Raw genomic sequence first — 56,552 nt, forward strand, 5'->3', positions numbered from 1 at the left:
CCGAAGCCTTCCGACCCCCGCACCACCGAGGGAGCGCACCGCACATGGCCGACCCCCGCCCGCGCCGACCGGCACGCCCCCGCGAGGAGGTCTTCGCCACCGCCCGGGCCGCGATCGCCGAACACGGGCTCGCCAAACTCACCATGGCCGGGCTCGGCAAACAGCTCCAGATGAGCGCCGGACACCTGCTCTACTACTTCGGCAGCAAGGACCAGCTGCTGCTGGAAACCCTCCGATGGAGCGAGGACCAGCTCGGCGCCCGGCGCCGCGACGCCCTCGCCGACCGCTCGCGCGACCCCTGGCAGCGGCTCGACGCCTACCTGCGCCTCTACCTGCCCGACGGGGCGGGCGATCCGCGCTGGATCCTGTGGGTCGAGGTGTGGGGGCGCTCCCCCGCCAGCGCCGAGATCCGCCAGGGGCAACAGGAGATCGAGGCGCCCTGGCAGGCCGACCTGGTCGCCCTCATCGAAGAGGGCACCGCCACCGGCCACTTCACCCCCGGGCCCGCCGCCGACCGGGCCACCCAGATCCGCGCCCTCCTCGACGGCCTGGCCGTCCCCCTCGCCATCGGCCTCCCCGACACCCACCGCCCCGCCGCCCTCACCCAGGCCGGCGCCGTCACCGCGATCCTCCTGCGCAACTGACCCCGGGGGGCTGCGGCCGGGCGGCCCGTCGGGCTAGGGTTTGTTCAGGTATGTGAGGACGGCGCGGACACGGCGGTTGGTGTCGTCGTCGTCGGTGATGCCGAGCTTGCCGAACATCGCGGTGGTGTACTTGCCGATGGCGCTCTCGCTCAGGAAGAGCCGGCGGCCGATGGCCTGGTTGGAGAGCCCCTCGGCCATCAACCCGAGCACGGCGTACTCGCGTTCGGTGAGCCGTTCGAGCCCCCGGCTCGGTGGCGTGGTGGACAGCAGCCTCGCGATGACGGCCGGATCCATGGCCGTCCCCCCGTCCGCGACGCGCTCCAGGGCACCGATGAACTGGTCGGCGTCGAACACGCTCTCCTTGAGGAGGTAGCCGACACCGCCGGAGCCGTCGGACAACAGCTCCCGGGCGTACAGCTGCTCGACGTGCTGGGAGAGGATCAGGACCGGCAGCCCGGGCATCTCGCCGCGGGCGGCGAGGGCCGCCCGCAGCCCCTCGTCCGACTGGGTCGGCGGCATGCGGACGTCGATGACGGACACGTCCGGGCGCCACCTGCGCAACGCGTCGAGCGTCTCGGGCCCGGTGGCGGCCGTGGCCACCACCTGGTGCCCGCAGGCCTCGATCAGGCGGACCATCCCGTCGCGCAGGAGGTAGAGGTCTTCGGCTACAACGATTCGCATGGCACCGTCATCCTGACACGGGTCGGACCGCCCGACGGACTGGTGACCTCCAGGGTGCCGTCGAAGGCCGCGAGCCGGCGGCGCAGGCCCGCCAGCCCGCCGCCGGCCCGGACACCGGCCCCGCCCCGGCCGTCGTCCTCGACCTCGGCGACGACCACGGCGGCGACACCGGTGCCGTCCCGCGTGAGGGAGACCCGCACCCCGGACGCCCCGGCGTGCCGGACGGCGTTGGTCAGCAGCTCGGCGACGCCGAAGTAGACGGCGGACTCGATCGGCGGGTCCAGGCTCAGCGGGGCGTCGGCGCTCACGGCCACCTCCAGCGGGACGTCCAGGGCGAGCGCGCGGACGGCGTCGACGAGCCCCCGCTCGCTCAGCACCGGCGGGCTGATCCCCCGGATCAGGTCGCGGAGTTCGGCCAGCGATGCGGTGGCACCGGCCTGCGCGTCCCGCATCAGCGCCCTGGCCTGGTCGGGTTCACGCTCCATCAGCTTCCCGGCGGTCGCCAGGGAGAGCCCGAGCGCGACCAGGCGGGCCTGCGCCCCGTCGTGCAGGTCCCGTTCGATCCGGCGGATCTCGGCGGCCTGCGCGACCGTCACGTCCGCGCGCTGGGCGGTCAGTTCCGCGACCCGCTCCGCCAGCGCCATCGCCGGCGACGGGCGCAGGAAGCGGACCGCCACCGGTACGACGGGCCGCCAGGCGTACGGGGCGGAGGCCACGGCCACGACCGCGCCGAACGCCCCGGCCAGGCGCGCGGCGGGTTCCGGCCCGCCGAACCCGAGGACCGCCAGGGCCGCCACGACCGCCCCGGCCGGAGGGAGGCACGCGAGCAGGCCGGCGGTGAACGGCGCGATCCCCGCGAACCGCAGGTCGCGCCAGTTCGCCGGGTCCCGCCAGCGGACCCGCCAGCGCTGGTCCATCAGCGCGTCCCGGCGGGTGCGCTCGTAGGAGAAGCCGTTCCACCAGAACCCGGTGGACATCCGCGTCACCGGCCCGGCCTGCCGGTATCCGGCGGGGATCACCGTGCCGGTCCACCGCGCGACGAGGAAGCGGACGGCCCGGCAGACGGGTCGGGGCAGGGCGAGCGTGCCCACGCACACCAGCACGAACGGCGCCGTCCACGACCACGGGTTGCCCGCCCCCCACCAGACCCCCAGCGCCACGGCCGCGGCCCACACGGCCGGCAGCAGCAGGCAGACGGCCGCCACCACGCACGCCCGCACGAACCCCACCCCGGCACGCGCCACCCACGAACCCAGCCGTCCCACGTCTCTCCCCTTCCGTACGGTGCTCCCACTGTGCACCGTGCCGAGCCCGCCACCGCCCCGATCGGCCGGGGAGTGGGGCTGGCCCCACCCGCCCGTGGGCCCAGACCGATACCGCCCCGGCCGGTCGGTTCGTAGCGTCGGTGGACATGGACACCAACACGCACAGCACGGACAAGCTCCGCACGGACATGCCCAGCACTCCCGAGGCGGAGCTGCTCCACGACCCCCGTACCCGGCGGGCCTTCGGCACCGTGACGGCCGGCGTCAAGGTCTACGGCGCGCTCGGCACCGTCGCGTTCCTGGCGGTCGTCGCGGTGGCGGGCAGCGGCCACCCGGTGAACACGTTCATGTGGGTCCGGGCGGTGCTGCTGCCGGTGGTCGCCGTGCTGGTCCACCGGCTGGCGGTCGCCGCCTCCCGAGGGTCCCGCCGGGCCTTCGAACGGCTGGGCGCCCTCACCGTCGTCATGCCGGTCGCCATCATCGGCGTCGACCTGATCCCGGGCGTCTGCCCGCCCTGGTACGCCGCCGTGCAGGTCGTCTGCATGCTGCCCGTCCTCCGGGCCGCGGTCACCGTCCGCGGCTCCGCGCTGCGCGCCGTCTTTCCCAAGGCGCGCTGACCGGGCGTCGGGCGCGGCACCGGCGGGACGGCGGTGTTCCGAACCGTCGATCAGTCGGCCGTCATTCGGTCCAGACGGCGGCCGCCGTACGGTCGTCGGCGTAGCCCTTGGCGCGGACCTGGACCTGGCGGAGGAAGTCGACGGTGCCGGGCGGATGCGGGTGGGCCCAGTGGGTGGACAGGAAGTGGGCGACGGCCGGCTCGTCGGCGATCGGGCGGGCCAGGCCGGGGGTGCAGAGCAGCAGCACGTCGCCCGGGGTGGCGGGGACCAGCCGGAAGCGGAACGGCCTCGGCTCCTCCGACGGCTGCCGGCCGTCCGGGTGGTGCAGCAGGCGGGCCGCGTAGGCGTCGATCCAGTGCCCGGAGCGCAGCAGGTAGAGCCCGCCCGGGCCGACCCCGAAGGCCGCCCGGTGGCCGACCGCCGGGTCGAGCGACAGCAGCAGGCAGTGCAGCGAGGCCGGGGACGGCGTGCCGTCCTCCTCGTTCCCGGGCACGAGCGCGCGCAGCGGGGCGACGGCGCCGGTGGCCAGCCGCTGGAGGCCGTAGCGCAGCCGGTCCCGGGCGCCGTCGCGCAGGTCGGCGGCCAGGCCCTCGCGGCTGCGGCCGACCGCGGAGGCCAGCTGGCGGCAGGCCTCGCGGGTGCTGGTGGCGACGGCCTCCGGAGGGAGCGCCTCGTCCGCGGCGGTGCCGGTCCGGTCGATGCCGGCGAGCACGGCGAGCAGCAGTCCGTCCGGGCCTTCGCCGAACCTGGTGACCAGCAGCGCGTCGCGCCGCGACTCGCCCCGGTAGCGGGCGGAGTCGCCGCGGACGGAGACGGCGCGCAGGACGGACGACCCGTACTGGGCGCCCTCCAGGACGGTGTCCGGCACGAGCGCCCCGAGGACGCCCGGGTCCGCCTCCGGGACGGCGGTCGGTTCGGGCCCGTAGGTCGGCGGGCGCTCGCCGACGTGCGGCACGGCGGGGGCGTCGTCGGCGAGCGGCGAGCGGACGGCCGGGCGCGGGTCGGGGACGGTGGCGGTGGCGGTGGCGAGGGTGTCGGGTTCCTCGGCGGGCTCGGGCTCGGCTTCGGGCTCGACTTCGGGCTCGGGCTCGGGCTCCTCGGCGGCGACCTCGGGTTCGGGTTCCGGCTCGGATTGCGGCTCGGGTTCCGGCTCGGGTTCCGGCGCCGGCTCGGGGGTGGGCTTGTCCAGGGAGACCGGTGTGGGGGCGGTGTCGGCTTCGGTTTCCTGGACGTCAGGAGCGAAGACCCGCTCCTCGTCCGCCCGCTGGGGTCCGATGACGCCGATCGCGGTGTCGAACCAGTCGTCGATGCTGTCCCGTTCCGGCGCCTCGTCCGTTGCCGGCTCCGCTGCCGACACCGGCTCCGGCTCCGACACCGGCTCCGGCTCCGCGTCCAGAACCGGCCCCGCGTCCGGAACCGGCTCCGGTTCGGCCGTGCGCTGCTGGCCGATGAGGCCGACCGCCGTCTCGAACCAGTCGTCGACGCTGCCGTCGCCGGGGTCCGCGTGCGGGGTGTCGGGGAGGGTGCCCGCCGGGCCGTCGTAGACCGTGTCCCACCAACCGTCGTCCGGCCGGTGCGACTGTGCGGGGGCACCCTGCTTGCTCATCTGGCGGCTCCTGGTCGGTCCGTGGTCGCGCCGCCCCCGGCGGGGCCGGACTCGACGTCATTGTCTCCAAGTGCAACGACGCTGTCCGGGTTTCGGCGACAACCGGTCAGCGCCGGGCCGTTCCCGGCCACCCCGCCCACCTCGGGTTTCACCGGGGGGCCCGGCCCCACGCCCACCCCCGGGTTCACCCCCGCGTTCGGTCCCGTTCCGTCCGTGCTTGCCGGATGTGCCCGGAGCAGGGCGTTTCCGGGGTGTTCGGGTCCGGGAGCGGCCGAAAATCGGGGCGGAGGAGGGGCATCGCTTCACTCGTTCGGCTGATTAAATGTGCGCATGACCGCGTCGGCCCCCAGCTCACCTCGACCGGGGAGGGCCGCACCGGCGGGCCGCCCGGTGGGTGTGCTGTGGGTCCTGCTGCTGGTCGCGCTGCTCACGACGCTGCCGTGCGCCGGCCAGTCGAAGGCGGTCGGCGCGCACGCCGCTCCGACGCCGACCACCGTCACCGCCGCCGTGACCACCACCATCACCGCCGCCACCGTCCCGACGGTCGCCGGCCACGGCCCGCACGCCGGCCCCGCCGCCAAGGCCTCCGACCAGCGCCAGCGCGCCGGGGAGCAGCGGCACTGGACGTGGTGCACCGCCGACGGCGGGCAGCCGCGCCGTGACAACGGCTGCTCCAGTCACCCGTACTGCGCGCAGGACGCCCAGCTTCCGAACCCGCCGCCGCATCCGCAGCCGGCCGCGTCACCGCTCGCGCCGGCAGCCGAGGCCCTGCCCAGGGTGGTGCCCGCCGGGCTGCTGGACGGTCCGCATCCGGCACCCGATCTACACGAGCTGCAAGTACACCGGTCCTGAGCGGAACCCACCGCCCGGCATCCGCCGGCGGATCCGCCCCTCCCCTTCTTTCAGCTGACCGCCGCGCCTCCAGCAGTGCGCGGCGGGGACAAGGACAACCACCATGGGTTCCGCCTCGAAGCAGTCCAGCAAGCAGTCCGGCAAGCCCGGCCCGACCGACCGCCGCGCCCGGATAGCCGAGCTGCGCGCCGGCGAGCAGCGCCGCGACCGCCGCAACAAGGTCATCGCCTCGGTCGCGGCCGGCGTGCTGGTGATCGGCGCGATCGCCACCGGCACCTGGATCGTCATGGACGCCAACCAGAGCAAGAAGAAGGAGCAGGCCGCCGCCAACGCGGACATCCCGGGCGTGCAGACCTTCGGCGAGCTGAGCCGCACCCACGTCAAGGACAAGGTCAGCTACCCGATGACCCCGCCGGTCGGCGGCGACCACAACGCGATCTGGCTGGACTGCATGGGCCACGTCTACGACCAGCCGGTCGAGAACGAGCGCGCCGTCCACTCGCTGGAGCACGGCGCGGTCTGGGTGACGTACAACGGCAAGGCGACGCCGGACGACATCAAGACCCTGTCCGACAAGGTCAAGACCACCCCGTACTCGCTGATGAGCCCGTACCCGGACGAGAAGGGCACCATCACCCTGAACGCCTGGAGCACCCAGCTGATCGTGGAGAGCGCCAGCGACCCCCGGGTGAACCAGTTCTTCACCAAGTACGTCCAGGGCAAGCAGACCCAGGAGCCGGGCGCCTCCTGCACCATGGGGCAGATGTGACCGCCGCCGACGCGGCGCCGCCCGAGGACGGCTCCGAGCGCGCCGCCGAGGCGTTCGCGGACGAGGCCGGGGCGCCGCGCCCGGCCCGTCGGCGGCTGTGGTGGCCGGCCGCGCTGGCCGCCGCCCTCGCGCTGGCCCTCGGGGTGCCCGCCCTGGTGGCGAGCGGGACGTCGGCGTCCGGGTCGGCCTCGGTGGCCGTCCCGGCGGACGACTCGCCCGAGGCCGGGTTCGCCCGCGACATGGCGACCCACCACCAGCAGGCGGTGGACCTGTCGTTCATCGTCCGGGACCGCACCGGCGACGACCCGACCCGCACCCTCGCCTTCGACATCATCAACACCCAGGCCAACCAGCGCGGGATGATGATGGGCTGGATCGACCAGTGGGGGCTGCCGCAGCACTCGGCGGCCAAGCCGATGGCGTGGATGAGGATGGGCCACGACTACCAGGCCCACGACGGTTCGCTGATGCCCGGCATGGCCACCAACACCCAGCTGGCGAAGCTGCGTTCGCTCAGCGGGCGGGACGCCGAGGTGTACTACCTGCAGCTGATGATCCAGCACCACAAGGGCGGCGTCGAAATGGCCCAGGGCTACGTGGACCTGGCGAGGAACGACGCCGAGAAGCGGCTCGCCCAGTCGATGGTGGTCGCGCAGACCTCGGAGGTGCAGCTGATGACCGACATGCTCACGGAGCGCGGCGCCGCCCCCGGCGTGCCCGAGTCCTGACCCACCCCACTGCGCGTGTCCTGGACGGCCGGGGCGCGGTCGACGGTCCCGTACCGTGCGTACCGCGCCCCGGCCGTCCCGCGTCCGCGCCAAGCACCTGGAGCTCCCGATGACCCCCGCCGCACCCTGGCTGATCGCCGGACTGGGCAACCCCGGCCCGTGGTTCCGGCTGACCCGGCACAACGCCGGCTTCCTGACCGTGGAGCGGCTGGCCGAACGGCACGGCGCGCGGTTCCGGCGGCGCGGGATCGGCGCCCTGGTGGCGGAGATCGAGATCGACGGCCACCGGGTGGTGCTGGCCAAGCCGCAGTGGTTCATCAACCTGTCCGGCCGACCGGTGTCCGGCCTGCTGCGGCGTTACGGCGTCCCGGTCGAGCACCTGGTGGTCGTGCAGGACGACCTGGACTTCGCGTTCGGCACCGGACGGCTCAAGCGCGGCGGCGGCCCCGGCGGCCACAACGGCGTGCGCTCGGTGGGCGAGGTGCTCGGCACCCGCGACTTCGTGCGGCTGCGCTTCGGCATCGGGCGCCCGCCGAAGGGGCAGAGCGTCGGCGACTTCGTGCTGAAGAAGTTCTCGGACCACGAACAGGCCGCCCTGCCGGGGGTGTTGGACCGGTGCGCGGACGCGCTGGACACGCTGGTGCGACGCGGCCTCAACCGGGCCCAGGACGCGCTGAACGTCCGCTCGGAGGCCTAGCCAGGGCGGAGGCCCGGGGCGGAGGCCCGGGCTCAGGCCGGGCGGACCGGCCGGGTCAGGGCCACGGCCGCCACCGCGACCGCCGCGAGAGCGAGCAGCACCGTCCGGCCGCCGGCCGCCGGGCCCGCCAGGTGGACGCCGAGGACGGGCAGCGCGGTGCCGAGCGCCGTCCCGAGGCTGCGGGCCATGTTGACCATGCCGCCGCCGACCGCCGAGCACTGCGCCGGGATCGCCCGCATCACCAGCGCGTTGTTGGCCGGCAGCAGCAGTCCCAGCCCGTAGCCGGCGAGCAGCAGCGGCACCGCCACGGCCGCCCCGGAGACCGGCAGCAGCGCGAACAGCAGCAGCCCCGCGCCCGCGAGCACCGCGCCCGCGCGGCAGCGGGCGACGTCCGACCAGCCGCGCGGCAGCAGCGCGCCGCCGACGGTCGCGGCGAGCGCGAACGCGGCGGGCAGCAGGGTGATCACCAGGCCGGCCCGGGCCACCGGCACGCCCGCGCCGGTGAGCAGCACCGGGCCGAGCACGAGCGGGCAGAACAGCAGCAGGTAGCCGATCAGCGAGACCACCAGCCCGGACCGCACCCCGGGGGTGTTGACCAGGCCGGGCGCCAGGATCGGCCGGGCGGCCCGCCGTTCCTGACGGACCAGCGCGAGTGCGAGGACGGCGGCGGCGAGCAGCAGGACGGCGACGGCCCAGCCGGGCAGCGGCAGTCCGGAGGCGGTGGACAGGGCGAGCAGCAGCGCGGTGGTGGAGCCGGTGAGCAGGAGCAGGCCGGCCAGGTCGAAGCGGCCGCCGGACGCGGGGGCGGGCGTGGTGGCAGGCGTGGTGGCGGACACGGTGGCGGGCGGGCTCACCGTGCCCGGCGCGAGCGGGCCGTCCTCGGTGCGGGGGGCGGGCAGGCGGGCGGCGGCTCCTGCGGGCGGGCCCCCGCTACCGGCGGCGGGTTGCTTCCCGGCACCGGCGGCGGGCAGGGGCCCGGTACGGGTGCGGGGCAGCAGGAACCAGCCGGCCAGGATGCCCAGCACCCCGATCGGCACGTTGATCCAGAACACCCACCGCCAGGAGGCGTGCTCCACCAGCAGCCCGCCGAGGCTGGGGCCCAGCGCCAGACCGAGCCCCTGGGCCGCCGCCTGGATGCCGAGCGCGCGCCGCATCGCGTGCTCCGGGACGCCGCGCGCCACCAGGGCGACGCTGTTGGCCTGCATCATCGCGCCGCCGACGGCCTGGACGGCCCGGCAGGCGACCAGCACGCCGAGGCTGCCGGCGTATCCGGCGCCGAGCGAGGCGAGGGCGAAGACGGCGAAGCCGCCGAGGTACATGGTCTTGCGGCCGATGAGGTCGGAGAGCCAGCCGACCGGGGCGAGCAGGGCGACCAGCACCAGGAGGTAGGCGAGGGCGACCCATTCGACGGCCGCGAAGCCGGCGTCGAAGTGCCGGCCGAGGGCCGGGAAGACGAGGGCGGTGACGCTGGCGGTGAGCTGGCCGAGGAAGGCCCCGAGGCAGACGGTGCCGACGGCCAGCCAGTGGGCGTGACGCCAGCCGGCTATGCCGCGCGGCCGGGGCCGCTCGGTGAGCAGCCGCGCGGCAAGGGCGGTGGCGTTCATGCCACAAATATATCGGATGCAGATATGTTCTTTCTACGAGTTGCTCGCTTTCCGACGGGAGCCCCGGGCGCGCCGAGTTCCACAGGGCCCCAGGGGTATCCACAGAGTTCCGGGAGGCCCCCGCCCGACGGTGGACAGTCCGCCGGACCGGCCCGTACCAGGCGATACGCTGTCCGCCATGCCGTCGTCACCACACGTCCCCGACCCCGCCACCGAAACCCCCGAAACGGCGGTCGACCACGCCCGGCGGCTCACCGACACCGTCACCCGCCTGCGCCGCGCCCTGCGCAGCAGCATCCGCACCGACTACCCGTGGGAGTCCCTGCCCATGGCACAGGTCGAACTCCTCCAGACCCTCGCCGCGGCCCCCCTGCGGGTCGGCGAACTCGCCGCCCGGCAGCGGCTCGCCCCCAACACCGTCAGCGGACTGATCGGCAAGCTCCTGGACGCCGGATTCGTCGACCGCCAGGCCGACCCCGGCGACCGTCGCACCGCCCGCATCGCCCTCACCCCGGCCGGCCGGCGCCAGCTCGACGACTGGCAGCGCGCCCACGAGCGCCGCATCGCCACCGCCCTCGGCACCCTCGACCCCACCGACCGCGACGCCGTCGTCCACGCGCTGCCCGCCCTCGAACAGCTCGCCCGCGCCCTCGCCGAGACCGGCCAGGGCCCCGACCAGACCTGAACCCCGGCCTGGCCCCGGTCCGGCCCCGGCCGAACCCTGGTCAGCACCCCCCGGGCGCCCCCAAAACCGCTGGTCGCCGACCCGTACGGACCGCTACCGTCCCCGGCATGAGCACAGCACAGGTACTGATCGAGCCCTGGACGGACGCCGACCTCGCACTGCTGCGCCGGGTCAACACCCCGGAGATGAAGAAGCACGTCGGCGGCCCGGAGACCGAGGAGCAACTCCTCGTCCGGCACCGGCGCTACCTGGACTTCGTCCCGTCCGGCCTGGGCTGCATGTACCGGATCGTGCTGCTCCCCGAGGGCGAGGCCGTCGGAACCGTCGGCTACGGCACCCGCACCTGGGAGGGCGAGACCGTCCACGAGATGGGGTGGAACGTCCTGCCCGGCCACCAGGGGCGGGGCATCGCCGTCGCCGCCACCCGCGCCGCCGTCGCGGCCGCCCGCCGCGAGGCCGCCCACCGCCACCTGCACGCCTTCCCCTCGGTGGACAACCCGGCCTCCAACGCGGTCTGCGCGAAGGCCGGGTTCAGCCTCGTCGGCGAGACGGACTTCGAGTTCCCGCCCGGGCGGTTCATGCGCAGCCACAACTGGCGGGTGGACCTGCGGGCGGCGGCGGGCTGAGCCGCGCCGCCGCCCGGGCGGACGCGTCAGAACAGCGTGCCGCTCTCCAGCTCCAGCAGCCGGCGCTTGCAGTCCACGCCCGCCGCGAAGCCGGTCAGCGAGCCGTTGGCGCCCATGACACGGTGGCAGGGGCGGACGATGAGCAGCGGGTTGGCGCCCACCGCGCCGCCGACCGCCCGCACCGCGCGCGGCGACTCCCCCGCCAGATCGGCGAGTTGGCCGTAGGTGACGGTCTCGCCGTACGGGATCCCGTCCAGGGCGGCCCAGATCCGCCGACGGAACTCGGTGCCCGCCGGGGCGAGCGGGAGGTCGAAGGAGGTGCGCTCGCCGGCGAAGTAGGCGGTCAGCTGGGCGACCGGCTCGGCGAGCGCCTCCGGGTCAAGGACCCAGTCGTCGGCGGGCTCGGCCAGCGCGTACTTCTGCCCGGGCGCGGTGACGGTGGCCAGCGCCGCCGCGCCGCCGCCCTCGGGCAGGACACCGGACAGCAGCAGCCGGCCGAACGGGCTCTCCATGGTGGTGTAGACGGTGGTGCTCATGCCTCTGCCTTCTCCGTTCCAGTGCTGGCGCTCGCGAGCCCGGCCCACAGCCGGTGCACGGCGTAGGAGCGCCACGGGGCCCACGCCTCGGCCGCGCGGGCGGCGTTCTTCGGGTCGCCGGGGGCGCCGAGCCGGACGAGGCCGTGCTTGACGCCCACATCGCCCGGGAGGAAGACGTCGGGGTCGGCGAGGGCCCGCATCCTCAGGTAGCCGACGGTCCAGGGGCCGATGCCGGGCAGGGCCAGCAGCTTGGCCGCGGACTCCTCCCGGTCCACCCCGCCGTCGAGTCGCACCGCCCCCTCGGCCAGGGCCGCGCACAGGCCGGTGAGCGCGCGGCGGCGGGCGGCGGGCATCGCGAAGTCCTCCGGGTCGGCGGTGGCCAGCACCGCCGCCGTCGGGAACAGCAGCCGCAGGCCGCCGCTCGGCTCGGGCAGCGCGGTGCCGTACTTCTCGGCCAGCCGGCCCGCCAGCGTACGGGCGGCGCCGACCGTGATCTGCTGGCCGAGCACGGCGCGGACGGCCAGCTCGTGCGGGTCCACGTGGCCGGGCGAGCGCAGGCCGGGGCGTTCCCGGACCAGGGGGCCGAGCACGGGGTCGGCGCCGAGCTGCTCGTCGACCGCGTCCGGGTCGGCGTCCAGGTCGAACAGGCCGCGCAGGCGCTGGACGGCGGTCGGGAGGTCGCGCAGGTCCGCGAGCAGCAGGCGGCAGTCGAGCCAGCCGCGGGTGCGCGGCTCGCCCGGCGCCAGCCCGTCGACCTCGGCGATGCCGTGCCCGTACGGGAGCGACAGGGTGCGCCGGTAGGTGCGGACGCCGGGGCGCGGAGCGGGGACGACCTCCTCCACGCCGGGAACGGCGCGCAGGGCGAGGAAATCGATCAGGTGGTCGCTGTCGAGCGCGCCGCGGTAGGCCAGGCGCAGGGTGAGGCCGCCGGCCGGGGTCGCGACGCGGCGGCCGGCCACGACCTCGGCGCGCAGACCGCTGGGGGTGCGGTCGTAGACCTCGCGGACGGTGTCGTTGAACTGGCGCACCGAGGCGAAGCCGGCGGCGAACGCGATGTCGGTGACCGGGAGTTCGGTCGTCTGCAGCAGCAGGCGGGCGGTCTGGGCGCGGCGGGCGCGGGCCAGCGCGATCGGGCCGGCGCCCAGCTCGGCGATGAGCTGGCGCTGGAGCTGGCGGGAGCTGTAGCCGAGGCGGCTGGCCAGGCCCGCGACGCCCTCGCGGTCGACTACGCCGTCGCCGATCAGGCGCATCGCGCGACCGACCAGGTCGGCGCGGTGGTTCCACTCCGGGGAGCCCGGCACGGAGTCGGGTCGGCAGCGGCGGCAGGCGCGGAAGCCGGCGCCCTGGGCGGCCGCGGCGCTGGGGTAGAAGACGCAGTTGACGCGCTTGGGGGTCACGGCGGGGCAGCTCGGTCGGCAGTAGATGCCGGTGGAGGTGACGGCCGTGAAGAAGACGCCGTCGAAGCGGGCGTCTCGGCTGTCCACGGCTCGGTACCGGATGTCGTCGTCGATCACGCTGTCCAGTTTGCGGCACTGGGGCGGGGGTGACTGGCGGGAATCGGACATGGCCGTTGGGGGCTTCCCCCCTCCCCCCTCCCCCACCCCACCCTCCGCCCACCTCCACCCACCCATCCCGAGCACCGGCCCGGAGGGCCCGCGCCGGGGGCCCTCCACAGGGGGCCCACCCTGGTCCCCGCGCTGGGGGCCCTCACAGGGGCCCGGTGTGGGAACCACGCCGAGGGCCACAGCGGAGGCCCACGCCGGAGGCCCCACACCGGGAGGCCCGCGCTGGGGCGCCCACACAGGAGCACCCACGCCGGGAGAAGACCACGCCGCAGCGCTCGGTGCACGCGCGCGTTGCTCGCGGTCTGGCCTCCGGCCAGGGCGGCTCGCCGTCCTCGGTGACCCGGGTTTCACCGTGGACGACGCCACCGCAGTGGCCCTGAAGCACTTCCGGCTGCCGGCCCGCCCGGCCTCCGCCGAGCCTGGTGGCCCGGGCGGAGGCCGGCCGCGGCCTCCTGGTTTCCTGGTCGGCTCCTGGTCAGCGCTTCACGGGGCCTCCCGCGGCGCGCATCGACTTGGAGAGCGACTTCCACTTCTTCGCCCGGGCCGAGGCCAGTCGGGCGTCCGAGCGGGAGGCGATCCACTCGTTCTCGCGCTGGAGCTTGAGGTAGCTGTCCATCCGGCGCTGCGGCAGGGAGCCGTCGGCGAGCGCCGCCTGCACCGCGCAGCCGGGCTCGGTGTGGTGGCCGCAGTCATGGAAGCGGCAGTCCTCGGCCAGTCCGGCGATGTCGGCGAAGGCCAGGTCCACGCCCTCGCCACCGTAGAGGCCGACCTCGCGCAGCCCGGGGGTGTCGATGAGCACACCCCCGCCGGGCAGCGGGATCAGTTCGCGGGTGGTCGTGGTGTGACGGCCCTTCTGGTCGACCGAGCGGGCCTCCTGGACGGCCATCGCCGTGACGCCGGCGAGCGCGTTGGTGAGCGTGGACTTGCCGACGCCGGACTGGCCGATCACGGCCGTGGTGCCGGGCGCGCAGGCGCGCAGCACGTCCATGCCCTCGCCCGTCTCGGCGCTGACCACGAGCACGGTCACGCCGGGCGCGACCGCCTCGACGTCGGCGCGGATGAACTCGGCGTCGTCGACCAGGTCGGCCTTGGTGAGGACGACCAGGGGGTCGGCGCCGGACTCCCAGGCCAGGGCGAGGAAGCGCTCTATCCGGCCGAGGTCCGGATCGGCGGCGAGCGAGGCGGCGATCAGGACGGTGTCGACGTTGGCGGCGAGCACCTGGCCGTCGGAGCGCTTGCCGGCCACCTTGCGGATGATCGCGGTCGAGCGGGGCAGCAGTGCGCTGACGGCGGCCATCGGCTGGGCGTGGAGGTCCACGGCGGCCCAGTCGCCGGTGCACGGGCAGTTGATCATGTCGGCGTCGGCGACCGGGCGGGTGTCGAGCCGGACGGTGCGCGGCTCACCCGTCTCCGGATCGGCGAGCACGGCGTCGCACTGGCCGCGGTCGACCCGGACGATCCGGGCCGGGATCAGACCGGCCTCGCCGAGCGGGGTGAAGAGTTCGGCGAGCTCGGGCGTCCAGCCGTAGCCGGACAGCGGCAGCTCGTCGGAGAGGGAGCCAGAGGGGGACGACGAAGTGGAGGCAGCGTTGAACAACGCGGTGGGCCCTTCGGGAGGAGATGATCCCGGCGGGCTGCGGCTGGCGCGGAAAGGGTCAGCCGGCGGCCGGGAAGAGGAGGTGAACGCGAGTGCTGCCCAAGGCAGCTATCGGGGCGACAACGACCACGGGGTTCACCTCCTGCTCTCTGCTCCTCGGGCGGCCGTGAAGGCCCCCGATCTGGACGGGAGAAACGCTAGCTGGTCGGGGTGGCGGGGCCAAGTGATTTTTGACCTGCGGAAACGCGGTGAAGGGAGCCACAAGGGGCCAACATTGGACCTACAAAAGTGCGGGCCCGCACTGAGGAGCCCGCCGGAGCCGGCTACCCGCCGTACCGGTGCTTGAGGTTCGGGTCGTCCAGCCACCAGGGCCGCATCCCGGCCTCCTCCTCGGCCGGCAGCCCCGCCGCCTGCGCCTGCGCCGCGGCCTCCTCGAAACGGGCGTCGAGTTCGGCGTCCACCGCCTTGATCTCCTCCCGCCCCTGCACCACCATCCGCCGCACCAGCGCGGCCAGGAACGGCAGCCCGACCAGGTCGCCCAGCACCCAGAGCATGTTGCCGCCCCAGGTCTGGTCCTGCGCCAGGCTCGGCCCCCACGGCCGTCCGAGCGCCACGTAGTAGTGCTCGGCGACCAGGTGGCCGCCGTAGATCAGCACCAGCCCGAGCCCCGCGTCGAAGATCACCTCGGCGAAGGTGATGAACAGTCCGACCAGGTGCGGGTACTCGCGCCCGACCGGGTCGATCTGCAGCCGCGGCCAGAAGTACGCCAGCCCGAGCAGCACCAGCGCCAGGTGCAGCAGCACGTTCCCGAACGCGCTGGACACCGACTCCTCGTACCAGGGCGTGAAGTAGAGCAGCCACGGCGGGGCCATCAGCAGCGCGGTGGAGACGGCCGGGAACATCAGCACCTTGGACGGCCGGCTGCGCAGCGCCCGCAGGACGCGCTCGCGCCGGGCCGGCGGCGCGGCCGCGACCAGCAGCGAGACCGGCGCACCGAGCGCGAGCAGCAGCGGGACGAGCATCAGCAGCAGCACGACCTGGACGGCCCGGTCGGTGAACAGGATCCGCTCGTACACGCCGAGGCCGGAGCAGGTGCACCAGATCCACAGCAGCAGCCCGCCCAGGAAGGCGGCGGTGCGGGACGGCTGCCAGCGCTCGCCGCCCGCCCGGTGGACGGTGCGCACCGCGGCCAGGTACCAGCCGCCGAGCAGCACGGAGAGGGTGAGCACGAGCGGTTCGGCCGTCCACGACGTGGCCAGGTCGGACCACTGCCAGGGCGGCGGTCCGCTGTAGGCGAGCACTCGCACCGCGCCGTCCATCCGTCCGCCCACCTCGTTCGCGCCCTGCCGCCGCCGGCGCCGTGCGGCGGTCCGTCGGGCGCCGCGGACCGGACCGCGGCGCCCGGCCATGATGGCCTCCCGGCCGGGGCCCGCCGCACCCGGGGCCCGCCTCTATACCTGCACCTGAACAAAGCTTTACCGAGCCCGGAAAAAGCTTTGCCCAGGCAAAGTTCCGGCCTCGACGGCCCCCGGACCGCAACCGGCGCGGGGCCGTGTTCGTCTGGCAGGATGCACCGTCGGCGATACCGGCCACGCGGGTGATGACAAGGGGACGACAAGGGTGCAAAGCACTGCACGCGGCGAGGGCCGCCGGCTGGCGGCGCGCCACCGCAACATCGAGCTGGGCCTGCTGGCGCTCGCGGTGGCCGTCTGTCTGGCGGGGCACATCGACGCCGATCTGGCACTGACCGGCAAGATGCCGCCCGGGCTGCTGGTCCACGGCCTGGCGCTGGGCGGACTGGCCGGGGTGGCGCACCTGGCGGTGCGGCGGTTCGCCCCGTACGCGGATCCGCTGATCCTGCCGCTGGGCGTCTTCCTGACCGGCTTCGGGCTGATGCTGCTGGACCGGCTGGACATCTCCTACGCGGCGGCGCACGCCAGGAAGGGCGACTACCAGAAGCTCCCGGCCGCGCCCTCGCAGCTGATGTGGGTGTTCGTCTCGGTCGCGGTGGCGATCGCGCTGATCGCGCTGATCAAGCACCACCGGTTCTTCCAGCGGTACGTGTACCTGCTGATGACGGGGGCGCTGATCCTGCTGGCGGCGCCCGCGTTCTTCCCGGGCCGGCCGGAGGACTTCGGCGCCAAGCGCTGGATCCGCCTGTTCGGACTCTCCTTCGAGCCGGACGAGTTCGTGAAGGTCGCGATCACGATCTTCTTCGCCGGGTACCTGATGGCCTCCCGGGACGCGCTCGCGCTGGCCGGCCGGAAGATCTGGGGGATGACCCTGCCGCGCGGGCGGCACGTCGGCCCGGTGCTGGCGATCTGGGTGGTCAGCCTGCTGGTGCTGGTCTTCGAGCGCGACCTCGGCACCTCGCTGATCTTCTTCGGCGTCTTCGTCGTGATGCTGTACGCGGCGACCGAGCGCACCAGCTGGGTGGTGCTCGGCCTGCTGATGGCGGTCGGCGGCGCGGCCGTGGTCGGCACCGTGGAGCCGCACGTGCACGGGCGCGTCGAGGCCTGGCTGCACCCGCTCGACATCTACAAGGAGCACCACGACCCGGCGATCATCTCCGACCAGCCCGCCGAGGCGCTGTTCAGCCTGGGCACCGGGCACCTGACCGGGACGGGCCTGGGCTCGGGGCGGCCGTGGCTGATCGGCTTCGCCGGGCGCAGCGACTTCGTCTTCACCACGATCGGTGAGGAACTGGGCCTGGCCGGAGTGACGGCGGTGCTGCTGGTGTACCTGCTGCTGGTCCAGCGCGGGCTGCGGACGGCGGTCGGGCTGACCGACCCGTTCGGCAAGCTGCTGGCGACGGGGCTGTCGACGGCGCTGGCGCTGCAGGTGTTCGTGGTGGTCGGCGGGGTGAGCGGGCTGGTACCGCTGACCGGCAAGGCGCTGCCGTTCCTGGCGGCGGGCGGTTCGTCGCTGCTGGCGAACTGGCTGATCGTGGCGCTGCTGATCAAGCTGAGCGACTCGGCCGGGCGCACGGCGCTGGAGCCGGCGCCGCCGAGCCCGGATCCGCTCCCGGCGCAGGCCGGGCCAGCGGGCCGGCCTGCGGCCCCGGGCGGTCCGGCCGCGACGGATCCGAGCCCGAGCCCGAACCCGAACGCGAGCCCGACCGCGCCGAGCGGCCCGAACGCGACGGCCCCGGAGCTGACGCTCCCACGCCCGGCCGCCCCGGGCCCGGATCCGGACCGGACCGAGGTCAACCCGGCCGCCCCGTACCCTCCGGCCGAGCAGTCCCCGTACGGGTACCACCCGGCCCCGCAGTCCCCCTTCCCGCCGAACCCGGCGACCGCCTGACCCACCGCCGGCCGCGAGCCGCCCCCCGGGCGACGGGCGACGGGCGACGGCGACGGCGAACGGGCAACGGGCAACGGGCAACGGGCAACGGGCAACGGGCAGGAACGAACCGGCGAACCGGCACCAGGAGACGACCTGACGTCAGGAGACGACGAACGGCACAGGGCCTCCCCCGCATCCCGCGGAGGAGGCCCTGTGCCGTTCGTCGTGGTGCCGCAGTCCCGCCCCGCTACTGCCGCTCCCACGGCGGCCGGGGCGGGTAGTCGGGCGCCCGCCGCTCCGGCGGCGGCCCGGACGGCCGGTCGCTGTCCGGCGGGGGCGGCCCGGGCCGGTGGTGGGGCCCGCCGCGGGCGGTGAGCCGGCCGCGGACGTTGTCGGCGGCCAGGACGTCGGCCCAGCGCTCCGGGTACTCGGAGGGGACGTCGACGTCGTCGCCGTCCTCCTCGCCCCACTCCTCCTCGGCGCCTTCGGCGAGGCCGAGTTCGCGGGCGCGCCGGGCCCGTTCGGCGGCGCGCCGGGCGGCGACCTCGCGGACCACGGCGGCGGCGGCCTCCTCCTGGGCGCGCTCGTTCTCGGCGCGGGCGTCGGCGGTCTCCAGGGTGGGCCAGCGGCGGTCTATGGCGGCGTTCATGGCGGCGCCGATGAGGACGGCCAGGGCGACCACGAAGATCCACAGCAGTACGGCCACCGGCGCGGCCAACGAGCCGTACACGGAGGGGACCTCGACCGAGCTGACCAGGTAGATCCGCAGGGCGACGCTGCAGACGACCAGCACCACCAGGGCGACCAGCGCGCCGGGGACGTCCTCGCGCCAGGGCGTGGAGACGGGGACGGCCAGGTGGTAGAGGGTGGTGAGGGAGACGATCAGCAGCACGATGGCGACCGGCCAGTAGGCGGCGCCGACCAGTCCGGCGACGCCGGGCACGGCGTTCTCGATGAGTCCGGGTCCGGCCATCAGCAGGGGCAGCACCAGGGAGCTGATGACGAGGGCGCCGAAGTAGAGGCCGAGGGACATCAGCCGGGTCTTGACGATGCCTCGCTTGCCGTCGAGCCCGTACATGACGGTGATGGTGTCGATGAAGATGTAGAGCGCTCTGGAGCCGGACCACAGCGACAGCAGGAAGCCGATCGAGACGAGGTCGGGCCGGGAGTGGGCGAAGACCTGGTCCAGCAGCGGCACCACGACCTCCTTGACGGACGAGTCCGACAGGACCGTCCCGGAGGCCGAGACGATGTCGTGCTTGAGCCGGTCGATGGTGCCGGCGCCGAGGAACTCGTCGAGGTAGCCGAGGGTGCCGGCCAGGCCGAGGAGCAGCGGTGGGATCGACAGCAGGGTGAAGAAGGCCGCCTCCGCGGCGAGTCCGGTGACCCGGTACTCGACGCAGGTGTTGGTGGTGTCCTTGACCAGCTCCCACGCCGTGCGGCGCCAGGCGGCCTGTTTGGCCGCGCGTCGGGAGCCCTTGCCCCGGCGCCGGGAGGGCCGTTCGGGGTTCGGTCTGCTCGTCTCGCCTGCTGCTTGCACGGGTCTAACGGTATCGGGCCGGGGCCGCGCGGTTGATCTCCCCCGGGGTACGGGCGCGTGGACGGACGTCGGGGCGGGGAGCGGCGGGGATTCCCGACGGTCTCACATGGCGAAACCTCAGCGTCCGCCATTCGGATGTTAGTGGACCGCGAGTCCCGCGCCGTGCCAATCTCTTGCCATGCCGAGCGCCGGAACCACCCTAGTTGGTCGACTCCACGTCGATCTCCTTCGCGTGTCCAGCGCCATCTGTCCGGCGATCTGAGCCCACCCCGCCGCACCACCGCACCCGGCGCCACCCACCTCGCCGTCCCCGCTGGAGCGGACGCGCAGGCGCCCGGCCGGCCACGGTCACTGCTCTCTCCGGACCTGGGAATACCCGCAGGTCACAGCAGCACCGCACCGCCACGCACCCCCAGCGACCCACCCGGCGTCAGAGCCATCTGCCCCGAAGGACTTCACCATGGCCACCACCCCCGAGACCGCCGAGCCCACGGCCGACCGCGCCGTCGCGCGCCGCCCCGCCGCGCCTCGCAAGGTGACCCGTCACCGCGGCGAGGGCCAGTGGGGCATGGGCCACTTCACCCCCCTGAACGCCAACGAGCAGTTCAAGAAGGACGACGACGGTCTCAACGTACGGACACGTATTGAGACGATCTACGCGCACCGGGGCTTCGACTCGATCGACCCCGCCGACCTGCGCGGCCGGATGCGCTGGTGGGGCCTGTACACCCAGCGCAAGGAGGGCATCGACGGCGGCAAGACCGCGATCCTGGAGCCGCACGAGCTCGACGCCGAGTACTTCATGCTGCGCGTGCGGATCGACGGCGGCCGGCTGACCGTCGCCCAGCTGAAGGCGATCGCCGAGGTCTCCGAGCAGTACGCCCGCAACACCGCCGACCTGACCGACCGCCAGAACGTCCAGTACCACTGGATCCGGATCGAGGACGTCCCGGCGATCTGGCAGAAGCTGGAGGCCGTCGGCCTGTCCACCACCGAGGCCTGCGGCGACACCCCGCGCGTCATCCTCGGCTCCCCGGTGGCCGGCATCGCCGAGGACGAGATCATCGACGGCACCCCCGCCGTCGAGGAGATCCAGCGGCGCTTCATCGGCAACAAGGACTTCTCCAACCTGCCGCGCAAGTTCAAGTCCGCCGTCTCCGGCTCCCCGCTGCTGGACGTCGCGCACGAGATCAACGACGTCGCCTTCGTCGGCGTGGTCCACCCCGAGCACGGCCCCGGCTTCGACCTGTGGGTCGGCGGCGGGCTGTCCACCAACCCCAAGCTGGGCGTGCGCCTGGGCGCCTGGGTCCCGCTGGACGAGGTCGCCGACGTCTACGGCGGCGTCATCGGCATCTTCCGCGACTACGGCTACCGCCGGTTGCGCAACCGCGCCCGGCTGAAGTTCCTGGTCGCCGACTGGGGCGTGGAGAAGTTCCGCCAGGTGCTGGAGGACGAGTACCTCGGGTACCGGCTGGTCGACGGCCCCGCGCCGCAGGAGCCCAGCGGCCGCTGGCGCGACCACGTCGGCGTCCACCGGCAGAAGGACGGCCGGTACTACGTCGGCTTCGCGCCGCGCGTCGGCCGGGTCGACGGCCGGCTGCTCGGCCAGATCGCCGACCTCGCCGCCGCGCACGGCAGCGACCGGCTGCGCACCACCGCCGAACAGAAGATGCTGGTCCTCGACATCGCCGAGGACCAGGTCGACTCGGTGGTGGCCGGCCTGGAGGCGCTGGACCTGAGGGTCACCCCGTCGCCGTTCCGCCGCGGCACCATGGCGTGCACCGGCATCGAGTACTGCAAGCTCGCCATCGTCGAGACCAAGGAGCGCGGCCGCACGCTCATCGACGAGCTGGAGAAGCGCCTGCCGGACTTCGCCGAACCGCTGACCATCAACATCAACGGCTGCCCGAACGCCTGCGCCCGCATCCAGGTCGCCGACATCGGCCTCAAGGGCCAGCTCGTCCCGGACGGCAACGGCGGGCAGGTCGAGGGCTACCAGGTGCACCTGGGCGGCGCGCTCGGCCTGGAGGCCGGGTTCGGCCGCAAGGTCCGCGGCCTCAAGGTCACCAAGGACGACCTGCCCGACTACGTCGAGCGCGTCCTGACCCGCTACCAGGCCGACCGCACCGAGGGCGAGCGCTTCGCCCAGTGGGCGGCCCGGGCCGGCGAGGAGCAGCTGTCGTGAGTGAGCGCGCCGCGCCGTTCTTCTGCCCCTACTGCGGGGACGAGGACCTGCGCCCCTCCGAGGTCGGGCACGGTGCCTGGGAGTGCCACGGGTGCCGCCGCGCCTTCCAGCTGAAGTTCCTCGGCCTGCTGTCCCCGACCGCCCCGGCCGCGCCTGCGGCCGCGGCTTCGGCCAACTCGACTGCGAACGACGGGGGTTCGTCCGGTGACCAGCGCGACGACTGACTACGAGGAGATAGCCGTCCGGGCCGGCCGCGAGCTGGAGGAGGCGACGCCCCAGGAGATCCTGGCCTGGGCCGCCGACACCTTCGGCCGCCGCTTCTGCGTCACCTCCTCGATGGAGGACGCGGTCGTCGCCCACCTCGCCTCCTCGGTGTTCCCCGGCGTGGACGTGGTGTTCCTGGACACCGGCTACCACTTCCCGGAGACCATCGGCACCCGGGACGCGGTGGCCGCGACCATGCCGGTCAACGTCATCACCCTCAGGCCGCTGCGCACCGTGGCCGAGCAGGACGCCGAGCACGGGCCGCACCTGCACGACCGCGACCCGGACCTGTGCTGCTCGCTGCGCAAGGTCGAGCCGCTCAACCGCGGCCTCGGCGGCTACGACGCCTGGGCGACGGGGCTGCGCCGCGACGAGTCCCCGAGCCGGGCGGACACCCCGGTGGTGTCCTGGGACGCCCGGCGCCGCAAGGTCAAGATCGCCCCGATCGCCCGGTGGACGCAGGAGGACGTGGACGCCTACGTCGCCGCCCACGGGGTGCTGCTCAACCCGCTGCTGTGGGAGGGCTACACCTCGATCGGCTGCTCGCCGCTGTCCTGCACCCGCAAGCCCGCCGAGGGCGAGGACGCCCGGGCCGGGCGCTGGTCCGGCTCCGGCAAGACCGAGTGCGGCATCCACCTCTGACCCACCCCCCCCACTACCGACGAAGGACTTGAGACTGTGACAGCTCACACCCGGGCCGCCGACGGAGCCGCGGAGGCGGCCCCCGCGGCCGCCCCCTGCGAGCGCGGCGCCACCGTGTGGCTGACCGGGCTGCCGAGCGCGGGCAAGACCACGCTCGCCTTCGCGCTGGCCGGACGGCTGCGCGCCGAGGGCCACAAGGTCGAGGTCCTGGACGGCGACGAGATCCGCGAGTTCCTCTCCAAGGGCCTCGGCTTCACCCGCGAGGACCGGCACACCAACGTGACCCGGATCGGCTTCGTCGCCGAGAAGCTCGCCGCCCACGGCGTCAAGGTGCTCGCCCCGGTGATCGCCCCGTTCGCCGACTCGCGCGCCGCGGTGCGCGAGCGGCACGCGGCGGCCGGCACCGAGTTCCTGGAGGTCCACGTCGCCACCCCGGTCGAGCTGTGCGCCGAACGCGACGTCAAGGGCCTGTACGCCAAGCAGGCCGCCGGGGAGCTGGCCGGCCTCACCGGCGTGGACGACCCGTACGAAGCGCCGGAGAAGCCGGAGCTGCGGATCCAGACGCAGGGCCGCGCGGTCGCCGAGTCCGCCGCCGAGCTGCACGCCTTCCTGACCGAGAGGGGTCTCGCATGACCACCGCGACCGACAGCCCGGTCCGCACCGACGACACGCCGTACGCGCTGTCCCACCTGGACGCGCTGGAGGCCGAGTCGGTGCACGTCTTCCGCGAGGTCGCGGGGGAGTTCGAGCGCCCGGTGATCCTCTTCTCGGGCGGCAAGGACTCCATCGTCATGCTGCACCTGGCGCTCAAGGCCTTCCACCCGGCCGCCGTGCCGTTCTCGCTGCTGCACGTCGACACCGGCCACAACTTCCCCGAGGTGATCGCCTACCGCGACCGCGTCGTGGCCGAGCACGGCCTGCGCCTGCACGTCGCCCACGTCCAGGACTTCATCGACGACGGCCGGCTGCGCGAGCGCCCGGACGGCACCCGCAACCCGCTGCAGACCGTGCCGCTGCTCGACGCCATCGAGACGAACCGCTTCGACGCGGTGTTCGGCGGCGGGCGCCGCGACGAGGAGAAGGCCCGCGCCAAGGAGCGGGTGTTCTCCCTGCGCGACGAGTTCGGCGCCTGGGACCCGCGCCGCCAGCGCCCCGAGCTGTGGTCGCTGTACAACGGCCGGCACGCCGTCGGCGAGCACGTGCGCGTCTTCCCGCTGTCCAACTGGACCGAGCTGGACGTCTGGCAGTACATCGAGCGCGAGGGCATCGACCTCCCGGAGATCTACTACGCCCACGAGCGGGACGTCTTCGCCCGCGGCGGCATGTGGCTGACCGCCGGCGAGTGGGGCGGCCCCAAGGAGAACGAGCCCGTCCAGCGGCGGCTGATCCGCTACCGCACCGTCGGCGACATGTCCTGCACCGGCGCCGTCGACTCGGACGCCACCGACATCCAGGCCGTGATCGCCGAGATCGCCGCCAGCCGCCTCACCGAGCGCGGCGCGACGCGGGCCGACGACAAGCTGTCCGAGGCCGCGATGGAAGACCGCAAGCGCGAGGGGTACTTCTAACGATGACCAGCACCACCCAGGCCGGCACCACCCAGACCGGCACCGCCACGTCGCTGCTGCGCTTCGCCACCGCCGGATCCGTCGACGACGGCAAGTCCACCCTGGTCGGCCGCCTGCTGCACGACTCCAAGTCCGTGCTCGCCGACCAGTTGGAGGCCGTCGAACGCGTCTCGCTGGGGCGCGGCCAGGGAGCGCCCGACCTCGCGCTGCTCACCGACGGCCTGCGCGCCGAACGCGAGCAGGGCATCACCATCGACGTGGCCTACCGCTACTTCGCCACCCCCCGGCGGCGGTTCATCCTCGCCGACACCCCCGGGCACGTGCAGTACACCCGCAACATGGTGACCGGCGCCTCCACCGCCGAACTGGCCGTGGTGCTGGTCGACGCCCGCAACGGCGTCGTCGAGCAGACCCGCCGGCACGCCGCCGTCGCCGCGCTGCTGCGGGTGCCGCACGTGGTGCTGGCCGTCAACAAGATGGACCTGGTCGACTACGCCGAGCCCGTCTTCGCCGCCATCGCCGAGGAGTTCACCGCCTACGCCGCCTCGCTCGGCGTGGGCGACGTGGTGGCCGTGCCGATCTCCGCCCTCGCCGGGGACAACGTCGTCGAGCCGTCCGCGCACATGGACTGGTACGGCGGCCCGACCCTGCTGGAGCACCTGGAGACCGTCCCGGTCGGCAGCGACCCCGGCGCCGCGCCGGCCCGCTTCCCGGTCCAGTACGTGATCCGCCCGCAGAGCGAGGAGCACCCCGACTACCGCGGCTACGCCGGGCAGTTGGCCTCCGGCGTGCTGCGGGTCGGCGACCCGGTGACGGTCCTGCCCTCGGGCCACACCACCACCGTCGCCGGGATCGACGCGCTCGGCCGCGAGACGGACCTCGCCTGGGCGCCCCAGTCGGTCACCGTCCGGCTCGCCGACGACCTCGACGTCTCCCGCGGCGACCTGATCGCCGCCGGGGCGCTCCCTGTGCCCACCAGGGACATCGAGGCCACCGTCAGCCACCTCAACGAGCGCCCGCTGCGCGTCGGCGACAAGGTCCTGCTCAAGCACACCACCCGCACCGTGCGCGCGCTGGTCAAGGACATCACCTACCGCATCGCCCTGCCGACCAAGGCGGGCGACACCCTCGAACAGCGTTCCGGCGCCGAGGGGTTGAACGTCAACGACCTCGGCCACGTGGTGCTGCGCACCGCCGAGCCGCTGGCGCTCGACGCCTACTCCGACAACCGCCGCACCGGCTCGTTCCTGCTGATCGACCCGGCCGACGGCACCACCCTCACCGCCGGCATGGCGGGCGAGGCCTTCGCGACCGTACGCGCCACCGAACCTGCTGAGGAGGACTGGGTCTGATGCCCAGCGAGGCGTTCTCGGACATGGACAAGGAAGGCGGCCGCATCGGCAGCGGCGTCCTCGGCAGCGGCCAGGGCGGCCTGACCCGATGTGCGGGCCGACAGCGCTGAGTTGCGACCCCCGGCCGCCCCGACGGGCGACCGCCACGTCCCCGAGACCGCCTCCTGACGGTCCGTCGATGAACAGGACTTCACCATGGCACCGAACCTGGCCCCCTCGCATACCCACGCCCGCCCCAACGCCGGCCGGATCAGACGCTCCGCGGTGGCCGCGGTGGCCGGCCTGACCGCCGTGACCCTGCTGTCGGCGTGCAGCTACGGCTCCAAGGCGGACGACAAGAAGCCGGGCGCCGACTCCGCCGCCAGTTCGGCCGGCGCCTCCGGCGCGAAGCTGTCCGCGGACACCGTGAAGATCGGCTACTTCGCGAACCTGACCCACGGCACCGCCCTGGTCGGCCTCCAGGAGGGGCTGTTCCAGAAGGAGTTGGGCGCCACCCAGATCAAGACCCAGGTCTTCAACGCGGGCCCGTCCGAGATCGAGGCGCTCAACGCCGGCTCCATCGACATCGGCTGGATCGGCCCCTCCCCCGCGATCAACGGCTACACCAAGTCCGACGGCCAGTCCCTGAAGATCATCGGCGGCTCGGCCTCCGGCGGGGTCAAGCTGGTGGTCAACCCGGACAAGATCTCCTCGCTGGACGACCTCAAGGGCAAGAAGATCGCCACCCCGCAGCTGGGCAACACCCAGGACGTGGCGCTGCTCAACTACCTCGCCGGCAAGGGCTTCAAGGTCGACGCGGCGTCCGGCGCCGGCGACGTCTCGGTGGTGCGCACCGACAACAAGGTCACCCCCGACGCCTACCGGCAGGGCTCCATCGACGGCGCCTGGGTGCCCGAGCCCACCGCCTCCAAGCTGGTCACCCTCGGCGCGAAGGTCCTGCTCAACGAGAAGGACGTCTGGCCGGACAGGAAGTTCGTGATCACCAACATCATCGTCTCGCAGAAGTTCCTCAAGGAGCACCCGGACGTGGTGGAGGCCGTGCTGCGCGGCTCGGTGAACACCAACGCCTTCATCAAGGCCAACCCGGACAAGGCCAAGGCCGATGCCAACGAGGCGATCAAGAAGGAGGCCGGCAACGCGCTGGAGCCGGCCATCCTCGACCCGGCCTGGGCCGACATCGACTTCCTCGACGACCCGCTGGCGAACACCCTCCAGGCCGAGGCCGACCACGCCGTCACCGCCGGGCTGCTCAAGAAGCCCAACCTGAACGGCATCTACGACCTCACCCTGCTCAACAAGGTGCTCGCGGCCAAGGGCCAGGGCCCCGTGGCGGACGCCGGACTCGGCGCCAAGTAGCGCCACCCGGCGCCGAGAACGGCACCGAACGGCACCGAACGGCACCGCGCGGCACCGAGCGGTGCCGAGCAACGCCGAACAGCGCCGGGTCCGCCCCCGACTCCGCGGTCCGGACCCCCGCCCGCCCGGTCGATCCGCGATCGATGCCCACCGGGACGGGCGGGGCCGGGCCCCGGCCCCGCTCCCGCCCCGCCAGCCCTCAGCCAGACCACTCACGCAGGAGGTGTCCGGATGACCCCGGCACTGACCACCTCGGCGGACACCGCCGGCGCCGACGCCGGCGGCGCCGCGCCCGCCGTCCGGATCTCGCACGTGCACAAGTCCTTCGGCCGCCCGGGCGCGCAGACCCACGTCCTGGACGACATCACCCTCGACGTCGCGCCCGGCGAGTTCGTCACCCTGCTCGGCGCCTCGGGCTGCGGCAAGTCCACCCTGCTCAACCTGGTCGCCGGCCTCGACCAGCCCACCGCCGGCGCCATCGAGGTGCCGGGCGGCCGCCCCGCGCTGATGTTCCAGGAGCACGCGCTGTTCCCCTGGCTCACCGCCGGCCGCAACATCGAACTCGCCCTCAAGCTGGCCGGCGTCCCCCGCCCCGAGCGCCGCGCCGAAGCCGAGCGCCTGCTCGAACTCGTCCGCCTCAAGGGCTCGTACGGCAAGCGCGTGCACGAGCTGTCCGGCGGCATGCGCCAGCGCGTCGCGATGGCCCGCGCGCTCGCCCAGGGCAGCCAGGTGCTGCTGATGGACGAGCCGTTCGCCGCGCTCGACGCCATCACCCGCGACGTGCTGCACGACGAGATCACCCGGATCTGGGCCGAGCGGCAGCTGTCCGTCCTGTTCGTCACCCACAACGTGCGCGAGGCCGTGCGCCTGGCCCAGCGCGTCGTCCTGCTCTCCTCCCGCCCCGGCCGGGTCGCCCGCGAGTGGCGGATCGACCTGCCGCAGCCGCGCCGCATCGAGTCCACCGGCGTCGCCGACCTGTCCATCGAGATCACCGAAGAACTGCGTGGGGAGATCCGTCGCCATGGCCAGCACTGACAGCACCCCGGTCCTGGAGAAGGCCGGCAAGGCCGACCGGACCGACGGGGCCGCCGCCACCGACACCGCCGGGGTCGGCGCCGGCCTGGACGCCCTCGACGCCGTCTCCGCCCAGCGCGGCTCGCTCGGCGAGGCCCTGCGGACCAAGGCCCTGCCCCCGCTGATCGGCGTCCTCGTGGTGCTCGCCCTGTGGCAGGGCGCGTACAGCCTGCACCTCACCTCCGCCTACAAACTGCCCAGCCCGGCCGACGTGTGGCACTCCGCCCAGGAGCTCTGGTACCAGGGCACGCTGTTCTCGATCATCTGGACCAGCGTCTGGCGCGGCCTGTCCGGCTTCCTGCTCGCCGTCGTCATCGGCACCCCGATCGGGCTGGTCGTCGCCCGCGTCCGGCCGGTGCGCACCGCCATCGGCCCGGTCCTCCAGGGCCTGCAGTCGCTGCCCTCGGTCGCCTGGGTGCCGGCCGCGGTCATCTGGCTCGGCATCAACGACCAGATGATGTACGCGGTGATCCTGCTCGGCGCCGTCCCCTCCATCGCCAACGGCCTGGTCGCCGGCATCGACCAGGTGCCGCCGCTGTTCCTGCGCGCCGGACGCACCATCGGCGCCACCGGCCTCACCGGCGCCCGGCACGTGCTGATCCCCGCCGCGCTACCCGGCTACCTGGCCGGCCTCAAGCAGGGCTGGGCGTTCTCCTGGCGCTCCCTGATGGCCGCCGAACTCGTCGCCTCCTCCCCCGACCTCGGCCGGGGCCTGGGCCGGTTCCTGGAGGACCAGCGCGAGTTCTCCGACATGTCCGGGGTGCTGCTCGGCATCATCCTGATCCTGTTCGTCGGCATCGCCATCGAACTGCTCGTCTTCACCCCGGTCGAGCGCCGGGTGCTGCGCAACCGCGGCCTGCTGGCCGCCGTCAAGTAAGGCCGACGCCCATGCCCGCCCTCCTGCTGATCGCCCACGGCAGCCGCGACCCGCGGCACGCCGCGACCGTGGCCGCACTGGTCCAGGAGGTGCGGGCGCTGCGCCCCGGGCTGGACGTCGCCACCGCCTACCTGGACCACTGCGCGCCGCGCATCCCGCAGGTCGTCGGGCGGCTCGACGACGCGGTGGCCGTCCCGCTGCTGCTCAACCGGGCCTACCACGCCAAGCACGACGTCCCGGCCGCCCTGCGCACGGCGGGCGCGGCCCTGCCCGTCGCCGCCGTCCTGGGCCCGTCGCCGCTGCTGCTCGCCGCCCTGGACCGCCGCCTCGCCGAGGCCGGGGTGGACGTGCGCTCGGCCGCCGTCCGGGCCCGCACCGGCGTGGTGCTCGCGGCGGCCGGCTCCTCCGACCCGGCCGCCGACGCCGCCACCCGCGCGGTGGCCGCCGGGTGGCGCCGCAGCCGCGGCTGGGCCGCCGTCGAGGTGGCCTACGCCTCCGCCGCCGGCCCGCGCGTGCCCGACGCCCTGGCCGCCCTGCGTGCCGCGGGCGCCGCCCGCACCGCCGTCTCCCCCTACCTGCTGGCCCCGGGCCTGCTGCCCGACCGCATCGCCGAGGCCGCCGCCGGAGCGGACGCCGTCGCCGCCGTCCTGGGCCCCGCCCCCGAACTGGCCGCCCTCCTCCTGCAGCGCTACGACGAGGCCCGCCTGGCAGCAGCCGTCGCCCCGGCCCTCACCGCCTGAACGGGAGCGGCCCCGGTGCGGCCGTCACCGAGCCGCCTTCTCCGCCCGGTGAAGACGCTCGGCCCGTCCGACCGCCCCCCAGTGCCGCGCCCGCTCGAAGTGCAGGGCTCGACGGGCCGCCCGCTCCCGCAGCCGGTACCGCGCAGCCGCCACGATGACCGCGCCCAAGCGAAACGGCCCGGCCCCCTCGGGTGAGGGGGCCGGGCCGTCGGTGGTTCGCCGGGGGTTAGTCGAAGGCGCGGCGCTGGCGGCCGGTGCCGTAGTTGGAGCCGGACTTGGCACCGCTGCCGGGCTTGGCGCGGCCGGAGGAGCGGCCGATGAAGCCGGCCGCCTGGGGGCGGTCGCCCTGGGCGGCGGCGGCGCCCATGCGCTGCTTGGGGCGGGGGCGGCGCGGGTTGCCGTTCATGTCGACGTCGGCGGGCAGCGCGGAGCGCTTGCCGGGGCGGCGGCGCGGGTTGCCGGACTTGGCGTCGGCCTTGGCGGCGGGGGCCTCGGCGGGCGCGGGGACGGCGACGGCGACCGCGACACCGCTGGGGGTGCGGGCGCCGGTGATCTTGGCGAGGTCGGCGTCGCCGGGGCGGACCTTGGTGACGGTGGGGCGGATGCCCGCGACCGTCATCAGCCGGTTGACCTCGCGGCGCTGCTCGGGCAGGACGAGGGTGACGACGGTGCCGGACTCGCCGGCCCGGGCGGTGCGGCCGCCGCGGTGCAGGTAGTCCTTGTGGTCGACCGGCGGGTCGACGTTGACGACCAGGTCGAGGCCTTCGATGTGGATGCCGCGGGCGGCGACGTTGGTGGCGATCAGCGCGGTGACGTGGCCGTCGCGGAACTGGTCGAGGACCCGGTTGCGCTGCGGCTGGGACTTGCCGCCGTGCAGGGCCGCGGCCCGGACGCCGGTGGCGAGCAGCTGCTTGGCGAGGCGGTCGGCGCCGTGCTTGGTGTGCACGAACATGATCACGCGTCCATCGCGGGAGGCGATGTGCGCGGTGGTGGACGCCTTGTCGGCCTGGTCCAGCTGGAGGACGTGGTGGTCCATGGTGGTGACCGCGCCGGCCGACGGGTCGACCGAGTGGGTGACCGGGTCGGTGAGGAAGCGCTTGACGAGGCGGTCGACGTTGCGGTCCAGGGTCGCGGAGAACAGCATCCGCTGCCCGCCCTCGGCGACCTGCTCCAGCAGCTTGCTGACCTGCGGGAGGAAGCCCATGTCGGCCATCTGGTCGGCCTCGTCGAGGACGGTGATGGCGACGTCGGACAGGTTGACGTCACCGCGGCCGATCAGGTCGTCGAGCCGGCCGGGGGTGGCGACCAGGACCTCGGTGCCGCGGCGGACGGCGTTGGCCTGGCGGTTGATCGACATGCCGCCGACGACGGTGGTGATCCGCAGGTTGACGGCGGTCGCGTAGGGGGTGAGCGCGTCGGTGACCTGCTGGGCGAGCTCGCGGGTGGGCACCAGGACGAGCGCCAGCGGGTAGCGGGCGACGGCGCGGCGCCCGGCGGTGCGGGCGAGCAGCGGCAGGCCGAAGGCGAGGGTCTTGCCGGAGCCGGTGCGGCCGCGGCCGAGCACGTCGCGGCCGGCGATCGAGTCGGGCAGCGTGGCGCCCTGGATCGGGAACGGCGCGGTGACGCCTTCGCGGGTGAGCGTGCTGAGGATGCCCTTGGGCAGGTCCAGCTCGGCGAAGGTGTCCGCCGGGGGCCGGGCCGGGGTGCCCTCGACGACGGTGAAGTCGGCGGCCTCGGGCACGGCGGTGGCGCGGCTGTTCTTGGGGGCGCCGGTGCGGCCGCGCGGCTTGCGGGCGCGCTCGGCGTCGCCGGTGGCGCGCGGGTTCTCGCCGCGGCGGGCGCGGTCGCCGGCGCCGGTGCGGCCGGCGTTCTCGGCGCGGCCGGTGCTCTCGCCGCGGCCGGCACTGCGGCGCGGGTTCTCGCCGCGGCGGGCCTGGTCGGTGGTGCGGGCGGCGCGGTCACGCGGCGGGCGGGCAGGGGTGGTCACGGAGTCTCCGTACGTCGGTCGGCAGCCCCGGGTGGGGGCTGGTCGGCCGTCGGTAGGAAACTTGCCGCCCCGGCCGTACGGCGGCATGCGCGGGGGCCCGCACCGTGTGGTACGGGCCCCCGCTTCGCGAGATCGCGAGTCAGCGTGGAGGCTGACGTCAGATGACGCGGATGTTCTCGGCCTGCGGGCCCTTCTGGCCCTGGGTGACGTCGAACTCGACCTGCTGGCCCTCGACGAGCTCACGGAAGCCGTTCGCCACGATGTTCGAGTAGTGGGCGAACACGTCCGGGCCGCCCTCGGCCTGCTCGATGAAGCCGAAGCCCTTTTCGCTGTTGAACCACTTCACGGTGCCGGTAGCCATAACCGTCTCCTCAAAAAACTGGGGCATCAGGGATTCACACCGCGTGAACCCCGGAGTAGCCGCGATCCCCATCCGGAGACTGAAACACCGGACAAAACAAATGCGCCTGTTGGTTGGACCAGCAGGCGCACACATACGTTCATGGGAACCAAAACTGCAACTGAGTCGACTGTAGCACGGCGACACCCCGATTGACCGGGGACTTTTGTGCTCAACAGATCACGTTTGACGGCCAGGGAAAGGGGGCAAGCGGCGCCCCGCCGAAGCGGGACGCCGCCTGTTCGGCGCGCCGGTCGGGCGTCGCCCGTGTGCGAACGAAGCGATCAGCGCCGTCCGGCCGGCTCCGGCACGCCGTACGCGTCCGCCGTCGGCGCCGGGCCGGCACCGTGGCTTCCGCCGTGGCCGCCGCCGTGGCCGTGGCCGTGCTCAGGGTCGGCGCCGTGGCCGGGCCACCAGGCCCGGTTGCCGATCAGCGCGGTGAGCGCCGGGGTGAAGAACATCGCCATCACGAAGGCCGCCAGCACGATGCCGAAGGCCATCGCGAAGCCGAACTCCATCATGAAGGTGTTGCCGGCGAGCATGAACGTGCCGAACGAGGCCGCCAGGATGAAGCCGGCCGCGGCGACGGTCGGGCCGGCGTGCCGCAGCGCCTCGCGGGCCGCCTCGCGCGGGCTGCGGCCCGCGCGGGCCTCCTCGCGCAGACGGGCGATGATCAGGATGTTGTAGTCCGTCCCGATCGCCACCACGAAGAGGTAGATGAGGATCGGCATCATGAACATCAGGCCGGTCTCGTTGCCGATCTTCTGGAAGATCAGCGTGGTGGCGCCCAGCGTGGCGCTGAAGCCGAGGCCGACCGAGGCCATCAGGTACCAGGGGGCGACGACGCTGCGCAGCTGGAGGGCCAGGATGAGCAGGATCAGCAGCCCGGCGATCGGGAAGACCAGCTTGTAGTCGTGGGTCATCGCCAGGTTGATGTCCTTGAACACCGAGGTGAGGCCGCCGACCTTGGCCTCGCTGCCGGCCGGGGCCTGCGCGTGGGCGACGGTGCGCAGTTCGGTCACCGCGTCGATCGCCTCGTTGCTGGCCGGGGCGTCCTTGAGCATGACGGTGAACTGGGCGGTGGTGCCGTCGGCGCTGATGCTCTTGGCGTCGGCGCTCGGCAGGTAGACCTTGGACACCCCGCCGACGCCCTGCAGCTTGTCGGCGTAGGCCGGGAAGGAGGCCGGGTCGAGCTTCTTGCCGTCGGTGCTGCTCAGGTAGACCTGGCTCGGGTCGGCGGCGCCGGCGGAGAAGCCCTTGGTCATCTTGTCCTGGACGACCATCGACTCCTTGTCCTTGGGCATGGAGCTGCCGGCCATGTCGAAGTCGCCGCTGTAGCCGAGCGCGCCCACGGACAGGGCGATCAGCACGCCGCCGGAGGCGACGGCGGCCAGCGCCGGGCGCTTCTGGACGACCCGGCCGAGCGCGGTGAAGCGTGCGGTGCTCGGCTCGTCGGTCCACTTCTTGCCGGGCCAGAAGACGGCGCGGGCGGGGATGACGGCGAGCAGCGCGGGGGCCAGGGTGATCGAGGCCAGGGCGGTGACCACGACCGCGATCGCCAGCGCGGGGCCGAGCGCCTGGAACATGCCGAGGCTGGAGAGGATGAGCGCGGCGAAGGCGATGGTGACGGCGCCGGCGGCGGAGGCGATCGCCTCGCCGACCCGGCCGACCGCGTTGGCCACGGCGGTGTCGCGGTCGTCGCCGGCGCGCAGCCGCTCGCGGTAGCGGAAGGCGAGGAACAGGAAGTAGTCGGTGCCGACGCCGAGCACGACGACGATCAGGATCGCCATCAGGATGGGTGTGCTCTTGAGGTCGAAGATGTCGGTCGCGTAGTTGATCAGGCCGATGGAGGCGGGCAGCGCGATCATCAGCGAGACCAGGACCGGCAGCAGGCCGGCCAGGATGCCGCGGAAGATGATGCCGACGATCACGATGACCAGCAGGACCGTGGCCATGGTGATGATGCCCTCGGCCGAGCCGGAGGCTTCCTTCTGGTCGAGCGCCTGGGCGGCGGGGCCGCCGAGCTGGAACTTCAGGTCGGTGCCGGAGGCCAGTGCCTTGCCGTCGTCGCGGAGGGCCTTGGCGATGTCCGCGGTGCCGTTCTGGTCCTGCTGCTTCGACTTGTCGACGGCGATCATGGCCATCGCGTACTTGTGGTCCGGGGATATGCCCAGCTGGTCGGACGGCGGGATGATCTTCTCGACGCCGTCGATCTTCTTGGCCGTCAGGTCCTGGACGAGCTTGCCCATCGCGGCCTTGTCCGCGTCGGTGAACGCGGCGCCGTCGTTGCGCTCGAAGAGTGCGAGCGCGCTCGGGGTGAAGGCGGCCGGGAAGGCCCGCTCCTGCACCTGTGCGGCCTGGATGGACTCGTAGTGCTTGGGGAGGAACGCGGCTTCGTCGGTCTGCGAACTGACCTTCGGCGCGGTCATGAGGACGGCGATCATTCCGATCACCCACGCGATGATCACCCACCACGCGCGGCGTACGACGAATTGTCCTAGTCGGTGGAACATGCTCGATGCCTCCTGGGCATGGTTCACCGCAGCCCTTGGGGGACGGGACGCCGGGCGACGGCTGGACCGGCGGGAGACGCGCGGCGGCGCTCCCTAGCCGGTCGGCAGGTAAGTGGGTCTGGGCGTCATCCTACGAGCACTTGCTTGCCGCCCGGCAAGGAGCCCCCGTGGTCCAACCCCCGTAGGGCCGCTCCGAAGCGGCCCCGGCCCAGTCTCCCCCGGGCGCACCCCCCTTGACCTCGTGCTCCGGGTGGAGACAGCTCCCCCTCAGGGTGGATCTCTCCCCCTACCCCCTGGGAGGAGATGTCAGGGTGGGAGGGTAGGGAAAACCCCACCCCGGTCCGTCATGATGATCACCGTCCGGAGGCCTCCGGATGAACGCCGCCCCAACGGAGCACCGCCATGATCCCCTTCGACGAAGGCCGCGCCCGGCTGCTGCTCGCCCACGCCTGCGAGTCCGCCGGGCTGCCCGGCCCCGGCGACGCCCGGCTGCTCGCGCTCGGCGAGAACGCCGTCTTCGACCTCGGCGACCCGGCCGTCGTCGCCAAGGTCGGCCGCGGCCCCGAACTGTACGAACGGGCGCGACACGAACTCGCCGTCGCCCACTGGCTCGCCGCCCAGGACGTCCCGGTGGTCCGCCCGTACGACGGGGTGGACGCCGAGCCCCAGCTCGCCCACGGGCACCCCGTCACCTTCTGGCACCGGCTCGCCCCCGCCGTCCGCCCCGCCCGCCCCGCCGACCTCGCCCCGCTGCTGCGCGCCCTGCACCGGCTGCCGCTGCCGCCCTTCCCGCTCGCCCACCGCGACCTGCTGGCCCCCGTCGAACGCTGGCTGGCCTCCGCCGAGGGCCACGTCGACCCGGCCGACGTCGCCTTCCTGCGCCACCGCCGCGACGGCTTCGCCGCCGCCCTGCCCGACCTCGCCCCGCACCTGCACCCCGGCGTCATCCACGGCGACGCGCTGCCCCGCAACGTCCACGTCGGCCCGGACGGGCCCGTCCTGCTCGACCTGGAGAACGTCTCGCACGACCTGCGCGAACACGACCTGGTCGTCCTCGCGCTCAGCCACGACCGGTACGGCGTGCCCGGCGAGGAGTACCGGGCCTTCGTCGAGGCCTACGGCTGGGACGTGCGCGCCTGGCCCGGCTTCGCGGTGCTGCGCGGGGCCCGGGAGACCGCCAGCGCCTCCTGGGTCGCCCAGCAGGCACCCGGCAACCCGGCCGCGCTGGCGGAGTTCCGGCGCCGGGTCGCCTCGCTGCGGGAGGGCGCCACCGAGGTGCGCTGGTACCCGTTCTGAGGCGTCGGGCTTCCGAAGTACCGGGCTCCTGACCTGCCGGAACGCCCCCGTCACGGCCCCCGGGATACCCGGCGGGCCGCGGGGGCGCCAACCCGGGCGCGTGTGAGAAGACTCCTACGGCGCTCCGGTCCGCTCCGCAACCGGGGCACGTACGCTCGGCGTCCTATCGGACAGTCATCCTGACCGAGGGATCGGCACCCGTCCTCTGCACCCCTCTGCACCACAGGAGCCGCCGCCATGCCCCACTCCGCCACCCGCCGGCCCTCCCCTCCGACCCGTACGGCCCTCACGGCCCGCCGCCGGCTGGTCGCAGGCTGCGTCGTGGCGGCCGCCACCCTGGGCCTGGCCGCGTGCGGCACCGCCAGCGGAGCCCTCCAGCCGACGGCCGGCGTCAGCACCCAGCCCCCGATCACCATCGCGCCGACCGACTCCCGGCCGACCGACGGCCCCGTCGCCACCGTCGCACCCGCCCCCGGCTCCGACAGCGCGCCCGCCTCCGCCGCCCCGCCGGCCGTCCCGAAGCCGCGCACGCCCAAGGCGCCGGCCGAGACGACCGCCGCGCCCCACGGCGGCACGCCGAGCACCCCGGTCACCACCACGCCCGTCACCACCACGTCCGTCGCGACCACGCCCGCGGCCACCACCGCGCCGCCGCCCGCGCCGGTCAAGCCGGGCACCGTCATCGGCTCCACCGCCTCCGGCGGCCACACCGTGGCACTCACCTTCGACGACGGCCCCGGCCCCGCCACCGGCCAGATCCTCGACCTGCTCGCCCAGTACCACGCCAAGGCCACCTTCTGCGAGATCGGCCAGAACGCCGCCGCCAGCCCGGCCCTGGTCAAGCGCGTCCTCGCGGCCGGCCACCGGCTCTGCGACCACAGCGTCCACCACCCGCAGCCGTTCGCGAAGCTCCCCCACGACAAGGCCGCCTACGAGATCTCCGCCGCCAGGGACATGATCGTCAAGGCCGGCGGCCCCGGCACCCAGGTCAGCTGGTTCCGCGCCCCCGGCGGCGGCTTCAACGCCGACAACGAGCAGATCACCGCGAGCCTCGGCATGTCCTCGCTCGGCTGGTCCGTCGACCCGCGCGACTGGTCCCGCCCGGGCGTGCCCGCCATCGTCTCCACCGTGCAGAAGCAGCTCAAGCCCGGCGGCGTGATCCTGATGCACGACGGCGGCGGCGACCGCACCCAGACCGTGGCCGCGCTCAAGCAGCTGCTGCCCTGGCTGGTTGCCCAGGGCTACACCTTCGACTGGCCGGCCGGCTAGGAACTGTCCGGCCCACCGGCCCCACCGGGGGCGGTCACCTCATCGGCCACCGCGGGTCGACCACGGCCTGCGGGTCCTTGCCGCGCCGCAGCCACGCCTGCAAGCCCTCCGCCCACTCCCGGTACCAGTCGATCTGGCGCCCGTGCAGCTCGGCCGGCGCGACATCGCCGACCTCGGCCCGGTAGCGCTCGGCGAGGGCGACGGCGACCCGGACGGCCGCCAGCGCGTCGCTGCCCGCCTCGTGCGCGTCCGTCAGCTCGACCCCGTACACCTCGCAGACCCGCTGCAGGGTGCGCGAGCCCTTGCGGTACTTGTCCACCGCCCGGTCGACGACCAGCGCGTCCAGCACCGGCCCGACCGGGGCGCCGAGGCGCTCGGCGAGCGGCACCAGCCCGTACCGGCGCAGCTCGGCGTCGAGCAGCGACAGGTCGAACGGCGCGTTGAACGCCACCACCGGGCGCCCTGCGGCGAGCCGCTCGCAGAGCGCGCCGGCTATCTCCTCCACCGCCTCCTTGGCCGGCCGGCCCTTGCCGCGGGCCAGGTCGTCGCCGATGCCGTGGATCGCCTCCGCCTCGGCCGGGATCGGGACCCCGGGGTCGAGCAGCCAGTGCGCGGCCCCCACCCGGCGGGCCCCGACGGTGTCCACGAGCGCGGCCGTGACGATGCGGTCCACGGCCGGGTCGGTGCCCGTGGTCTCCAGGTCGAAGCCGACCAGTGGCTGCTGCCACCAGCTCATAAGGGGGTGTCCTTCCGTCCTGCCTCTCGAAACAGCCCCCATCATCACCCGCCCCACCGACAACCCGGCGGCTGGGGGGAGCTGGTCCCGCTGCTCGGCGCCCTACGCTGGTCCTCGGACCTGAGCGAAGGAGCCGACCATGAGTACCTCCCCGGATCTGCCCGTGCCCCCTCACCGGCCCGACGAGCCCCACCCGTTGCGGACGATCAGAGAGATCCGCGGATCCCTCCCCGACGAGCAGGTCAGGCACTTCGACGCCGAACTCGCCGACACCGACATCGACGCGCTGCCGGCCATACTGCACCGCTGGGCGACGCTGGGGAACGACGGTTTCCTCGATCAGCTCCTGTCGACGCCCTTCGAAGGGCTGGAGTTCGGGTCCCGCTCCTACGACGACGCGGCGGGCACCGAGTGATCTACCTGCTGGACACCAACGTGGTCGCCGAGCTCACCACGCGGCCGAAGCCGGCCCCCGCCGTCGTCGAATGGGCCCGCTCCGTCCCTGCGACGGCGCTCTGCCTCAGCGTCATCACCGTCGCGGAAGTCGAGGCGGGGGTCGCGGCCACGTCCGACCCGCTGCGCCGGGCCGTGTTCGAGCATGTCCTGGAGGGCATGCGGGTGGAGTACCGGGGCAGGATCGCGGCCATCGGTGAACGGGAGGCCGCCGCGTACCTCGCCGTCCACCGCCGGCTCAAGAGCGCCGGGACGAGCATCGATCCGCCCGACGCGCTGATCGCGGCCACTGCCATCGCCAACGGTTGGACGTTGGCCAGCCGGAACGTCAAGCATCTCGCCCGGACCGGCGCGACCGTGCTGAACCCGTGGGAGTGCTGAGGGCGCGGCATGCGTCCGCCCCGGCTGCGCGGTGCGGGCCGGGGCGGGTGGCCGGGGCGGACCGGGGTGTCAGGTGGTGGTGAGGAGGGTGCGGCCGAGCCAGTCGGTGGTGTCGCGGGCGCCGGGGAGGACGTAGAAGTAGCCGCCGCCGGTGGGGCGGAGGTGGCGGGCGAGGGGTTCGGTGTTGAGGCGGGTCTGGACGGCTTCGAACTGGCGGGCCACGTCCTGCTGGTAGCAGCAGAAGGCGAGGCCGAGGTCGGGTTCGCCGTCGGGGTCGAGGCCGCGGTCGTAGTTGAAGGCGCGGCGCAGGATGCGGCTGTCGCGGGTGCCGTCGGTGCGGGGGTTGGCGAGGCGGATGTGGGAGTCGAGGGGGATGACGGCGCCGTCGGGGTCGTTGCGGTAGTCGGGGGTGTCGGTCTCGCCGGCCGCCCCGAGCGGGGCGCCGTCGTTCTTGCGCCGGCCGATCAGGCGTTCCTGCTGCTTGAGCGGCACCTCGTCCCAGCCGGCGACGAGGGTGCGGATGGCGCGGATGACCTGGTAGCTGCCGCCGGCGGCCCAGCGCGGTTCGTCGCCGCCCTCGCCGACCCAGACGAGGGCGTCCAGCTCGCGGGCGTTCGTGGTGTCGGGGTTCTCGATGCCGTCCTTGAAGCCGAGCAGGTTGCGGGCGGCGCCGGTGGGGCGGGAGCGGTTCTGGAAGCCGTCGAGCTGCCAGCGCGGGCGGATCAGGCCGTTGGTGCTGCGCAGCAGGTCGCGGATGGTGTGCTGGACGGTGTCGCGGTTCTCGGCGCAGATCTGGAGCGAGAGGTCGCCGTGGCATTCGGCGGGGCGCAGCGCGTCGACGGGGAAGGGCCGCATGGCGGTGAGCCGGCGGGGGCGGTGGCGGGTGAGGCCGTAGCGGGTGTCGAAGAGGGAGGCGCCGACGGCGACGGTGACGGTGAGGTCGTCGGTGGGCAGGTCGGGGCCGAGGGTGCCGCTGTCGGAGGGGGCGGAGGCGGGGCCGAGGTCGGGCGGGGTGCCGCCGGCGGTGAGGAAGCGGATGCGGTCGGTGAGGGTGCGCAGGAGGGTTTCGAGGGCCTTGCGGTCGCGGGCCTTGACGTCGAGGGCGAGGAAGGTGCCGTAGCCGGGGGGCGGGTTGGTGATGCCGGCCTGGTGGTGGCCGTGGAAGTCGATGCGCCGGGTGGCGGGGCGGGGCGCGGCCTGGGCGGGGCGGGCGCCGGTGAGGGTGAGGGCTCCGGCGGTGGTGGCGCCGAGGGCGGTGCGCAGCAGGCCGCGGCGGGTGGCGCGGGGGTGTTCGGAGCCGGTGGAGTGCGGGCTGTCGATCATGGACGGGACGCTAACAAGCGGTCGGGCCCGGTACTCGGGTGAGCGCCGCGCCCGACCGCCGGTCACCATCCGTCCGGCCTACTCCCCTCACCCGGCCGAACGTCACCGGCCGACCGTCACCGGGCGCGGGCGAGGGCGATCCGGCTGGGCAGCACGCTGGCGGCGACGGCCAGGGCGAGGCAGACGGCCGCGGCGGCGCCGAGCGGGAGCCAGGGCAGGTGCGGGTCGATGGCGGCCTGGCCGGCCAGGATGCGGTGGTTGAGCAGGGCGGTGGTGCCGTACTGGGTGAGGGCGGTGACGGCGAGGGCCAGGACGGCGGCGGTGGCGACGACCAGGACGGCTTCCAGGGCGACCATGTGCAGCACCTGGCGGCGCAGGGTGCCGGCCAGCCGCAGGACGGTGAAGTCGCGTCGGCGGTCGGCGGCGGACATCACCATGGTGTTGGCGATCGCGATGAGCGCGTACAGCAGGGCGGGGCCGAGGATCGTGGTGGTGGCGATCCACGCGTAGTGGGCGCCGGGGTCGGGGCCGGGGGCGCGGGCGTCGGTGAGTTCGCCGCCGAGCCGGTCGGCGGCCGGGGGTTCGGCGGATAGGTGGACGGCGCCGGGGTGGGCGCCGGCCAGGTGGGCGGTGGTGGCGTCGCCGCTGAGCAGGATCTCGTCGAGGCCCAGCTGGGTGCGGTAGACGAGGGCGAGGCGCAGGGTGGTGACGGTGCCGTCGGCGAGGCGCAGGTGGACCTGGTCGCCGAGGGTCCAGCCGTGGCCGCGGGCCTGGTCGGTGGAGGCGGCGAGAGTGGGCCCGTGCAGGTCGGCGGCGGTGCCCTGGACGACGGGCAGGGTCCAGGCGGTGGCGAGGTCGCCGTCGACGACGGTGGCGGCGGAGGGGGCGGAGGCGGGTGAGTCCTCGCCGGGGTCGGCGAAGTCGGCGGGGGCGGCGCCGAGGCCGGTGACCACGGTGGGGGTGGTGGCGGTGGCGCGCAGGCCGGGCCGGTCGGCGGTGAGCCGGTGTGCGGCGTCGTCGGGCAGCGGGGTGGCGCCGGGGCGCAGCACGTACCGGGCGGCGGTGGTGGCCCGGTTCTGGGCGGTCATGGCGTCGGCGAAGGCGGCGGTGGAGCCGATGACGGTGCCGGTGAGGGCGATGGTGAGGAAGGCGGGGGTGGCGGTGGAGACGGTGCGGCGGACGGCGGTGAGCGCGTTCTGCCGGGCGAGCAGGGGTGCGGCGCCGACGGCGCGGGCCAGTGGCGCGCTGAGCGCCCGGACCAGGGGCGGGACGATCAGCGGGGCGAACAGGGCGAGGGCGGTGATCGTCAGCAGGTCGGCGCCGAGGACCCACTGGGAGGCGAGCTGCGGGTCGGCCGGCTGGTCGCCGGGGGCGGCGGGCATGGTCGGGGCGGCCAGGTAGTAGCCGACGGTGCCGGCCAGGGCGAGCAGTCCGGCGAGGGCGCAGGCCCAGCGCACGGGCGTCATGGCGGTGCGGTCGACGGCGGCGTCGCCGAGTGCCTCGACGGCCCGGACCCGGCCGGCGCGCAGGGCGGCGGTGACGGCGCCGAGCAGGGCGACGAGCAGGCCGACGACGGCGGCGGTGAGCAGCGGGGCGGGGGCCGGGTGCGCCGCGAAGCCGTCCGGGGCGGCGCCGCGGGCGACCAGCCAGGCGGCGAGGGCGGGCGCGCCGGGCAGGGCGAGCAGGCAGCCGGTGACGGCGGCGGCGAGGGCGACGACGGCGGCCTCGCCGGTGATCAGCCCGACGACCTGGCGGGGGGTGGCGCCGACGGCGCGCAGCATCGCGATCTCCTGGCGGCGCTGGGCGACGGCGAAGGCGAAGGTGCCGGCGACGACGAAGAGGGCGACGAAGGCGGCCATCGCGGCGCTGAACAGGAGCACCTTGTGGAGGGAGGGCGCGCCGAGCGGGGAGTCGTCGCCGGCGGTGTTGTCGAGCAGGGTGCCGGTGGTGGCGACCAGGGTGACGCCGAGGGTCAGGGCGAGGTAGGAGCCGGCGAAGGCGGCCTTGCGGCGGCGCAGTGCGGCGGCGGCGACGGGCAGCAGGGTGACGAGGGATCTCATGCGCCCACCTCGCCGCGCTCGGCGGGGGCATTCGCCCGCGCGCACCTCTCGATGATGAACTCGCTCCGCTCGTTCATGCCGCCGTCTCCAGGGCGGTCATCCGCTCGGCGATCTGCGGGGCGGTGGGGTGGTCGAGGTCGGCGACGAGGCGGCCGTCGGCGAGGAAGAGCACGCGGTCGGCGTAGGAGGCGGCGACCGGGTCGTGGGTGACCATGACGGTGCTCTGGCCGTCGCGGTCGACGAGTTCGCGCAGCAGGGCGAGGACGTCGCGGCTGCTGGCGCTGTCGAGGGCGCCGGTGGGTTCGTCGGCGAAGAGCACCTGCGGGCGGGTGATCAGGGCGCGGGCGATGGCGACGCGCTGCTGCTGGCCGCCGGAGAGCTGGGAGGGCAGGTGTCCGGTGCGTTCGCCGAGGCCGACCTGGGCGAGGGCGCGGTGGACGTCGGCGCGGTCGGGGCGGCGCCCGGCCAGGCGTAGCGGCAGGCCGACGTTCTGTTCGGCGGTCAGCGAGCCGACCAGGTTGAAGGCCTGGAAGACGAAGCCGAGCTTCTCGCGCCGCAGGACGGTCAGCCGGTTCTCGGTGAGTGCGGCGAGGTCGGCCCCGTCGAGGACGACCCGGCCGTCGTCGGGCCGGTCGAGCCCGGCGGCGCACTGGAGCAGGGTGCTCTTGCCGGAGCCGGAGGGGCCCATGACGGCGGTGAAGGTGCCGCGGGCGAAGTCGACGTCCACTCCCCTGAGCGCGTGGACGGCCTCCGGCCCGGTCCCGTAGGTGCGGTGCAGTTGTTCGAGGCGCAGTACGGCCCCGTCATCCCCCATGATCATCACGGGGGCTATGACTACCACGGCCGCCCCTGCTCCGACCAGCCCTGACTGCCGGCGGCGGGCGCGGTTCAGGCGGCGGGCTCGCGGACCAGGTAGACGTCGATCGGGTCCTCGTGGTCGAGGACGAAGCCGTGGCGTTCGTAGAGGCTGCGGGCGGGGCTGCCCTGGAGGACGTCCAGGCGCACGGGCTCGCCGGCGGCGTCGGCCTGGGCGAGGAGGTGGCGCAGGACGGCGGTGCCGAGGCCGCGGCCCTGGTGGGCGGGGGCGAGGTAGAAGTGCTCGATCCAGCGGCCGCCCTGTTCGGCGGGGCGGACGGTGACGGAGCCGGCGAAGGCGCCGTCGACGAGGATGACGGAGCTGTGGCGGCTGGAGAAGCCCGCCCGCAGGCGCCGGCGGACCCGGTCGTCGTCGTAGCGGCCGAGGCGTTCGAGGTCGGCGCGCAGGACGACGGCCTTGAGTTCGGCGACGGGTTCGACGTCGGCGGCGGTGGCGGGGCGCAGGGTCCAGGCGGGGAGGCTGTTCACGGCCCGCAGTGTGGCAGCGGCCGCGCCGCCCTGGCCAGCGGGTTTCAGGGGCCGGACACCGGGACGGGGCGTGCCGAGGGGGTCGGGCGGCGGCCCGGCCCCCTGTTCCGACGGCGGTTCGGCTCAGCGGGTGCCGAGGTCCAGGGCGGGGAAGGAGTAGTCGTCCCAGAGGGCGCGTTCGTCGTCGTGCGGGGCGTACTGGACGCTGGGGTTGAGGTCCCAGATCCGGGTGGCCCGCGCGTCGGCGGTGTAGGACGGCCAGCCCGGGTCCCCCTGGCGGGCGAAGGAGGCCCAGGCGTCGGCCATCCGCTCGGACAGCCGGGTGAGTTCGGGCCGCTGGGCGGCGACGGTCTGCGCGCCGCGCGGGATCGCGCCGAGGTCCAGGCCGCCGAAGACGAAGGGCAGTTCCAGGGTGTGCATGGCGCCCAGGTTCTGGGCGGCGGGCAGGCCGGGGACGTAGGGCACGTGCCAGTCGAACTGGTAGACGTAGGTGGGCCGCCAGCGGGACTGGGCCTCGGCCAGGCGCAGGGTGGGGATCCGCTCGGTCTGGTCGGTGAGCATCGCGTTCACCACCCGGCCCTCGGTGGCCCCGGGGCGGTCGGCAGCGTACCGGTCGTACATCTGCTGTTTGCGGTCGGCGAGCACGGGGGGCAGGTTGCGGTAGGCGCTCAGCGGGAGGTCCGGCAGCGTGGGGTCGAACAGCGCCCAGTAGTCGGTCTCGTTCTCGGTGGTGCCGGTCATCACGTCGACGTCGCGGGCGCTGCCGGCGGCGATCCGTTCGACGACCGGGCCGGGCACCAGCGCCCCGTCGACGGACGGGCCGAAGAAGACCGCGGAGGACAGTCCGGAGAGCCCGTGCTGGACCTGTTCCTGGAGTTCGAGGACCTGTGGGGTGCTCAGCCGGTCGAGGTCCGCGACGGTGTGGATGCCGCCGGTGGCGAAGACCTTTCCGGCGGTGGCCCGCGCGGCGGCCGCGGTGTGCACCAGGTAGCCGGGCCCGCTCTCGACGATGGCGTGCCGGAAGAGCTGCTCGGGGTGGTCGCCGGCCAGCAGGGCGCTGATCGAGATCGCGCCGGCCGACTGGCCGAAGACGGTGACGTTGCCCGGGTCGCCGCCGAAGGCGCCGATGTGCCGGCGCACCCAGGTCAGCGCGGCGGTCTCGTCGCGCAGCCCGTTGTTGCCCGAGCCGGCGTAGGACGGGTCGAGCGCGCCGAGTTCCGTCCAGCCCAGGATGCCGAGCCGGTAGTCCAGGTTCACCACGACGGCGTCGCCGCGCTCGGCCAGCAGGCCGCCGTCGAAGACGGGCTGGCCGGCGGCGCCGAGTTCGTCCGCGCCGCCGTGCAGGAAGACCATGACGGGTTTGCGGGCGCCTCCGCCGTGCGCCGACCACACGTTGAGGTACAGGCAGTCCTCGGTGCCGCCGCCGCCCGCGCTCAGGTCCTGCGGGCAGCCGGGGCGGGTCTGGGTGGCGCGCAGCGTTCCGGGCCAGGGCGCGGCGGGCTGCGGCGGGCGGAAGCGGCGCTCGCCGGTGGGCGGCGCCGCGTACGGGACGCCCAGGTAGGCGCAGCGGCCGTCCTGGGCCACCCCCTGGAGGCGGCCGACGGAGGTCGCCGTTCGGCAGCCGCCCGCCTCCCGGGCCTCGGCGGGGCCGGCCGGCAGCAGGCCCAGCAGGGTTGCCGCCACGCCGGCCAGTGCGAGCGGCCAGCGCCGGGGGGCGGTTCCCGCCCCAGGCCCCGTCCCGGGCCCTTCGCGCAGCCTTCCGCGCGCTGCCCCCCGTCCTGCCCCCCGTCCTGTCCCGCTTACTGTCCCGTGCTCTGTTCCGTACACCACGGCGCACTCCCCTCGACGTCGTCGCGCCGCTCGTGCGGCCGCGACCCCGTCTCCAGCTTGCGCGGCGCGGCCCGGGGGTGTCGCCGCCGCAGGGATGGAGTTCCGGGTCTCCACCCGGGGGTGGAGAGAGGGGAATTGACGGCCGATCAGAAGCGGAGGGCGGGTTCAGGACACCGGCCGGGAGTCGCCCCAGGCGCCCTCGAACTCCTCGCGGTAGACCTCCAGCAGGCCCTGTTCGCTGCCGCCGGGCTGCTGGCCGGCACCGCCGCGCAGCACCAGGGCCGGGGACTCCATGCCCCGGGCGCGGCGCAGGTAGGGCTGGATGACGCCGAGGTCGCGGCTCTGGCGGCGGCCGCCGACCTGGCCGGTCGGACGGGGGCCCTCGACGAGGTAGGCGGTGAAGCGCGGGGTCTCGTCGAAGACCCGGATCTCGAAGCCGCCCTGGTCGCGCAACCGGGCCCGCACCCGGCGCACGTGCATGATGTTCATCTCGATGGAGCGCGACAACTCGCCTCGCCCGAGGCCGAGTTCGCGCTCCCGGCGGCGGACGGCGCTGCTCGCCGGGTTGAGGAAGAGCAGACGGACCCGGCAGCCGTCGCCGGCCAGGCGCACCAGCCGCTTGCCGGTGTAGTTCTGGCAGAGCATGCCGAGGCCGATGCCGAGCGCGTCCAGCCGCCGGGCGCCGTCCAGCAGGTCCTCGACGGGCAGGTCGCGCTGGAGGCGGACGCGGTCGGCGTGCACGGCGACGACGTCCGCGTACCGGCCGGCCACCAGCGACTCGACGACGTCGGCGGGCACGCCGCCGGCGCCGCCGTCGAGGACGGCGAGCAGGCGGGCGGCGGCGCGTTCGGTCTGGGCGAGGACGGTCTGGGTGAGCACCCGGTTGCGGGAGACCACGTGCCGGGCCACTTCCAGTTCGTCCAGGGCGAGTTCGATCTCGCGCCGGTCGGACAGGTAGGGCTCGAAGCAGGGCCAGTGCTGGACCATCAGCTCGCGCAGCTGGGGCAGGGTGAGGAAGACGAGCGGGTCGTCGTCGGCCGGGTCGAGCAGGTAGCCCTTGCGGCGGCTGACCTCGCGGACGGCGCCGGCCCGGTGCGCCCACTCCTCGCCGGCGGGGCCGGCGGCGGCGGTGACCCAGTCCTCGCCGTGGGCGGGGGCGTAGATGGGGTGCAGCACCTCGTCGACGAGGGAGCGCAGCCGCTGCTCGACGAGGTTGAGCCAGACGTAGGCGCGGCCGGACAGGCGGACCCGCTGGTAGGCGTCCTCCCATTCGGCGGCGGACCAGGCGAGAGCGGGGACCTCGACCGGGCCGCCCTGGGCGGGCACCAGGGGGCGGCCGGACAGGGTGGGGCGCATGACGACCGTGGGCGCCTCGCTGCGGGCGCCGCCCCGGTCGGGGCCGTCGGGCCCCGGGCCGCGGCCGCCGGCGGGGAACACCATGCGCCACCTCACCTGGTTTGCTGCTCTACGCTCCGCCCCCGCGCGACTGATGGAGCGCCACCGGCCCGGGGACGGCCGGACGATCAAGGGTACTGCCCGCCGCGAGCGGTGTGCAGCCGGATGGCCCACGGGGCCCGGCACCACCACCAGGCCCACCCTTCACAGACCCACGCCCCCCGCAAGCCCCGCGCGTCGCAGGCCCCGATCACCACCGGCCCCTCCGATCACGGGCCCCGCTCGCCACCGGCCCGCGCTTATCACAGGAATGCCGACTGGACACCCGTTCGGGCGAACCGGCAGCACATGTCCCGGCCGCCGGGGGAAGGCTCGGGGAGTATGCGCACTGTGCCGTGCGTCACGGCGCGCGAGCGCCGCACATGCCCGGCCGCCCGGCCGGGAAGAGAGCGTCCGGGTCCGGGCACGTTATCGGACTACACGTCAGTTTCCGTTGAGTGCAAGGAAGTTGAGGACTCATGCAGGTCTGGCCCGGTAAGCCCTACCCCCTCGGCGCCACCTACGACGGGGTCGGCACCAACTTCGCGGTGTTCTCCGAGAGTGCCGACCGGATCGAGCTGTGCCTGATCGACGAGGACGGCTCGGAGACGGCCGTCGAGCTGCGCGAGACGGACGCCTTCGTCCGGCACGCCTACCTCCCCGGCGTCCAGCCCGGCCAGCGCTACGGCTTCCGCGTCCACGGCCCGTACAACCCCGGCCTCGGCCAGCGCCACAACAGCGCCAAACTGCTGCTGGACCCGTACGCCAAGGCGATGAGCGGGCACATCGACTGGGACGAGGCCGTCTACGGCTACCACTTCGGCGCGCCCGAGCGCCGCAACGACCTCGACTCGGCCCCGCACACCATGCACTCGGTCGTGATCAACCCGTACTTCGACTGGGGCACCGACCACCCGCCGCGCACCGACTACCACCGCACCGTCATCTACGAGGCGCACGTCAAGGGCCTCACCCGGCTGCACCCCGGCATCCCCGAGGAGATCCGCGGCACCTACGCGGGCCTGGCCCACCCGGCGGTGATCGAGCACCTGGCCAAGCTCGGCGTCACCGCGATCGAGCTGATGCCGGTGCACCAGTTCGTCCGCGACCACCGGCTGCGCGACCTGGGCCTGACCAACTACTGGGGCTACAACACCATCGGCTTCTTCGCCCCGCACTCCTCCTACGCCTCCAGCGGCGACCGGGGCCAGCAGGTGCAGGAGTTCAAGTCGATGGTCAAGGCGCTGCACGCGGCCGGGATCGAGGTGATCCTGGACGTCGTCTACAACCACACCGCCGAGGGCAACCACCTCGGGCCGACGCTGTCCCTGCGCGGGCTGGACAACGTCTCCTACTACCGCCTCGCCCAGGACCAGCGGTTCTACGAGGACACCACCGGCACCGGCAACAGCCTGCTGATGCGCAGCCCGCACGTGCTCCAGCTGATCATGGACTCGCTGCGCTACTGGGTCACCGAGATGCACGTCGACGGCTTCCGCTTCGACCTCGCCGCCACCCTGGCCCGGCAGTTCCACGAGGTCGACCGGCTCTCCTCCTTCTTCGACCTCGTCCAGCAGGACCCGGTGGTCTCCCAGGCCAAGCTGATCGCCGAGCCCTGGGACCTCGGCGAGGGCGGCTACCAGGTCGGCAACTTCCCGCCGCTGTGGACCGAGTGGAACGGCATGTACCGGGACACCGTGCGCGACCTGTGGCGCGGCGAGACGGCCGCCCTCGCCGAGTTCGGCTCCCGGCTCACCGGCTCCTCCGACCTCTACCAGGACGACGGCCGCCGCCCCATCGCCTCCATCAACTTCGTGACCTGCCACGACGGTTTCACCCTGCGCGACCTCGTCTCCTACAACGACAAGCACAACGAGGCCAACGGCGAGGACAACCGCGACGGCGAGTCCTTCAACCGCTCCTGGAACTGCGGTGTCGAGGGCCCCGGCACCGACCCGGCCGTCGAGGAGCTCAGAGCCCGCCAGCAGCGCAACTTCATCGCCACCCTGATGCTCTCCCAGGGCGTGCCGATGCTCTCCCACGGCGACGAGCTCGGCCGCACCCAGCAGGGCAACAACAACGCCTACTGCCAGGACAACGAACTCACCTGGGTGCACTGGCCGGACGGCGACGGGCCCGAGACGCGGCTGCTGGAGTTCACCCAGGGGATGATCTGGCTGCGCCGCGACCACCCGGTGTTCCGGCGGCGGCGCTTCTTCCACGGGCGGCCGGTCCCCGGGCGCCCCGGGCCGGGGACGCTCGCCGCCGGCGGACGCCCCGCCGGCGGCCACCTCTCCGGCGGTCGCCCCTCGGGCGGCCACCCGTCCGGCGGCCACGACTCGGGCGGCTACGACGACCTCACCGACATCGCCTGGTTCACCCCCGGCGGGGAGGAGATGACCAAGCGCAACTGGGGCGCCAGCTACGCCAAGTCGCTGACCGTCTTCCTCAACGGCTACGCCATCTCCGAGCCGGACCGGCGCGGCGGGCGGATCGTCGACGACTCCTTCCTGCTGATGTTCAACGCGCACTTCGAGCCGCTGGAGTTCACCCTGCCCGCCGACCACGGGCAGGAGTGGCAGGTCGTGGTCGACACCGCGCAGCCCCGGCTGCCCGCCCCGGGCGCGGGCGCGCGGGTCAAGGCCGGGGACGCGCTGTGGCTCACCGACCGCTCGCTGATGGTGCTCCAGCGGCCGGCCTGACACCCTGCGCTCACCTGTTCGGACCAGCAGCGGGTCTTGGCGGCGGGCTCCCCCGGGTACTCATGGACCTATGACCTCCGCCGCCGAGCCCGCACCGCCCCGCCCGGCCGCCACCTCCCCCTCATCCGCCACCCCTACCGCCACCGCCACGGCCCCCACGGCCAGCTACCGCCTCCAGCTGCAACCCGGCTTCACCCTCCACGACGCCGCCGCCGCCGTCCCCTACCTCGCCGCCCTCGGCGTCTCCCACCTGCACCTGTCCCCGCTGCTGGAGGCCGCCCCCGGCTCCACCCACGGCTACGACACCGTCGACCACGGCCGGGTCAGCGAGCAGCTCGGCGGCGAGGGCGCCCTGCGCGCGCTGGCCGACGCCGCCCACCGGCACGGCCTGCGGCTGCTCGTCGACGTGGTGCCCAACCACATGGCGGTGCCCGTCCCCGAGCGGCTCAACCAGCCGTTGTGGCAGGTGCTGCGCGACGGCCCCGACTCGCCGTACGCGCGCTGGTTCGACATCGACTGGGCGGCCCAGCCCGGCCCCGTCGACGCCCCGGCGCGCGGCCGGGTGCTGCTGCCGCTGCTCGGCGACCGGCTCGGCGCCGTGCTGGACCAGCTGGTGGTGGACGGCGAGGTGCTGCGCTACCACGACCACGAGCTGCCGCTGCGGCCCGGCACCTCGGGGCTGCCGCCGGCCGAGCTGCTCGCCCGCCAGTGGTACCGGCTCGCCTGGTGGCGGCTGGCCCGCACCGAACTGAACTACCGGCGCTTCTTCACCGTCAACGAGCTGATCGCCGTCCGGGTCGAGGAGCCCGAGGTGTTCGCCGCCACCCACGCCACCCTGCTGCGGCTGCACGCCGACGGCGTCGTCGACGGCTTCCGGATCGACCACCCCGACGGGCTCGCCGACCCGCGCGGCTACCTGCGCCGCCTCGCCGGCGCCACCGGCGGCGCGTACACCGTCGTCGAGAAGATCCTCACCGGCGACGAGCGGCTGCCCGCGGACTGGCCGGTCGCCGGGACGACCGGCTACGACGCGCTGCGCCGCATCGACGGCGTGCTCACCGACCACGCGGGCGCCTGCCGGCTGGCCGGGGCGTACGCGGCGTTCCTGACCGGCTCCGCGCCGGACGGCGAACCCTGCGCCGACCCCCACCCGGCGGTCGCCGCCGCCCGGCGCGGGCGGGCCGACATGACCGCGCCGCACGGCGAGCTGGCCGCCGAGGTCGACCGGCTGGTGCGGATCGCGCTGCGGATCGGCGCCGCCGAGCCCGCGCACGCCGACCACGCGCCCTGGCAGCTGCGCGCGGCGCTGCGGCGGCTGTTCACCGGCTACCCGGCGTACCGGCCGTACGCCCGGCCCGGGGAGCCGGTACCGCCGGCCTCCGCCGAGCAGCTGCGCGCGGCGCTGGGCGGCTCGGGCGACCCGACGGACCGGCTGGTCGCCGCCCTGGCCCTCGGGAAGCTGGGGAGCGGACCGGACAAGGACGAGTTCTGCGAGCGCTTCGCGCAGACCGCCGCCGCCGTCGCCGCCAAGGGCGTCGAGGACACCGCCTTCTACCGGTGGAACGCGCTGCCCGGCCTCAACGAGGTCGGCGGCGAGCCCGGCCGGCCGGGGCTGCCCCCGGCCCGGTTCCACGACTGGTGCCGCTACCTGGAACGCGCCTGGCCGCACAGCATGACCGTGCTGTCCACCCACGACACCAAGCGCAGCGCCGACGCCCGCGCCCGGCTCGCCGTCCTCGCCGAGCAGCCCGAGGCCTGGGCCGCCGAGGCCGCCGCCTGGTCCACCGCCGCCGGGCCCGGCCCCCACGGCGATCACGACGACGAAAGCGACCCAGGTGCCCGCGACGGCGACTGGCTGCTCTGGCACACCCTCGTCGCCGCCTGGCCGATCGACCCCGACCGGCTCGTCGCCGCCCTCCTCAAGGCCGCCCGCGAGGCCAAGCTGCACACCTCCTGGACCACCCCCGACGCCCGCTTCGAGCAGGCGCTCACTGTGCGCGCCCGCGCCGTCCACACCAACCCCGGACTGCTGCCCCGGATCGAGGGCCTGGTGCACGCCCTCGCCCCCTACGCCCGCGCCAACACCCTCGCCGCCGCGCTGCTGCACCTCACCGTCCCGGGCGTGCCCGACCTCTACCAGGGCAGCGAGGAGCCGCTGTACACCCTCGTCGACCCGGACAACCGGGGCGTGGTGGACCTCGGCGCGCTCGCCGTCCGGCTCACCGACGCGGCCGCCCCGCGCCCCGGCGACCTCGCCCGCGAGAAGCTGCACCTCACCAGGGCGGCGCTGCACCTGCGGCGCGACCGCCCGCTCGGGCCCTACCGGCCGCTGGCCGCCGCCGGCCCCGCCGCCGACCACCTGCTGGCCTTCGCCCGCGGCGCCGACGTGGTCACCGCCGTCACCCGGCTCCCGTACGGGCTGGAACGCGCCGGCGGCTGGCGCGGCACCGTCCTGGAGCTGCCGGAGGGCGGGCCCTGGACGGACCTGCTGACGCTGCGGACCCACCCGGCGGGCCCGGTGCCCGTCGCGCGGCTGCTGGCGGACCGGCCGGTGGCACTGCTGACGAGGAGGAGCTGAGCGTGCGGACCTACGAGGTGTGGGCGCCCCTGGCCACCGACCGGGTCGAGGTCGAGGTCGACGGCTCCGCCCATCCGCTGGCCCGGTGCCCGCAGCGCCCGGGCTGGTGGACCGGCGGCGCTCCGGCCGGCGACTACGCCTTCCGCCTCGACGGCGGGCCGCCGCTGCCCGACCCCCGCTCCCCCTGGCAGCCGCACGGCCCCGACGGCCCCAGCCGCCCGGTCGACCACGCCGCGTTCCGCTGGTCGCGGACCGGCTGGCGCGGCCGCGCGCTGCCCGGCGCCGTGCTGTACGAGCTGCACATCGGCACCTTCACCCCCCGCGGCACCTTCGACGCCGCCGCCGAACACCTCGACCACCTCGTCGAGTTGGGCGTCGACTTCGTCGAACTGATGCCGGTCTGCCCGTTCCCCGGCCGGCACGGCTGGGGCTACGACGGGGTCTCACCGTGGGCCGTGCACGAGCCGTACGGCGGGCCCGAGGGGCTGAAGCGCTTCGTCGACGCCGCCCACCGCAAGGGCCTCGGCGTGGTGCTGGACGTCGTCCACAACCACCTCGGCCCCTCCGGCAACCACCTTCCCGCGTACGGCCCGTACTTCACCGACCGGCACCACACGCCGTGGGGGGCGGCGGTCAACCTGGACGCCCCCGGCTCCGACGAGGTGCGCCGCTACCTGATCGGCAGCGCGCTCGGCTGGCTGCGCGACTACCGGATCGACGGCCTGCGGCTGGACGCCGTACACGCCCTCGCGGACGACCGGGCCGTCCACTTCCTGGAGGAACTGTCCCACGAGGTCGAGAAGTTGGCCGTCGCGACCAACCGCCCGCTGTTCCTGATCGCCGAATCCGACCTCAACACCCCGCACACCACCGCCCCCCGCGCGGCCGGAGGCCAGGGCCTCACCGCGCAGTGGAGCGACGACTTCCACCACGCCCTGCACTGCGCGCTCACCGGCGAATCCCAGGGCTACTACGGCGACTTCGCCCGCCGCCCGCTCGCCGCCCTCGGCAAGACGCTCACCCGCGGCTTCTTCCACGACGGCACCTGGTCCGGCTTCCGCGGCCGCGGCCACGGCCGCCCCTTCCCCCCGGACGGCGGGCACCGGCTGCTCGGCTACCTCCAGACCCACGACCAGATCGGCAACCGGGCCCTCGGGGACCGCATCTCCACCTGCCTCACCGCCGGCCGGCTCGCCTGCGGCGCCGCGCTGGTGCTCACCTCGCCGTTCACCCCGATGCTGTTCATGGGCGAGGAGTGGGGCGCGGCCACCCCCTGGCAGTACTTCACCGACCACACCGACCCGCAGCTCGCCGAGGCCGTCCGGCAGGGCCGGCGGCGGGAGTTCACCGACCACGGCTGGGCCGCCGAGTCCGTCCCCGACCCGCAGGAGCCGGCCACCGTCCTGCGCTCCGTCCTCGACTGGACCGAGCCCCGGCGCGCCCCGCACGCCGAACTCCTCGCCTGGCACCGGACGTTGATCCGGCTGCGCCGCGACCGGCCGGAGCTGTCCGACCCCGACCTCGGCGCGGTGCGGGTGGCGTACGACGAGGCGGCGCGCTGGCTGGTGGTGCACCGCGGGCCGTACCGGATCGCCGTCAACCTCGGCCCCGCCGAGGCCGCTCTGCCGCTGGACGGGACCGGGCGCGAACTGGTCGTGGCCTTCGGGGCGGCGGCGCTGGACGGGACGGCGGTACGGCTGGGGGCGGACGCGGTGGCGGTCGTCGCGGTGGCGGTCGTCGCGCCCTGACCCACCACGGGCGTCACCAGAGGAAGGTGGCGATCCGCTCCCGCAGCGAGGCCGCGTCCAAGCCGTAGGCGGTCAGGTGCTCCGGGATCGATCCGTAGTGCCGGTGCTCCTCGCGCGGCACGCCCAGGCCCAGCACCCGGTGCGGGCGGTCGGCCAGCGCGGCGTGCGCCTCGTTCGCCGAGGTGCCCGCCAGGTACGGCTCCACCAGCACCACGTCCGCCCGCTCCCCCAGCGCCGCCCGCAGCCCGGCCGCGTCGAAGGGGCGCACCGTCGCCGCGTACAGCACGCTGGTGTCCAGGCCCTCGGTGGCCGCGAGCACCGCGTCCAGCATCGGCCCGACCGCGAGGACCACGCCGCGCGAGCCCTGCCGCACGGTGGTGAACCGGCCCGGCTCGACCGGCAGGGCCTGCGCGTTCCGGTGCTCGGAGAGGCGGACGTAGACGTTGCGGTCGCCGTCCGCGACGGCGTGGCGCAGCAGTTGCTCGGCCTCGTCCGGGTGGCCCGGCACGTGGACCGTCCAGTCCGGCAGGGTGTCCAGCAGGGCGACGTCGCCCGGGGACATGTGGGTGCGGCCGCCGGCCGGCCAGTCGTAGGAGCCGGCCGCGCTCACCAGGACGGCGCCGACGCCCTGGTGGACAAGGTCCAACTTGACCTGCTCGAAGGGCCGTTCGACGATGAAGCTGGCGAAGGTGTGGGCGATCGGGCGCATCCCGGCCAGCGCCAGGCCGCCGGCCGCGCCGATCAGCAGTTGCTCGCGGATGCCGACGTTGACCACCCGGTCCGGGTGGCGCTGCTGGGCCGGGGCGAAGGCGGCCGCACTGATGTCGGCGAGCACCACGGCCAGCCGGGGGTCCTCGTCCAGCAGGCGGCTGGTGACGTCGATGAAGCGCTCGCGCATGGTGTCCATCGGTGAAGTGCCTTTCGGTTCGTGCTGGTCGGCGATTGCGTGCTGATTGGTGCCTGCGTGGGGGTTTTCCGGCTCAGGAGTCCTTGGGCCGGGAGTCCTCGGGCTCAGGAGTCCTCGGGCTCAGGAGTCCTCGGGCTCAGGAGTCCTCGGGCTCAGGAGTCCTCGGGCTCAGGAGTCCTTGGGCTCGACCCGGGCGACCACCACGTGCGGGCGGCCCGGGTGCTCGGCGGTGTAGGCGCGGTACAGCGCCTCGTGGTCGCGGCCGTCCACCGTCACGGCGGACCAGCCCTCGGCCGCGAACCGGGCCGCGATCCCGCCGTTCCAGCCGTGCGTGGCCGAGGAGTTGTCGATCACCACCACGTGCAGCCGCTCCAGCCCGTACGCACCGGCGAAGGCCACCGCCTCGTGGTTGGAGCCCTCGTCGAACTCGGCGTCGCCGACCAGCACCCACACCGCCGGGTCGGTCAGGCCCTGCGCCCGCAGCCCGAGCGCCGTGCCGACGCCCAGCGGCAGGCCGTGCCCGAGCGAGCCGGAGGCGATCTCCACCCCGGGGACGAGCATCCGGTCCGGGTGATGGCCGAGCGGAGAGTCGTAGCCGCCGAAGCTCGGCAGCACCCCGGGGTCGATGAAGCCCTTGGCCGCGAGCACCGCGTAGTACGCCATCGGGCCGTGGCCCTTGGAGAGCAGGAAGCGGTCCCGGTCCTGCGCCTCGGCCCGGTCCGGGCTCACCCGCAGGACCCGGTCGTACAGCACCCAGAGCGCGTCCAGGGTGGAGGTGGCGGCCGGGCCGTGCTTCTCGTCGCCGGTCATCAGGCCCATCAGCGCCGACAGGTCCTCGAAACGGGCGGTTTCCGCGCGGTCCGCGGTTGCGTTCGTCGTCATGACCACGATGGTGCAACTTAAAGTCGACTTGAGGTCAAGCGGCTAGAGTGGGTGCCCATGACCGCGACCCCGGACCACGGCCGAGCACCCGGCCCGCACCGCGACGACCTGCTCACCATCGGCCAGCTCGGCCGCCGCAGCGGCCTCGCCGCCTCCGCCCTGCGCTACTACGAGAGCCTCGGCCTCATCCACGCCACCCGCACCGCCGGCGGCCAGCGCCGCTACCCCCGCGGCACGCTGCGCCGGATCGCCTTCGTCCGCGCCGCCCAGCGCGTCGGCCTCTCCCTCGACGAGGCCCGCGTCGCCCTCGACCGGCTCCCCGAGCGCCCCGCCCCCAGCGGCGCCGAGTGGGACCGGGTCGCGGAATCCTGGCAGAGCCGCATCGACGAGCAGATCGCCGAGCTCCAGCGCCTCAAGGCCAAGCTGACCGGCTGCATCGGCTGCGGCTGCCTCTCCCTCTCCCGCTGCTCCCTCTACAACGCCGCCGACCGCGCCGCCGACACCGGGCCCGGCGCCCGCTACCTCCTCACCCGCGACCCGGCCGGCGGCCCGGAGCCCCTCTCCCCCGCCGCCACCGACGTCTGCGGGCCCCACTGAACCGCTGAACCGCTGGACCGCCGAACCCGCCGAAAAGCCTTTGCCGCAGCGGCGCCGGTCCGCCTACCGTGCGCCCATGCTGCCGGTGGTGGAGACGGAAGAGCAGTGGGACGCGATCGTGCGCGACGAGGCGGTGATGCGCCCCGGAGCCGAGGCGCTCTGCGCCGAACTCGGCCTCGCCGGGCTCCCGTTGGAGCGCTTCGCGGAAGGCTCCGTCCCGGTCTACGCGGTGGGCGACGCGCACGTCCTCAAACTGTTCCCCGCCTTCGGCGCCGAGGGCGGCGTCACCGAGGAGCGCGTCCTCACCCGCCTCCAGGGCGCCCTGCCGATCCCCACCCCCGAGGTACGGGCCGCCGGCGCCCACGTCAACGGCTGGCGCTACGTGCTGATGTCACGGCTGTCCGGCGAGGGCCTGGCCCCCGCCTGGCCGCGGATCCCGCAGGCCGACCGGGAGCGGATCGCCCACGACTGCGGCCGGGCCCTGGCCGCCCTGCACGCCCTCGACCCCGGGCCGCTCGCCGACACCCTCGGCCCCGGCGACTGGGGCGCCTTCCTGGACCGGCAGCGGGCCGGGGCGGTGGCCCGCCAGCGCGAACGCGGCCTGTCCGGGGCCTGGCTGGAGCAGATCCCGGACTTCCTGGCCGCCGCGCCGCTGCCCCGAATGCCGCAACGCGCCCTGCTGCACACCGAGTTCATGCGTGAGCACCTGCTCGTCGACCCGGCCGACGGCTGGCGCCTGACCGGCCTGTTCGACGTC

Annotated in this window: 50 protein-coding genes (1 of these 50 cut by a window edge); 29 read left to right on the forward strand and 21 right to left on the reverse strand. The window is 74.4% G+C overall.

Features of this window, described 5'->3' with window-relative positions:
- Window positions 1-44: 44 nt before the first annotated feature.
- Entirely contained in the window at window positions 45-644 is a 600-nt protein-coding gene (locus ACFVTF_RS09035; RefSeq protein ID WP_371516484.1) for a TetR/AcrR family transcriptional regulator, read from the forward strand.
- 33 nt (window positions 645-677) lie between these two features.
- Here ACFVTF_RS09035 and ACFVTF_RS09040 read toward each other — a convergent pair whose 3' ends face one another.
- Both ACFVTF_RS09040 and ACFVTF_RS09045 read right to left on the reverse strand, forming a co-directional pair.
- Window positions 678-1,325: a response regulator gene (locus tag ACFVTF_RS09040; protein ID WP_371516485.1), complete on the reverse strand. Its 648-nt coding sequence runs from the start codon at window positions 1,323-1,325 to the stop codon at window positions 678-680.
- Window positions 1,310-2,590, reverse strand: coding sequence for a sensor histidine kinase (locus tag ACFVTF_RS09045; RefSeq protein ID WP_387811142.1), 1,281 nt, complete (start codon window positions 2,588-2,590; stop codon window positions 1,310-1,312). The genes ACFVTF_RS09040 and ACFVTF_RS09045 overlap by 16 nt, the downstream gene beginning before the upstream one ends.
- Window positions 2,591-2,736: 146 nt before the next feature.
- Here ACFVTF_RS09045 and ACFVTF_RS09050 point away from each other — a divergent pair, with 146 nt between their 5' ends.
- The gene (locus tag ACFVTF_RS09050) at window positions 2,737-3,207 is read left to right on the forward strand and encodes a hypothetical protein (protein WP_387811145.1); all 471 of its coding nucleotides are present in this window, start codon (window positions 2,737-2,739) and stop codon (window positions 3,205-3,207) included.
- A 61-nt stretch (window positions 3,208-3,268) separates the two neighbouring features.
- Here ACFVTF_RS09050 and ACFVTF_RS09055 read toward each other — a convergent pair whose 3' ends face one another.
- Window positions 3,269-4,813 carry a hypothetical protein gene (locus ACFVTF_RS09055; RefSeq protein ID WP_387811148.1) on the reverse strand — a complete coding sequence of 515 codons (1,545 nt, stop codon included), beginning with the start codon at window positions 4,811-4,813 and terminating at the stop codon, window positions 3,269-3,271.
- Window positions 4,814-5,143: 330 nt separating this feature from the next.
- On the opposite strand from ACFVTF_RS09055, the gene ACFVTF_RS09060 reads away from it, so the two are divergent.
- From ACFVTF_RS09060 to pth, 4 genes are all read left to right on the forward strand, one after another.
- Window positions 5,144-5,665, forward strand: a complete 522-nt coding sequence (locus ACFVTF_RS09060) for a hypothetical protein (protein ID WP_387811151.1) — start codon at window positions 5,144-5,146, stop codon at window positions 5,663-5,665.
- A gap of 103 nt (window positions 5,666-5,768) precedes the next feature.
- Complete coding sequence (locus ACFVTF_RS09065; protein ID WP_363584094.1) at window positions 5,769-6,434, forward strand: DUF3105 domain-containing protein; 666 nt, start codon at window positions 5,769-5,771, stop codon at window positions 6,432-6,434.
- A gap of 95 nt (window positions 6,435-6,529) precedes the next feature.
- The gene (locus ACFVTF_RS09070; RefSeq protein WP_387811669.1) at window positions 6,530-7,162 is read left to right on the forward strand and encodes a DUF305 domain-containing protein; all 633 of its coding nucleotides are present in this window, start codon (window positions 6,530-6,532) and stop codon (window positions 7,160-7,162) included.
- Window positions 7,163-7,259: 97 nt separating this feature from the next.
- Entirely contained in the window at window positions 7,260-7,859 is a 600-nt protein-coding gene (pth, locus tag ACFVTF_RS09075) for an aminoacyl-tRNA hydrolase (protein WP_371522615.1), read from the forward strand.
- 32 nt (window positions 7,860-7,891) lie between these two features.
- On the opposite strand, the gene ACFVTF_RS09080 is transcribed toward pth, so the two are convergent.
- Entirely contained in the window at window positions 7,892-9,463 is a 1,572-nt protein-coding gene (locus ACFVTF_RS09080; RefSeq protein ID WP_387811155.1) for an MFS transporter, read from the reverse strand.
- A gap of 178 nt (window positions 9,464-9,641) precedes the next feature.
- On the opposite strand from ACFVTF_RS09080, the gene ACFVTF_RS09085 reads away from it, so the two are divergent.
- A complete protein-coding gene (locus ACFVTF_RS09085) occupies window positions 9,642-10,148 on the forward strand; it encodes a MarR family winged helix-turn-helix transcriptional regulator (protein WP_371516492.1) in 507 nt (168 codons plus the stop codon).
- Between the two features lie 107 nt (window positions 10,149-10,255).
- The gene (locus ACFVTF_RS09090; protein ID WP_371516493.1) at window positions 10,256-10,774 is read left to right on the forward strand and encodes a GNAT family N-acetyltransferase; all 519 of its coding nucleotides are present in this window, start codon (window positions 10,256-10,258) and stop codon (window positions 10,772-10,774) included.
- A 26-nt stretch (window positions 10,775-10,800) separates the two neighbouring features.
- On the opposite strand, the gene ACFVTF_RS09095 is transcribed toward ACFVTF_RS09090, so the two are convergent.
- The 4 genes from ACFVTF_RS09095 to ACFVTF_RS09110 form a co-directional block, all read right to left on the reverse strand.
- The gene (locus tag ACFVTF_RS09095) at window positions 10,801-11,310 is read right to left on the reverse strand and encodes a methylated-DNA--[protein]-cysteine S-methyltransferase (protein ID WP_371516494.1); all 510 of its coding nucleotides are present in this window, start codon (window positions 11,308-11,310) and stop codon (window positions 10,801-10,803) included.
- Window positions 11,307-12,875, reverse strand: coding sequence for a DNA-3-methyladenine glycosylase 2 family protein (locus ACFVTF_RS09100; RefSeq protein WP_387811158.1), 1,569 nt, complete (start codon window positions 12,873-12,875; stop codon window positions 11,307-11,309). Before ACFVTF_RS09100 ends, ACFVTF_RS09095 begins: the two co-directional genes overlap by 4 nt.
- Before the next feature lie 475 nt (window positions 12,876-13,350).
- Window positions 13,351-14,472: a ribosome small subunit-dependent GTPase A gene (gene rsgA / locus ACFVTF_RS09105; RefSeq protein ID WP_387811161.1), complete on the reverse strand. Its 1,122-nt coding sequence runs from the start codon at window positions 14,470-14,472 to the stop codon at window positions 13,351-13,353.
- A gap of 323 nt (window positions 14,473-14,795) precedes the next feature.
- A complete protein-coding gene (locus tag ACFVTF_RS09110; protein ID WP_371516497.1) occupies window positions 14,796-15,881 on the reverse strand; it encodes a cytochrome c oxidase assembly protein in 1,086 nt (361 codons plus the stop codon).
- Between the two features lie 211 nt (window positions 15,882-16,092).
- Here ACFVTF_RS09110 and ACFVTF_RS09115 point away from each other — a divergent pair, with 211 nt between their 5' ends.
- Window positions 16,093-17,775, forward strand: coding sequence for an FtsW/RodA/SpoVE family cell cycle protein (locus tag ACFVTF_RS09115; protein ID WP_387811164.1), 1,683 nt, complete (start codon window positions 16,093-16,095; stop codon window positions 17,773-17,775).
- Window positions 17,776-18,004: 229 nt separating this feature from the next.
- Here ACFVTF_RS09115 and ACFVTF_RS09120 read toward each other — a convergent pair whose 3' ends face one another.
- Window positions 18,005-19,297 carry a YihY/virulence factor BrkB family protein gene (locus ACFVTF_RS09120; protein ID WP_363584111.1) on the reverse strand — a complete coding sequence of 431 codons (1,293 nt, stop codon included), beginning with the start codon at window positions 19,295-19,297 and terminating at the stop codon, window positions 18,005-18,007.
- Between the two features lie 178 nt (window positions 19,298-19,475).
- Here ACFVTF_RS09120 and ACFVTF_RS09125 point away from each other — a divergent pair, with 178 nt between their 5' ends.
- The 11 genes from ACFVTF_RS09125 (at window position 19,476) to ACFVTF_RS09175 (ending at window position 29,355) form a co-directional block, all read left to right on the forward strand.
- The gene (locus ACFVTF_RS09125; RefSeq protein WP_347878562.1) at window positions 19,476-19,559 is read left to right on the forward strand and encodes a putative leader peptide; all 84 of its coding nucleotides are present in this window, start codon (window positions 19,476-19,478) and stop codon (window positions 19,557-19,559) included.
- 198 nt (window positions 19,560-19,757) lie between these two features.
- Window positions 19,758-21,482: a nitrite/sulfite reductase gene (locus ACFVTF_RS09130; protein WP_387811168.1), complete on the forward strand. Its 1,725-nt coding sequence runs from the start codon at window positions 19,758-19,760 to the stop codon at window positions 21,480-21,482.
- On the forward strand, window positions 21,479-21,706 hold the full coding sequence (locus tag ACFVTF_RS09135; protein ID WP_371516500.1) for a hypothetical protein: 228 nt from the start codon (window positions 21,479-21,481) through the stop codon (window positions 21,704-21,706). Before ACFVTF_RS09130 ends, ACFVTF_RS09135 begins: the two co-directional genes overlap by 4 nt.
- Complete coding sequence (locus ACFVTF_RS09140; RefSeq protein WP_363368686.1) at window positions 21,687-22,388, forward strand: phosphoadenylyl-sulfate reductase; 702 nt, start codon at window positions 21,687-21,689, stop codon at window positions 22,386-22,388. Before ACFVTF_RS09135 ends, ACFVTF_RS09140 begins: the two co-directional genes overlap by 20 nt.
- Before the next feature lie 36 nt (window positions 22,389-22,424).
- Window positions 22,425-23,021 (forward strand): adenylyl-sulfate kinase, encoded by a 597-nt coding sequence (cysC, locus tag ACFVTF_RS09145; protein ID WP_387811172.1) that lies wholly within the window; start codon window positions 22,425-22,427, stop codon window positions 23,019-23,021.
- Window positions 23,018-23,956 (forward strand): sulfate adenylyltransferase subunit CysD, encoded by a 939-nt coding sequence (cysD, locus tag ACFVTF_RS09150; protein ID WP_371516502.1) that lies wholly within the window; start codon window positions 23,018-23,020, stop codon window positions 23,954-23,956. The genes cysC and cysD overlap by 4 nt, the downstream gene beginning before the upstream one ends.
- 2 nt (window positions 23,957-23,958) lie before the next feature.
- On the forward strand, window positions 23,959-25,308 hold the full coding sequence (locus tag ACFVTF_RS09155; RefSeq protein WP_387811175.1) for a sulfate adenylyltransferase subunit 1: 1,350 nt from the start codon (window positions 23,959-23,961) through the stop codon (window positions 25,306-25,308).
- A 195-nt stretch (window positions 25,309-25,503) separates the two neighbouring features.
- Window positions 25,504-26,664: an aliphatic sulfonate ABC transporter substrate-binding protein gene (locus ACFVTF_RS09160; RefSeq protein ID WP_387811178.1), complete on the forward strand. Its 1,161-nt coding sequence runs from the start codon at window positions 25,504-25,506 to the stop codon at window positions 26,662-26,664.
- 231 nt (window positions 26,665-26,895) lie between these two features.
- Window positions 26,896-27,699 (forward strand): ABC transporter ATP-binding protein, encoded by an 804-nt coding sequence (locus ACFVTF_RS09165; protein WP_350881622.1) that lies wholly within the window; start codon window positions 26,896-26,898, stop codon window positions 27,697-27,699.
- A complete protein-coding gene (locus ACFVTF_RS09170) occupies window positions 27,686-28,615 on the forward strand; it encodes an ABC transporter permease (RefSeq protein WP_387811182.1) in 930 nt (309 codons plus the stop codon). The genes ACFVTF_RS09165 and ACFVTF_RS09170 overlap by 14 nt, the downstream gene beginning before the upstream one ends.
- 11 nt (window positions 28,616-28,626) lie before the next feature.
- The gene (locus ACFVTF_RS09175; RefSeq protein WP_387811185.1) at window positions 28,627-29,355 is read left to right on the forward strand and encodes a sirohydrochlorin chelatase; all 729 of its coding nucleotides are present in this window, start codon (window positions 28,627-28,629) and stop codon (window positions 29,353-29,355) included.
- Between the two features lie 226 nt (window positions 29,356-29,581).
- On the opposite strand, the gene ACFVTF_RS09180 is transcribed toward ACFVTF_RS09175, so the two are convergent.
- The 3 genes from ACFVTF_RS09180 to ACFVTF_RS09190 all read right to left on the reverse strand — a co-directional run bounded on the left by ACFVTF_RS09180 (window position 29,582) and on the right by ACFVTF_RS09190 (window position 34,255).
- A complete protein-coding gene (locus tag ACFVTF_RS09180; RefSeq protein ID WP_387811187.1) occupies window positions 29,582-31,342 on the reverse strand; it encodes a DEAD/DEAH box helicase in 1,761 nt (586 codons plus the stop codon).
- Between the two features lie 157 nt (window positions 31,343-31,499).
- Window positions 31,500-31,703: a cold-shock protein gene (locus ACFVTF_RS09185; protein WP_063347104.1), complete on the reverse strand. Its 204-nt coding sequence runs from the start codon at window positions 31,701-31,703 to the stop codon at window positions 31,500-31,502.
- A gap of 323 nt (window positions 31,704-32,026) precedes the next feature.
- Window positions 32,027-34,255 (reverse strand): MMPL family transporter, encoded by a 2,229-nt coding sequence (locus ACFVTF_RS09190; protein ID WP_387811190.1) that lies wholly within the window; start codon window positions 34,253-34,255, stop codon window positions 32,027-32,029.
- Between the two features lie 402 nt (window positions 34,256-34,657).
- Between ACFVTF_RS09190 and ACFVTF_RS09195 the strand changes: the two genes are divergently transcribed.
- Window positions 34,658-35,551, forward strand: coding sequence for a phosphotransferase enzyme family protein (locus tag ACFVTF_RS09195; RefSeq protein WP_387811193.1), 894 nt, complete (start codon window positions 34,658-34,660; stop codon window positions 35,549-35,551).
- A 237-nt stretch (window positions 35,552-35,788) separates the two neighbouring features.
- Entirely contained in the window at window positions 35,789-36,820 is a 1,032-nt protein-coding gene (locus ACFVTF_RS09200) for a polysaccharide deacetylase family protein (RefSeq protein ID WP_387811196.1), read from the forward strand.
- Between the two features lie 34 nt (window positions 36,821-36,854).
- On the opposite strand, the gene ACFVTF_RS09205 is transcribed toward ACFVTF_RS09200, so the two are convergent.
- Window positions 36,855-37,556, reverse strand: coding sequence for an exonuclease domain-containing protein (locus ACFVTF_RS09205; protein WP_387811199.1), 702 nt, complete (start codon window positions 37,554-37,556; stop codon window positions 36,855-36,857).
- A gap of 139 nt (window positions 37,557-37,695) precedes the next feature.
- On the opposite strand from ACFVTF_RS09205, the gene ACFVTF_RS09210 reads away from it, so the two are divergent.
- A complete protein-coding gene (locus tag ACFVTF_RS09210; RefSeq protein ID WP_387811202.1) occupies window positions 37,696-37,971 on the forward strand; it encodes a hypothetical protein in 276 nt (91 codons plus the stop codon).
- Window positions 37,968-38,390: a type II toxin-antitoxin system VapC family toxin gene (locus ACFVTF_RS09215; RefSeq protein ID WP_387811204.1), complete on the forward strand. Its 423-nt coding sequence runs from the start codon at window positions 37,968-37,970 to the stop codon at window positions 38,388-38,390. Before ACFVTF_RS09210 ends, ACFVTF_RS09215 begins: the two co-directional genes overlap by 4 nt.
- A gap of 69 nt (window positions 38,391-38,459) precedes the next feature.
- On the opposite strand, the gene efeB is transcribed toward ACFVTF_RS09215, so the two are convergent.
- From efeB to ACFVTF_RS09245, 6 genes are all read right to left on the reverse strand, one after another.
- Complete coding sequence (gene efeB / locus ACFVTF_RS09220) at window positions 38,460-39,713, reverse strand: iron uptake transporter deferrochelatase/peroxidase subunit (RefSeq protein ID WP_387811207.1); 1,254 nt, start codon at window positions 39,711-39,713, stop codon at window positions 38,460-38,462.
- Between the two features lie 116 nt (window positions 39,714-39,829).
- On the reverse strand, window positions 39,830-41,773 hold the full coding sequence (locus ACFVTF_RS09225) for an FtsX-like permease family protein (protein ID WP_387811210.1): 1,944 nt from the start codon (window positions 41,771-41,773) through the stop codon (window positions 39,830-39,832).
- Between the two features lie 73 nt (window positions 41,774-41,846).
- Complete coding sequence (locus ACFVTF_RS09230) at window positions 41,847-42,587, reverse strand: ABC transporter ATP-binding protein (RefSeq protein WP_387811212.1); 741 nt, start codon at window positions 42,585-42,587, stop codon at window positions 41,847-41,849.
- A 74-nt stretch (window positions 42,588-42,661) separates the two neighbouring features.
- Complete coding sequence (locus tag ACFVTF_RS09235) at window positions 42,662-43,117, reverse strand: GNAT family N-acetyltransferase (RefSeq protein ID WP_363584142.1); 456 nt, start codon at window positions 43,115-43,117, stop codon at window positions 42,662-42,664.
- A 123-nt stretch (window positions 43,118-43,240) separates the two neighbouring features.
- Complete coding sequence (locus tag ACFVTF_RS09240; protein ID WP_387811215.1) at window positions 43,241-44,800, reverse strand: carboxylesterase/lipase family protein; 1,560 nt, start codon at window positions 44,798-44,800, stop codon at window positions 43,241-43,243.
- Window positions 44,801-45,112: 312 nt separating this feature from the next.
- Window positions 45,113-46,387, reverse strand: a complete 1,275-nt coding sequence (locus tag ACFVTF_RS09245; RefSeq protein ID WP_371516519.1) for an SAV2148 family HEPN domain-containing protein — start codon at window positions 46,385-46,387, stop codon at window positions 45,113-45,115.
- A gap of 473 nt (window positions 46,388-46,860) precedes the next feature.
- Here ACFVTF_RS09245 and glgX point away from each other — a divergent pair, with 473 nt between their 5' ends.
- The 3 genes from glgX to treZ all read left to right on the forward strand — a co-directional run bounded on the left by glgX (window position 46,861) and on the right by treZ (window position 53,409).
- Window positions 46,861-49,083 carry a glycogen debranching protein GlgX gene (gene glgX, locus ACFVTF_RS09250; RefSeq protein WP_371516520.1) on the forward strand — a complete coding sequence of 741 codons (2,223 nt, stop codon included), beginning with the start codon at window positions 46,861-46,863 and terminating at the stop codon, window positions 49,081-49,083.
- A gap of 70 nt (window positions 49,084-49,153) precedes the next feature.
- Window positions 49,154-51,661: a malto-oligosyltrehalose synthase gene (gene treY / locus ACFVTF_RS09255; RefSeq protein ID WP_387811218.1), complete on the forward strand. Its 2,508-nt coding sequence runs from the start codon at window positions 49,154-49,156 to the stop codon at window positions 51,659-51,661.
- Between the two features lie 2 nt (window positions 51,662-51,663).
- Window positions 51,664-53,409 (forward strand): malto-oligosyltrehalose trehalohydrolase, encoded by a 1,746-nt coding sequence (gene treZ / locus ACFVTF_RS09260; protein WP_387811221.1) that lies wholly within the window; start codon window positions 51,664-51,666, stop codon window positions 53,407-53,409.
- A gap of 13 nt (window positions 53,410-53,422) precedes the next feature.
- Here the strand turns inward: treZ and ACFVTF_RS09265 are convergent, their stop codons facing one another.
- Entirely contained in the window at window positions 53,423-54,316 is an 894-nt protein-coding gene (locus ACFVTF_RS09265) for a transketolase family protein (protein ID WP_387811224.1), read from the reverse strand.
- 168 nt (window positions 54,317-54,484) lie between these two features.
- A complete protein-coding gene (locus ACFVTF_RS09270) occupies window positions 54,485-55,198 on the reverse strand; it encodes a transketolase (protein ID WP_387811227.1) in 714 nt (237 codons plus the stop codon).
- A gap of 57 nt (window positions 55,199-55,255) precedes the next feature.
- Between ACFVTF_RS09270 and soxR the strand changes: the two genes are divergently transcribed.
- Both soxR and ACFVTF_RS09280 read left to right on the forward strand, forming a co-directional pair.
- Entirely contained in the window at window positions 55,256-55,795 is a 540-nt protein-coding gene (gene soxR, locus ACFVTF_RS09275; protein WP_387811230.1) for a redox-sensitive transcriptional activator SoxR, read from the forward strand.
- Between the two features lie 76 nt (window positions 55,796-55,871).
- Window positions 55,872-56,552, forward strand: the 5' portion of a protein-coding gene (locus ACFVTF_RS09280) for a phosphotransferase family protein (protein ID WP_387811233.1). It continues 243 nt past the right edge of the window; 681 of the gene's 924 nt are visible here — the first part of the coding sequence; its start codon is at window positions 55,872-55,874; its stop codon lies beyond the right edge, outside the window.

Source organism: Kitasatospora sp. NPDC057940 (assembly GCF_042887425.1).
Classification (GTDB): Bacteria; Actinomycetota; Actinomycetes; order Streptomycetales; family Streptomycetaceae; genus Kitasatospora.

Excerpts from the sequence above, each read along its gene's own strand:
- cysD (WP_371516502.1), top strand. The coding sequence starts at position 23,018 with ATGACCACCGCGACCGACAGCCCGGTCCGCACCGACGACACGCCGTAC.
- ACFVTF_RS09165 (WP_350881622.1), top strand. The coding sequence starts at position 26,896 with ATGACCCCGGCACTGACCACCTCGGCGGACACCGCCGGCGCCGACGCC.
- ACFVTF_RS09095 (WP_371516494.1), bottom strand. The coding sequence starts at position 11,310 with ATGAGCACCACCGTCTACACCACCATGGAGAGCCCGTTCGGCCGGCTG.
- ACFVTF_RS09185 (WP_063347104.1), bottom strand. The coding sequence starts at position 31,703 with ATGGCTACCGGCACCGTGAAGTGGTTCAACAGCGAAAAGGGCTTCGGC.
- ACFVTF_RS09230 (WP_387811212.1), bottom strand. The coding sequence starts at position 42,587 with ATGGGGGATGACGGGGCCGTACTGCGCCTCGAACAACTGCACCGCACC.
- ACFVTF_RS09155 (WP_387811175.1), top strand. The coding sequence starts at position 23,959 with ATGACCAGCACCACCCAGGCCGGCACCACCCAGACCGGCACCGCCACG.
- ACFVTF_RS09245 (WP_371516519.1), bottom strand. The coding sequence starts at position 46,387 with ATGGTGTTCCCCGCCGGCGGCCGCGGCCCGGGGCCCGACGGCCCCGAC.
- ACFVTF_RS09175 (WP_387811185.1), top strand. The coding sequence starts at position 28,627 with ATGCCCGCCCTCCTGCTGATCGCCCACGGCAGCCGCGACCCGCGGCAC.
- ACFVTF_RS09090 (WP_371516493.1), top strand. The coding sequence starts at position 10,256 with ATGAGCACAGCACAGGTACTGATCGAGCCCTGGACGGACGCCGACCTC.
- ACFVTF_RS09100 (WP_387811158.1), bottom strand. The coding sequence starts at position 12,875 with ATGTCCGATTCCCGCCAGTCACCCCCGCCCCAGTGCCGCAAACTGGAC.
- ACFVTF_RS09060 (WP_387811151.1), top strand. The coding sequence starts at position 5,144 with ATGACCGCGTCGGCCCCCAGCTCACCTCGACCGGGGAGGGCCGCACCG.
- efeB (WP_387811207.1), bottom strand. The coding sequence starts at position 39,713 with ATGATCGACAGCCCGCACTCCACCGGCTCCGAACACCCCCGCGCCACC.
- ACFVTF_RS09210 (WP_387811202.1), top strand. The coding sequence starts at position 37,696 with ATGAGTACCTCCCCGGATCTGCCCGTGCCCCCTCACCGGCCCGACGAG.
- ACFVTF_RS09190 (WP_387811190.1), bottom strand. The coding sequence starts at position 34,255 with ATGTTCCACCGACTAGGACAATTCGTCGTACGCCGCGCGTGGTGGGTG.
- glgX (WP_371516520.1), top strand. The coding sequence starts at position 46,861 with ATGCAGGTCTGGCCCGGTAAGCCCTACCCCCTCGGCGCCACCTACGAC.
- ACFVTF_RS09130 (WP_387811168.1), top strand. The coding sequence starts at position 19,758 with ATGGCCACCACCCCCGAGACCGCCGAGCCCACGGCCGACCGCGCCGTC.
- ACFVTF_RS09205 (WP_387811199.1), bottom strand. The coding sequence starts at position 37,556 with ATGAGCTGGTGGCAGCAGCCACTGGTCGGCTTCGACCTGGAGACCACG.
- ACFVTF_RS09110 (WP_371516497.1), bottom strand. The coding sequence starts at position 15,881 with ATGGCCGGGCGCCGCGGTCCGGTCCGCGGCGCCCGACGGACCGCCGCA.
- ACFVTF_RS09085 (WP_371516492.1), top strand. The coding sequence starts at position 9,642 with ATGCCGTCGTCACCACACGTCCCCGACCCCGCCACCGAAACCCCCGAA.
- ACFVTF_RS09225 (WP_387811210.1), bottom strand. The coding sequence starts at position 41,773 with ATGAGATCCCTCGTCACCCTGCTGCCCGTCGCCGCCGCCGCACTGCGC.
- ACFVTF_RS09160 (WP_387811178.1), top strand. The coding sequence starts at position 25,504 with ATGGCACCGAACCTGGCCCCCTCGCATACCCACGCCCGCCCCAACGCC.
- ACFVTF_RS09050 (WP_387811145.1), top strand. The coding sequence starts at position 2,737 with ATGGACACCAACACGCACAGCACGGACAAGCTCCGCACGGACATGCCC.
- soxR (WP_387811230.1), top strand. The coding sequence starts at position 55,256 with ATGACCGCGACCCCGGACCACGGCCGAGCACCCGGCCCGCACCGCGAC.
- ACFVTF_RS09040 (WP_371516485.1), bottom strand. The coding sequence starts at position 1,325 with ATGCGAATCGTTGTAGCCGAAGACCTCTACCTCCTGCGCGACGGGATG.
- ACFVTF_RS09170 (WP_387811182.1), top strand. The coding sequence starts at position 27,686 with ATGGCCAGCACTGACAGCACCCCGGTCCTGGAGAAGGCCGGCAAGGCC.
- ACFVTF_RS09270 (WP_387811227.1), bottom strand. The coding sequence starts at position 55,198 with ATGACGACGAACGCAACCGCGGACCGCGCGGAAACCGCCCGTTTCGAG.
- ACFVTF_RS09195 (WP_387811193.1), top strand. The coding sequence starts at position 34,658 with ATGATCCCCTTCGACGAAGGCCGCGCCCGGCTGCTGCTCGCCCACGCC.
- ACFVTF_RS09035 (WP_371516484.1), top strand. The coding sequence starts at position 45 with ATGGCCGACCCCCGCCCGCGCCGACCGGCACGCCCCCGCGAGGAGGTC.
- ACFVTF_RS09200 (WP_387811196.1), top strand. The coding sequence starts at position 35,789 with ATGCCCCACTCCGCCACCCGCCGGCCCTCCCCTCCGACCCGTACGGCC.
- ACFVTF_RS09265 (WP_387811224.1), bottom strand. The coding sequence starts at position 54,316 with ATGGACACCATGCGCGAGCGCTTCATCGACGTCACCAGCCGCCTGCTG.
- ACFVTF_RS09065 (WP_363584094.1), top strand. The coding sequence starts at position 5,769 with ATGGGTTCCGCCTCGAAGCAGTCCAGCAAGCAGTCCGGCAAGCCCGGC.
- ACFVTF_RS09055 (WP_387811148.1), bottom strand. The coding sequence starts at position 4,813 with ATGAGCAAGCAGGGTGCCCCCGCACAGTCGCACCGGCCGGACGACGGT.
- treY (WP_387811218.1), top strand. The coding sequence starts at position 49,154 with ATGACCTCCGCCGCCGAGCCCGCACCGCCCCGCCCGGCCGCCACCTCC.
- ACFVTF_RS09125 (WP_347878562.1), top strand. The coding sequence starts at position 19,476 with ATGCCGAGCGCCGGAACCACCCTAGTTGGTCGACTCCACGTCGATCTC.
- ACFVTF_RS09080 (WP_387811155.1), bottom strand. The coding sequence starts at position 9,463 with ATGAACGCCACCGCCCTTGCCGCGCGGCTGCTCACCGAGCGGCCCCGG.